At 73.9% G+C, this 56,782-nt stretch carries 50 protein-coding genes and 1 riboswitch (2 of these 51 only partly in view); of the genes, 32 read left to right on the top strand and 18 right to left on the bottom strand.

Annotated features, from left to right (window positions below; translation table 11 throughout):
- The 5 genes from FHS22_RS18060 to FHS22_RS18040 all read left to right on the top strand — a co-directional run.
- A protein-coding gene (locus FHS22_RS18060; protein ID WP_184943141.1) for an oxamate carbamoyltransferase subunit AllH family protein crosses the window boundary here: on the top strand, positions 1 to 774 show its 3' portion. The gene continues 126 nt to the left of window position 1, outside the view; only the last 774 of its 900 coding nucleotides appear in the window; its start codon lies off the left edge, out of view; its stop codon occupies positions 772 to 774.
- A complete protein-coding gene (locus tag FHS22_RS18055) occupies positions 771 to 2,396 on the top strand; it encodes an FdrA family protein (protein WP_338047801.1) in 1,626 nt (541 codons plus the stop codon). The genes FHS22_RS18060 and FHS22_RS18055 overlap by 4 nt, the downstream gene beginning before the upstream one ends.
- 79 nt (positions 2,397 to 2,475) lie before the next feature.
- Positions 2,476 to 3,870, top strand: coding sequence for a YlbE family protein (locus FHS22_RS18050; protein WP_184943139.1), 1,395 nt, complete (start codon positions 2,476 to 2,478; stop codon positions 3,868 to 3,870).
- A 217-nt stretch (positions 3,871 to 4,087) separates the two neighbouring features.
- Complete coding sequence (locus tag FHS22_RS37365) at positions 4,088 to 6,277, top strand: serine/threonine-protein kinase (RefSeq protein ID WP_221473765.1); 2,190 nt, start codon at positions 4,088 to 4,090, stop codon at positions 6,275 to 6,277.
- Positions 6,278 to 6,432: 155 nt separating this feature from the next.
- Positions 6,433 to 7,752, top strand: a complete 1,320-nt coding sequence (locus FHS22_RS18040) for an MFS transporter (RefSeq protein WP_338047800.1) — start codon at positions 6,433 to 6,435, stop codon at positions 7,750 to 7,752.
- Positions 7,753 to 7,851: 99 nt separating this feature from the next.
- On the opposite strand, the gene FHS22_RS18035 is transcribed toward FHS22_RS18040, so the two are convergent.
- From FHS22_RS18035 to FHS22_RS18020, 4 genes are all read right to left on the bottom strand, one after another.
- The gene (locus FHS22_RS18035) at positions 7,852 to 9,456 is read right to left on the bottom strand and encodes a bifunctional 3'-5' exonuclease/DNA polymerase (RefSeq protein WP_184943137.1); all 1,605 of its coding nucleotides are present in this window, start codon (positions 9,454 to 9,456) and stop codon (positions 7,852 to 7,854) included.
- 35 nt (positions 9,457 to 9,491) lie between these two features.
- Positions 9,492 to 11,009 carry a metallophosphoesterase family protein gene (locus FHS22_RS18030; RefSeq protein ID WP_184943135.1) on the bottom strand — a complete coding sequence of 506 codons (1,518 nt, stop codon included), beginning with the start codon at positions 11,007 to 11,009 and terminating at the stop codon, positions 9,492 to 9,494.
- A 94-nt stretch (positions 11,010 to 11,103) separates the two neighbouring features.
- Positions 11,104 to 12,741 (bottom strand): serine/threonine-protein kinase, encoded by a 1,638-nt coding sequence (locus tag FHS22_RS37360; protein WP_338047799.1) that lies wholly within the window; start codon positions 12,739 to 12,741, stop codon positions 11,104 to 11,106.
- A gap of 197 nt (positions 12,742 to 12,938) precedes the next feature.
- A complete protein-coding gene (locus FHS22_RS18020) occupies positions 12,939 to 13,205 on the bottom strand; it encodes a hypothetical protein (protein WP_184943133.1) in 267 nt (88 codons plus the stop codon).
- Positions 13,206 to 13,271: 66 nt separating this feature from the next.
- On the opposite strand from FHS22_RS18020, the gene FHS22_RS18015 reads away from it, so the two are divergent.
- The 3 genes from FHS22_RS18015 to FHS22_RS18005 all read left to right on the top strand — a co-directional run bounded on the left by FHS22_RS18015 (position 13,272) and on the right by FHS22_RS18005 (position 15,385).
- A complete protein-coding gene (locus FHS22_RS18015; RefSeq protein ID WP_184943131.1) occupies positions 13,272 to 13,682 on the top strand; it encodes an acyl-CoA thioesterase in 411 nt (136 codons plus the stop codon).
- Positions 13,679 to 14,806, top strand: a complete 1,128-nt coding sequence (locus FHS22_RS18010; protein ID WP_184943129.1) for a zinc-dependent alcohol dehydrogenase family protein — start codon at positions 13,679 to 13,681, stop codon at positions 14,804 to 14,806. Before FHS22_RS18015 ends, FHS22_RS18010 begins: the two co-directional genes overlap by 4 nt.
- Positions 14,807 to 14,899: 93 nt before the next feature.
- A complete protein-coding gene (locus FHS22_RS18005) occupies positions 14,900 to 15,385 on the top strand; it encodes an MSMEG_6728 family protein (RefSeq protein WP_184943128.1) in 486 nt (161 codons plus the stop codon).
- A gap of 42 nt (positions 15,386 to 15,427) precedes the next feature.
- Here FHS22_RS18005 and FHS22_RS18000 read toward each other — a convergent pair whose 3' ends face one another.
- Complete coding sequence (locus FHS22_RS18000) at positions 15,428 to 16,996, bottom strand: FAD-binding oxidoreductase (RefSeq protein WP_184943259.1); 1,569 nt, start codon at positions 16,994 to 16,996, stop codon at positions 15,428 to 15,430.
- A gap of 46 nt (positions 16,997 to 17,042) precedes the next feature.
- Here FHS22_RS18000 and FHS22_RS17995 point away from each other — a divergent pair, with 46 nt between their 5' ends.
- The 4 genes from FHS22_RS17995 (at position 17,043) to FHS22_RS17980 (ending at position 20,744) form a co-directional block, all read left to right on the top strand.
- Positions 17,043 to 17,759, top strand: a complete 717-nt coding sequence (locus FHS22_RS17995) for a TetR/AcrR family transcriptional regulator (protein WP_184943126.1) — start codon at positions 17,043 to 17,045, stop codon at positions 17,757 to 17,759.
- The gene (locus FHS22_RS17990) at positions 17,756 to 19,273 is read left to right on the top strand and encodes a glycerol-3-phosphate dehydrogenase/oxidase (RefSeq protein WP_184943125.1); all 1,518 of its coding nucleotides are present in this window, start codon (positions 17,756 to 17,758) and stop codon (positions 19,271 to 19,273) included. Before FHS22_RS17995 ends, FHS22_RS17990 begins: the two co-directional genes overlap by 4 nt.
- A 114-nt stretch (positions 19,274 to 19,387) precedes the next feature.
- Positions 19,388 to 20,326 carry a sucrase ferredoxin gene (locus FHS22_RS17985; protein ID WP_184943123.1) on the top strand — a complete coding sequence of 313 codons (939 nt, stop codon included), beginning with the start codon at positions 19,388 to 19,390 and terminating at the stop codon, positions 20,324 to 20,326.
- A gap of 103 nt (positions 20,327 to 20,429) precedes the next feature.
- The gene (locus FHS22_RS17980) at positions 20,430 to 20,744 is read left to right on the top strand and encodes a WhiB family transcriptional regulator (RefSeq protein ID WP_184943121.1); all 315 of its coding nucleotides are present in this window, start codon (positions 20,430 to 20,432) and stop codon (positions 20,742 to 20,744) included.
- A gap of 57 nt (positions 20,745 to 20,801) precedes the next feature.
- Here FHS22_RS17980 and FHS22_RS17975 read toward each other — a convergent pair whose 3' ends face one another.
- The 4 genes from FHS22_RS17975 to FHS22_RS17960 all read right to left on the bottom strand — a co-directional run bounded on the left by FHS22_RS17975 (position 20,802) and on the right by FHS22_RS17960 (position 25,290).
- The gene (locus tag FHS22_RS17975) at positions 20,802 to 21,476 is read right to left on the bottom strand and encodes a phosphoribosyltransferase (RefSeq protein ID WP_184943119.1); all 675 of its coding nucleotides are present in this window, start codon (positions 21,474 to 21,476) and stop codon (positions 20,802 to 20,804) included.
- Positions 21,477 to 21,539: 63 nt separating this feature from the next.
- Complete coding sequence (rsgA, locus tag FHS22_RS17970) at positions 21,540 to 22,658, bottom strand: ribosome small subunit-dependent GTPase A (protein WP_184943117.1); 1,119 nt, start codon at positions 22,656 to 22,658, stop codon at positions 21,540 to 21,542.
- 257 nt (positions 22,659 to 22,915) lie between these two features.
- A complete protein-coding gene (gene glyA / locus FHS22_RS17965; RefSeq protein WP_425567300.1) occupies positions 22,916 to 24,193 on the bottom strand; it encodes a serine hydroxymethyltransferase in 1,278 nt (425 codons plus the stop codon).
- A 21-nt stretch (positions 24,194 to 24,214) separates the two neighbouring features.
- A riboswitch (ZMP/ZTP riboswitch) is annotated at positions 24,215 to 24,295 on the bottom strand.
- On the bottom strand, positions 24,289 to 25,290 hold the full coding sequence (locus FHS22_RS17960) for a YihY/virulence factor BrkB family protein (protein ID WP_260408031.1): 1,002 nt from the start codon (positions 25,288 to 25,290) through the stop codon (positions 24,289 to 24,291). Its footprint overlaps the riboswitch before it by 7 nt.
- Positions 25,291 to 25,455: 165 nt before the next feature.
- Here FHS22_RS17960 and FHS22_RS38115 point away from each other — a divergent pair, with 165 nt between their 5' ends.
- From FHS22_RS38115 to FHS22_RS17940, 6 genes are all read left to right on the top strand, one after another.
- Positions 25,456 to 25,584, top strand: a complete 129-nt coding sequence (locus FHS22_RS38115) for a hypothetical protein (protein WP_260408030.1) — start codon at positions 25,456 to 25,458, stop codon at positions 25,582 to 25,584.
- A gap of 127 nt (positions 25,585 to 25,711) precedes the next feature.
- Positions 25,712 to 25,801 (top strand): putative leader peptide, encoded by a 90-nt coding sequence (locus tag FHS22_RS39630; protein WP_373294325.1) that lies wholly within the window; start codon positions 25,712 to 25,714, stop codon positions 25,799 to 25,801.
- A 157-nt stretch (positions 25,802 to 25,958) separates the two neighbouring features.
- Complete coding sequence (locus tag FHS22_RS17955) at positions 25,959 to 27,641, top strand: nitrite/sulfite reductase (RefSeq protein WP_184943111.1); 1,683 nt, start codon at positions 25,959 to 25,961, stop codon at positions 27,639 to 27,641.
- Entirely contained in the window at positions 27,638 to 27,784 is a 147-nt protein-coding gene (locus FHS22_RS17950; RefSeq protein WP_184943109.1) for an Insertion element protein, read from the top strand. The genes FHS22_RS17955 and FHS22_RS17950 overlap by 4 nt, the downstream gene beginning before the upstream one ends.
- A gap of 171 nt (positions 27,785 to 27,955) precedes the next feature.
- Positions 27,956 to 28,684 (top strand): phosphoadenylyl-sulfate reductase, encoded by a 729-nt coding sequence (locus tag FHS22_RS17945; protein WP_184943107.1) that lies wholly within the window; start codon positions 27,956 to 27,958, stop codon positions 28,682 to 28,684.
- Between the two features lie 17 nt (positions 28,685 to 28,701).
- A complete protein-coding gene (locus FHS22_RS17940) occupies positions 28,702 to 29,442 on the top strand; it encodes a sirohydrochlorin chelatase (protein ID WP_338047798.1) in 741 nt (246 codons plus the stop codon).
- A 177-nt stretch (positions 29,443 to 29,619) separates the two neighbouring features.
- Here the strand turns inward: FHS22_RS17940 and FHS22_RS17935 are convergent, their stop codons facing one another.
- Entirely contained in the window at positions 29,620 to 30,420 is an 801-nt protein-coding gene (locus FHS22_RS17935; protein ID WP_184943105.1) for a DUF1707 domain-containing protein, read from the bottom strand.
- Between the two features lie 160 nt (positions 30,421 to 30,580).
- On the opposite strand from FHS22_RS17935, the gene FHS22_RS17930 reads away from it, so the two are divergent.
- The 3 genes from FHS22_RS17930 to glgX all read left to right on the top strand — a co-directional run bounded on the left by FHS22_RS17930 (position 30,581) and on the right by glgX (position 34,834).
- Complete coding sequence (locus tag FHS22_RS17930) at positions 30,581 to 32,023, top strand: ankyrin repeat domain-containing protein (protein WP_184943103.1); 1,443 nt, start codon at positions 30,581 to 30,583, stop codon at positions 32,021 to 32,023.
- 129 nt (positions 32,024 to 32,152) lie between these two features.
- Complete coding sequence (locus FHS22_RS17925) at positions 32,153 to 32,581, top strand: OsmC family protein (protein ID WP_184943101.1); 429 nt, start codon at positions 32,153 to 32,155, stop codon at positions 32,579 to 32,581.
- 129 nt (positions 32,582 to 32,710) lie between these two features.
- The gene (gene glgX, locus FHS22_RS17920; RefSeq protein WP_184943099.1) at positions 32,711 to 34,834 is read left to right on the top strand and encodes a glycogen debranching protein GlgX; all 2,124 of its coding nucleotides are present in this window, start codon (positions 32,711 to 32,713) and stop codon (positions 34,832 to 34,834) included.
- Between the two features lie 57 nt (positions 34,835 to 34,891).
- Here the strand turns inward: glgX and FHS22_RS17915 are convergent, their stop codons facing one another.
- Positions 34,892 to 35,296, bottom strand: coding sequence for a hypothetical protein (locus FHS22_RS17915; RefSeq protein WP_184943097.1), 405 nt, complete (start codon positions 35,294 to 35,296; stop codon positions 34,892 to 34,894).
- 105 nt (positions 35,297 to 35,401) lie between these two features.
- On the opposite strand from FHS22_RS17915, the gene FHS22_RS17910 reads away from it, so the two are divergent.
- From FHS22_RS17910 to FHS22_RS17890, 5 genes are all read left to right on the top strand, one after another.
- Entirely contained in the window at positions 35,402 to 36,136 is a 735-nt protein-coding gene (locus tag FHS22_RS17910) for a dihydrofolate reductase family protein (RefSeq protein ID WP_184943096.1), read from the top strand.
- Positions 36,137 to 36,305: 169 nt separating this feature from the next.
- On the top strand, positions 36,306 to 38,741 hold the full coding sequence (locus FHS22_RS17905) for a PAS domain S-box protein (RefSeq protein ID WP_260408053.1): 2,436 nt from the start codon (positions 36,306 to 36,308) through the stop codon (positions 38,739 to 38,741).
- A gap of 124 nt (positions 38,742 to 38,865) precedes the next feature.
- A complete protein-coding gene (locus FHS22_RS17900) occupies positions 38,866 to 39,228 on the top strand; it encodes a hypothetical protein (RefSeq protein ID WP_184943092.1) in 363 nt (120 codons plus the stop codon).
- Positions 39,229 to 39,307: 79 nt separating this feature from the next.
- Positions 39,308 to 40,747, top strand: a complete 1,440-nt coding sequence (locus FHS22_RS17895; RefSeq protein WP_184943090.1) for an aldehyde dehydrogenase family protein — start codon at positions 39,308 to 39,310, stop codon at positions 40,745 to 40,747.
- 88 nt (positions 40,748 to 40,835) lie between these two features.
- Positions 40,836 to 43,049 (top strand): acyl-CoA dehydrogenase family protein, encoded by a 2,214-nt coding sequence (locus tag FHS22_RS17890; RefSeq protein WP_184943088.1) that lies wholly within the window; start codon positions 40,836 to 40,838, stop codon positions 43,047 to 43,049.
- 114 nt (positions 43,050 to 43,163) lie between these two features.
- Here FHS22_RS17890 and FHS22_RS17885 read toward each other — a convergent pair whose 3' ends face one another.
- Positions 43,164 to 44,774: a methyl-accepting chemotaxis protein gene (locus tag FHS22_RS17885; protein ID WP_184943086.1), complete on the bottom strand. Its 1,611-nt coding sequence runs from the start codon at positions 44,772 to 44,774 to the stop codon at positions 43,164 to 43,166.
- Positions 44,775 to 45,041: 267 nt separating this feature from the next.
- On the opposite strand from FHS22_RS17885, the gene FHS22_RS17880 reads away from it, so the two are divergent.
- Both FHS22_RS17880 and FHS22_RS17875 read left to right on the top strand, forming a co-directional pair.
- Positions 45,042 to 45,530: a MarR family winged helix-turn-helix transcriptional regulator gene (locus tag FHS22_RS17880; protein ID WP_184943084.1), complete on the top strand. Its 489-nt coding sequence runs from the start codon at positions 45,042 to 45,044 to the stop codon at positions 45,528 to 45,530.
- A gap of 73 nt (positions 45,531 to 45,603) precedes the next feature.
- Positions 45,604 to 47,088 carry an MFS transporter gene (locus tag FHS22_RS17875; RefSeq protein ID WP_184943083.1) on the top strand — a complete coding sequence of 495 codons (1,485 nt, stop codon included), beginning with the start codon at positions 45,604 to 45,606 and terminating at the stop codon, positions 47,086 to 47,088.
- Positions 47,089 to 47,144: 56 nt separating this feature from the next.
- On the opposite strand, the gene FHS22_RS17870 is transcribed toward FHS22_RS17875, so the two are convergent.
- Complete coding sequence (locus FHS22_RS17870) at positions 47,145 to 47,840, bottom strand: class F sortase (RefSeq protein ID WP_184943081.1); 696 nt, start codon at positions 47,838 to 47,840, stop codon at positions 47,145 to 47,147.
- Positions 47,841 to 47,843: 3 nt separating this feature from the next.
- Entirely contained in the window at positions 47,844 to 48,479 is a 636-nt protein-coding gene (locus FHS22_RS17865) for a hypothetical protein (RefSeq protein WP_184943079.1), read from the bottom strand.
- Positions 48,480 to 49,035: 556 nt separating this feature from the next.
- Here FHS22_RS17865 and msrB point away from each other — a divergent pair.
- Positions 49,036 to 49,437: a peptide-methionine (R)-S-oxide reductase MsrB gene (msrB, locus tag FHS22_RS17860; protein WP_184943077.1), complete on the top strand. Its 402-nt coding sequence runs from the start codon at positions 49,036 to 49,038 to the stop codon at positions 49,435 to 49,437.
- A 300-nt stretch (positions 49,438 to 49,737) separates the two neighbouring features.
- Here msrB and FHS22_RS17855 read toward each other — a convergent pair whose 3' ends face one another.
- The 3 genes from FHS22_RS17855 to hemG all read right to left on the bottom strand — a co-directional run bounded on the left by FHS22_RS17855 (position 49,738) and on the right by hemG (position 52,717).
- Complete coding sequence (locus tag FHS22_RS17855) at positions 49,738 to 50,448, bottom strand: hypothetical protein (protein WP_184943075.1); 711 nt, start codon at positions 50,446 to 50,448, stop codon at positions 49,738 to 49,740.
- Positions 50,449 to 50,571: 123 nt separating this feature from the next.
- Positions 50,572 to 51,279 carry a hydrogen peroxide-dependent heme synthase gene (gene hemQ, locus FHS22_RS17850; RefSeq protein ID WP_338047797.1) on the bottom strand — a complete coding sequence of 236 codons (708 nt, stop codon included), beginning with the start codon at positions 51,277 to 51,279 and terminating at the stop codon, positions 50,572 to 50,574.
- Positions 51,239 to 52,717, bottom strand: a complete 1,479-nt coding sequence (hemG, locus tag FHS22_RS17845; protein WP_184943073.1) for a protoporphyrinogen oxidase — start codon at positions 52,715 to 52,717, stop codon at positions 51,239 to 51,241. The genes hemQ and hemG overlap by 41 nt, the downstream gene beginning before the upstream one ends.
- Before the next feature lie 132 nt (positions 52,718 to 52,849).
- Between hemG and FHS22_RS17840 the strand changes: the two genes are divergently transcribed.
- Positions 52,850 to 53,929 (top strand): DUF4349 domain-containing protein, encoded by a 1,080-nt coding sequence (locus FHS22_RS17840; RefSeq protein WP_184943071.1) that lies wholly within the window; start codon positions 52,850 to 52,852, stop codon positions 53,927 to 53,929.
- 104 nt (positions 53,930 to 54,033) lie between these two features.
- On the opposite strand, the gene hemE is transcribed toward FHS22_RS17840, so the two are convergent.
- Positions 54,034 to 55,071, bottom strand: coding sequence for a uroporphyrinogen decarboxylase (gene hemE, locus FHS22_RS17835; protein WP_184943070.1), 1,038 nt, complete (start codon positions 55,069 to 55,071; stop codon positions 54,034 to 54,036).
- 711 nt (positions 55,072 to 55,782) lie between these two features.
- Here hemE and FHS22_RS17830 point away from each other — a divergent pair.
- Both FHS22_RS17830 and FHS22_RS17825 read left to right on the top strand, forming a co-directional pair.
- On the top strand, positions 55,783 to 56,379 hold the full coding sequence (locus FHS22_RS17830; RefSeq protein ID WP_184943068.1) for a DUF3000 domain-containing protein: 597 nt from the start codon (positions 55,783 to 55,785) through the stop codon (positions 56,377 to 56,379).
- Positions 56,376 to 56,782: the start of a ribonuclease D gene (locus FHS22_RS17825; protein WP_184943066.1), read on the top strand. Its footprint extends 820 nt past the window's final position; only the first 407 of its 1,227 coding nucleotides appear in the window; the start codon lies at positions 56,376 to 56,378; its stop codon lies beyond the right edge, outside the window. Before FHS22_RS17830 ends, FHS22_RS17825 begins: the two co-directional genes overlap by 4 nt.

Here is a 56,782-nt window from a genome sequence, read left to right as displayed (position 1 = left end):
TTCCCTTCCGGGATCTACCTGGAGGTCCGTGCGGAGCTGGAGCCGCACGTGATCGCGGTGGTCACCGGGGAGGCCGTCCGGCTGCCCAACGCGGTGGTCCTCGGCGACCGCCTGCCGATGGTGGAGGTGGGGGACGAGGCCTCCGTCGGGGACGGCGCGGTCGAGCTCGGCACGCTCAGCCTGCGGGCCCACCGCTGGTGGGACCCGGCCCCGCCGCTCGGCCCGGTGGACCCGGTACGGCTGGCGCGCTCGCTGCCCGCCCTGGCCGGGCTCTGCGACCGGTCGCCGAGGCGTCCCGGGCTGGAGGGCAACGGCGCCGCCGCGCTGCTGGCCGAGGGGTGCGCCGAGGCCTCGCTGCTGCGCAGCATCACGGCCGCCGAGCAGCTCGTCGGCCTGGGGCCCGGCCTCACGCCGAGCGGCGACGACGTGCTCGCCGGGCTGCTGGTGGCCCTGCGCCACCTGGGCGCGGCGGCCGGGGCGGGCCGTGCGGTCTGGCTGGCCGACTGGCTGGCCGCCGCGGTGACCTTCGACGCCCGGAGCAGGACCACTCCCATCTCGGCGACCCTGCTGCACTGCGCGGCGCGCGGCGAGGCCAGCGGCGAGGTGCTGGCCGTCCTGCGCGCCCTGGCCGGGCGGCAGTCGCTGGAGCCGGCGCTGTACCGGCTGCTCCAGCTCGGCCACACCTCCGGAGCCGACCTGGCCTGGGGGCTGCGCATCGGTCTCTCCGCCGTCCTCGACCTCGGAGGCCCCGACCTCGGAGGCGGTGGAAGGTGAACGACGATCTGGTCCAGGTCCGCGCCGGGGTGTACCACGATTCGGTGAGCCTGATGCGGGTCAGCCAGGCGCTCTCCGGGCTGCCCGGGGTGGAGGTCGCGGTGGTGGCCATGGCCACCGAGCTCAACCTGGGCATCGCCGCCGAGCTCGGCTTCGCGCTCCCCGCCGCCGGGCCGGCCGACCTGCTGGTCGCGCTGCGCGCGGTGGACGAGGCCGCGGCCGGGCGGGCGGCCGCCGAACTCGACCGGCTCCTGGCGGACCTCTCGCTCCGCGCGGCGGGCCCGGCCGCCGCCGAGCACCCGCCGCGCACCGTCCGCTCCGCCCTCCGCTCCGCCCTCGGAGACACGGCCCTCGGAGACACGGCGCCCGGAGACACGGCGCCCGGAGACACGGCGCCCGGGGACACGGCCGGGGACGCCTCCGGGGACCCGGCCGCCGGGCGGCGGGCGACGCTGGTCCTGGTCTCGGTCCCCGGGCCGCACGCGTTCGCCGAGGCGCTGGACGCGGTCGAGGCGGGCTGCTCCGTCATGATCTTCAGCGACAACGTGCCCGTCGAGCAGGAGGTGCTGCTCAAACGGCGGGCCGGAGAGCTCGGGGTGCTGGTCATGGGCCCCGACTGCGGCACCGCCGTGGTCGGCGGGACCGGTCTCGGCTTCGCCAACGTGCTCCGGCCCGGGCCGGTCGGGGTGGTGGCGGCCTCGGGGACCGGCGCGCAGCAGGTGGCGTGCCTGCTGGACCTGGCGGGGGTGGGGGTCAGCCACGTGCTGGGCGTCGGCGGGCGCGACCTCTCCGCGGAGGTGGGCGGAGCCTCCACGCTCCGCGCCCTCGACGCGCTGGACGCCGACCCCGCGACCGGGCTGATCGTGCTGATCTCCAAGCCTCCCGCCCCGGAGGTGGCGCAGGCCGTGCGGGAGGCCGCAGGGAAGCTCGCCACGCCGGTGGTGACCGCCTTCCTCGGCCCCGGGCAGGACGACCTGACCGCCGCGGCCGGGAACGTGCTGCGGGCGCTGGGCGGGGAGGTCCCCGAATGGCCCTCGTGGACCGGCGGGGACGGGCGCCCGGCGCCCGGCGGGGGCGGTGCGGCGGCGGACGGCGCGGCGGCGGACGGCGCGGCGGCGGACGGCGCGGCGGCGGACGGCGCGGCGGCGGACGGCGCGGCGGCGGACGGCGCGGCGGCGGACGGCGCGGACCCACCGCGGCCGGGAAGGACGCTGCGCGGCATCTACTCGGGCGGCACGCTCTGCGCGGAGGCCCGGCTGATCGCGGGGGCCGGGGAGTTCACCGACTACGGCGACGACGCCTACACCCGGGGCCGCGCCCACCCGATGATCGATCCGGCGCTCCGGCTGGAGGCCCTGTCCGCGGCGGCCCCCGGCGAGGTCGTCCTGCTGGACGTGGTGCTCGGCCACGGCGCCGACCCCGACCCCGCCGTACGGCTCGCGCCCGCGATCGCCGCGGCCGTCTCCCGGGGCGTGCCCGTGGTCGTGGCGCTGGTCGGCTCCACCGGCGACCCCCAGGGGCTCGAAGCCCAGGCCGGGGCGCTGCGTGAGGCCGGGGCGGACGTGTTCGCCTCCAACGCGCGGGCCGCCCGGCACGCGGCCCGGCTGGCGGATGCCCGATGACACCCGGCGGCCCGCGATCCCGGACGTCGCCCGGCGGGACGCCCCGGGCCCGACGCCCCCTCCCTGTCAGGAGTGCCCGATGACGCTGCCCATGCTCTCCGGCGAGCCCCGCGTGGTCACGGCCGGGGCGGACGTGCTCGGCCGGGCGCTGGACGCGCAGGCCGTACCGCGGGTGGCGGTGGACTGGCGCCCGCCGCTGCCCGGCACCGAGGCGGACCTGGCGCGGGTGCTGGCCGACCCCCGCCGCGCCGCCGCCAACGCCCGGGCGGTGGGCAGGCTGGTCTCCGCCCGCCCGCAGCTCGTCGCGGTACGGCCCGCGCGCGAGGTGCTGGACCTGCCACCGGGCACGTTCCTGCACGCCGGGCCGCCGATCACCTGGGAGCGCGCCTCGGGGCCGATGCGCGGCGCGCTGATCGGCGCGATGCTGCTGGAGGGCCTGGCCGCCGACGCCGGAGAGGCGGAGGAGCGGCTGGCCTCCGGGCGCGCCCGGCTGGAGCCCTGCCACCGCCACCGGACGGTGGGGCCGATGGCGGGCGTGGTCAGCCCGTCGATGTGGATGTTCGAGGTGCGCGACGCCGAGCACGGCGGCACCGCCTACTGCTCGCTCAACGAGGGGCTCGGCAAGGTGCTGCGCTACGGCGCCTACGGGCCCGAGGTGATCGACCGGCTGCGCTGGATGGGCGAGGTGCTCGGCCCCTCGCTCCGGGCCGCCCTGGAGCTGACCGGCCCGCTGGACCTGCGGGCGCTGGTCGCGCAGGCCCTGCAGATGGGCGACGAGCTGCACAACCGCAACCGCGCCGCGACCTCGCTCCTGATCCGCGAGCTGGCGCCGGGCCTGGTCGAGGCCGCCCCCGCCCACGCGGCCGGGGTGCTGCGCTTCGCGGGCGGCAACGACCACTTCTTCCTCAACGCGGGCATGGCCGCGTGCAAGGTGAGCACCGACGCGGCCAGGGACGTGCCCGGTTCCACACTGGTCGTGGCGATGGCGCGCAACGGCACCGACTTCGGCGTGCAGGTCTCCGGCCTGGGCGATCGCTGGTTCACCGGCCCGGCGGGGGTGCCGGACGGGCTCTACCTCGGCGCGTACGGCCCGGCGGACGCCAACCCCGACATCGGCGATTCGACGATCACCGAGACCGCCGGGCTGGGCGGCTTCGCGATGGCCGCGGCTCCGGCGATCGTCAGGTTCGTCGGAGGCGACGTCTCCGCGGCCGTCGCGGCCACCCGCTCGATGTACGAGATCACCCTCGCCGAGCACCCGGCCTACCAGATCCCCGGCCTCGGCTTCCGCGGCACCCCGGTCGGCGTGGACGTGACGCTGGTGGCCAGGACCGGGTTGCTGCCGACGGTGAACACCGGCATCGCGGGCCGGGTGGCGGGCACCGGGCAGGTGGGGGCGGGCCTGGTCACCCCGCCCGCCTCGGCGTTCACCGAGGCGCTGGCCGCCCTGGCGGGCGCCGTGCCGGCCGGATAAGTGATCGTTTCCGATAAAGCACGGCCGGACCGGGACGCCTCACCGGCGGCTCGTATCCGCCCACGTCAGGGGCCGGGCGGCGACACCGCCACACAAAGAACACCAGTCACCGGCAAATAGGAGGCAACGCTTTCTCCATGACCCAGCTTCCATTGCCGAATGTAAGCCCTATATCGTGTTCAACCTCACAAATAGGGTTGGACATGGGGGGCGGGGTATGTCAGCGGATCGCGTGATCGGCAAGGTACCCCCTGGACCGGAGGGTGCGAACATCACCGGGACCGCACCGGAGGGACAGGGAAGACTGGTCGGCAGGCGCTACCGCCTGCTGTCGCCCGTCGGCCGCGGCGGAATGGGCATGGTCTGGCACGCGCACGACGTGCTGCTCGACCGCGACGTCGCGGTCAAGGAACTGATCCTTCCCTACGGCCTGGACCACGCGGGCAAGCAGGTGGCGCACCGGCGCATGATGCGCGAGGCGCGCTCCGCGGCCAGGATCAGCCATCCGGGGATCGTGACCGTCCACGACGTCGTCGAGGAGGACGGGCGCCCCTGGATCGTGATGGAGCTCGTCCGCGCCTGGTCCCTGGAGCAGGCCGTACGGCAGAGCGGGCCGCTCCCGGTCGCCCAGGCCGCCGAGATCGGCATCCGGGTCCTGGACGCCCTGCGCCACGCGCACGCCGCCGGAATCCTGCACCGCGACATCAAGCCGGGCAACGTGCTGCTCACCGCCGACCGGGTGGTGCTCACCGACTTCGGCATCGCCGCCATCGAAGGCGACGTCACGATCACCCAGACCGGGCTGCTGATGGGCTCGCCCGCCTACATCCCGCCGGAGCGCCTCTCCGGCCAGCCGATCACACAGGCCGCCGACCTGTGGTCCTTCGGCGCCACCCTGTACGCGGCGGTCGAGGGCCGCCCGCCGTACGAGGGTCCCGACGCGATGGCGGTCCTCGGCGCGATCCTCACCCAGGAGCCCGCCCGGCCGGTGCGCGCCGGGGCGCTGGCCGGCATCATCGATGGCCTGCTCCGCAAGAACCCGGCCGACCGGATCTCCGCGGCCCAGGTGTCGGACCTGCTGGAGCAGGTACTGCGCAGCCACGGATCCAACACCCCGAACCGGGGACCCAACTCCCAGGTGCCCACGGTGATGCCGGTCCCCGGCAACTCCATGCCGGTGCATCTCATGCCGCCCCTGGACCCGCCGTCCGGCCCGATGCCCTCCCGGATCATCGAGACCCCCTCGGGCCCGGTGCGCGTGCCGTACGACCCGCAGAGCAGCGTCTCCGGCGGCCACCCCGCGGGCTACGACGCGCTGTCCAGCCCATCGGGGGCGCACCGCACCGACCTGCTGTCCACCTCAGGGCAGGTCGGCATCCCCGCCGCTCCCGGCGGGCACCGGCGCGGCTACGACGCGCTGCGCAGCACCTCGGCGGAATTGGGCCGGCCGGCCGGTCCCGGCGCCTCCGGGGACGTCCTCGGCGCCGACCCGTTCGGCGCGAGCAGTGCCGACCCGTTCGGCGCGAACAGTGCCGACCCGTTCGGCGCGAACAGTGCCGACCCGTTCGATCCGATGCGCAGCTTCGACCCGCTGCGCAGCGCCTCCGGCGAGATCACCGCAGGCTCCGCCGCCCGGCCGGCCGCGGCCCCCGGCGTCCCGGCCCCGATCCTGCCCGCCGCGGCCTCCGCCCGCGAGGCCCTGGAGACAGGGCCGCGCCGGGCCGGGCGCTTCCGGGAGACCGCTCCCGCGGCGGGCCGCCGGAGCGCGCGCCGCAGGGACGCCTCCGGCGAGGACTGGATGCGCGACGGGCGCCCGACCCCGCGCCTGCTGCTGGTGACCGGGCTCGGGGCGGTGGGCGTGGTCGTCGCCGCCCTGCTGACCCTGCTGCCCGGCGACTCGACCGCCCCCGAGACCGGCGCGTCGTCCCCGGCGGTCTCCGCGTCCGCCGACCCGGTCCCGTCGTCGGGCAGGAGCGGCGAGGTCCCCGAGGGGTTCAAGAAGCTGAGCGGGGGCGGCGTCTCCGGTGCGGTTCCCGGCAACTGGACGGTGCGGGCGAGCGACGACGGCACCGTCACCTTCTCCGGGCCGAAGAGCAGCGGCCGGAGCATCGTCGTCACCGAGGTGCCGGCGGCCGACCCGGTGGCCGCGCTCGGCAAGGTCGACAAGACCGGGCTGGACGAGTACACCGAGGTCGGCGTGTCCCCGGTCGCCTACGGCGAGTGGAAGGCCGCCGACTGGGAGTACACCTACGTCGACGGCATCGTGCCGATGCACGGGCTGACCCGCTACGTGGTGGTGAGCGATGAGATCGCCTACCAGATCACGATCCGGGTGAAGGACATCGACTGGGAGAAGAGCTCCGGGCTGGTCGAGGCGTTCTTCGGCGCCTTCGACCCCGCGCTCTGACACCCGGCTCCGCGCCGCCGGCGTCCGGGCCTCCGGTCCGCCCGCCGGGCCGTGCCGGTACTCCGGCATGGGATCGCGGTCACGAGTGATGGCAGACTTCACTCGTGACCGCAACCCATACAAACACCGATTTATCCCCTGATAAGCCTGCGGCTGTGGCCGCCGTGCAGCGGCGGACCCTGGGCGTCCTGACCGCCGCGCAGATCGCCAGCGGCATGGGCACCGCCGTGGGGTTCACGCTCAGCACGGTGGTGGTCACCAAGCTCTCCGGCTCGGAGGCGGTCGGCGGCCTGGCGGGCACCGCGACCGTGCTCGGCGCCGCGCTGTTCGCCCTGCCCACGGCCAGGGCCTCCGGAAAGGGCGGGCGGCGGACCGGGCTGACCCTGGCCTACGCCTGCGCGATGCTCGGCTGCCTGGTCACGGTGCTCGCCATCGCCCTCGGCTCCTGGCCGCTGCTCCTGGCCGGACTGGTGCTGTTCGGCAGCGGCGGTGCGGGCAACCTGGCCTCGCGCTACTCGGCCACGGACCTGTCCCCGCCCGGTCACTCCGCCCGGCACCTGTCGTGGGTGGTGTGGGCGGCCACGATCGGCTCGGTCGCCGGGCCCAACCTCGCCGGGCCCGCCGACGACCTGGCCAGGGAGCTGGGCCTGGCCGACTACACCGGCCCGTTCGTCCTGGCGCTGCTGGCCTTCGCCGTCGCCCTGGGCGTCATCACGCTCGCTCTCCGTCCCGACCCGCTGGTCCTGGCCCGCTCGCTCGCCGCCTCCCGGGCCGGTGCCCCGGTGACCGGCGCGGCCCCCGAGGCCGCGACCAGGCAGGCGGCCGCGGCACCCGAGGCCGCGGCACCCGCCGCCGCCCTGAAGCCCGGGATCGCCCGGACCGCCCCGAAGGCCGAGGGCACGCTGCGGGCCGCGTGGCGCTCGCTGCGCGAGTCCCCGGCCGCGTGGCGGGCGCTCGCCGCGATCGCGATCAGCCACACCGCCATGGTCTCGATCATGTCGATGACCCCGATCCACCTCGACCACCACGGCGCCGGCGTCACGGTCATCGGCCTGGTGATCAGCCTCCACGTCGTCGGCATGTACGTGCTCTCCCCGGTGGTCGGCTGGCTGGCCGACCGGATCGGCCGGGTCCAGGTGCTGGTGCTCGGCATGGCGCTGCTGCTGGCCGCCGCCGTCCTGGCCGGTACGGCGGGCGAGCACGGCGTGCCGCAGGTGACCGCCGGACTGGTCCTGCTGGGCCTGGGCTGGTCCTGCGGGCTGGTCTCCGGTTCGGCGCTGCTCACCGAGTCGGTGCCGCTGGAGCGGCGCCCCGCCGTACAGGGCCTGTCGGACCTGGTGATGAACGGCTGCGGCGCGACCGGCACGGTGGTCGCCGGAGTGATCGTGGAGACCCTGTCCTACGGGACGCTCGGCACCGCCGTTGCGGTCATGGTGACGGCCACCGGCCTCTGGCTGGCCCTCGACCGCCGCTGACCGGCGCCCGCCGCGCTCGTCCACCGGGCCGTCCGCCGCATCCGTCCGCCGCATCCGCCCGCCGGGCCCGGCCGGTGCGCCTCGCCCGGCCGGTTCGCGTCATTTGGCGTCGGCGTAGCACCGCACCGTGGCGGTCTCCATCGGGAAGCGGACCGGCGTCGGGCCGAACAGCAGCCGGGTCGCCTCCTCCGCGGCCCGGCCCACCGCGGTGACGACCTGCCCGGCCAGCTCGGCGGGGCAGTGCACCATCACCTCGTCGTGCTGGAAGAACACCAGCCGGGCCGGGTCCGGCAGCAGCCCGCGCAGCACGGCCATCAGCACCAGCGCCCACTCGGCCGCGGTCGCCTGCACCACGAAGTTGCGGGTGAAGCGCCCCCGGTCGCGGGCCGCCCTGCCGCCCTCCGGCCCGGAGACCAGCTCCCGCCAGCGGGCCGAGGGAGGCGGGCAGGTACGGCCCAGCCAGGAGCGGACCAGCCTGCCCTCCTCCCCCGCCCGCGCCGCGTCCTCCACGAACCGGTAGGCGTCGGGAAAGCGCTGGCGCATCACTGCCAGCAGCTTGGGGGCGTCCCCGCTGGTCCCGCCGTACATCGCCGAGAGCATGGCGATCTTGGCGTGGTCGCGCTCACCGCCGAACGCCTGGGCGAGCGCCTGGTACAGGTCGATCTGCCCGGCCGCCCGGGCCAGCCCGCCGTCCCCGGCCATCGCGGCCAGCACCCGGGGTTCGAGCTGGGCGGCGTCGGCGACCACCAGCGTCCAGCCCTCGTCGGCCACGACGGCCCTGCGCATGGCCTTGTGGATCTGCAGCGCTCCGCCGCCGCTGGTGGCCCACCGGCCGGTCACCACCCCTGCCACGACGAACTCCGGGCGGAAGCGGTCGTCGCGGACCCACTGGTCGGCCCAGGCCCAGCCGTGGAAGCTGTGGAACCTGGCGAGCTCCTTGTAGGCGAGCAGCGGCGCGACACCGGGGTGGTCGAGCCGCCGGAGCTCGTGGGCCCTGGACGAGGAGATCGTCAGGCCCGCGGACTTGAACGCCCTGACGATCTGCTGCGAGGAGTCGGGGTTGAACGCCGTGCCGAACACGGCCGCGACCTGGTCGGCCAGGACCTGGAGCTTGGCCGGGCGCATGCCGTGCACCGGGCGCGGGCCGAGCATCTCGGCCAGCAGCGCGTCGTGCTCGGCCCGCTGCCAGGGCATGCCGTCGTGGCCCATCTCCGCGGCGATCAGCGCCCCGGCGGACTCGGCCGCGACCAGCAGCCGGAAGCGGTGCGGGTCGGGCACCGCCTCGATCCGCCGGAGCTGGTCGGCGTGGACCTCGGCAGCCTGCTCCGCGCCGAGCGGCGGGACCTCCTCGTCGAACAGCGTGGCCTGCCGCGCCTCGGGCGCGTGGTGCTCCTCCGGGACCGGCAGGCCGTGCAGCCGGGCGTGCGCCGCCCGCGCCGAGCGGGATTCGCCGTGGCGGCCCCCGTGGGCCAGGAGCAGGCCCTCGGTCAGCGCGAGGTCGTGGCAGCGCGAGAGCCGCACGCCCCGGGCGAGCAGGGCGGGGTAGGCCTCCCGCGTGTCGGCCCAGACCCAGCGCGGCGGCCCGCCGGGACCCGCCTCCAGCTCCCGCGCGGCCGCCGCCAGATCCGCGACGGCCGCGGCCGGGCTCCCCTCGGGCCGGAGCGTCCCCCCGCCCTCGTCTCCCGGCACGACCACGACGTTCATGCCCCCAGCGTGCCACGGGCGACCGACGGTTTCGATCAGGCGAGCGGGATGCACACCTCGTCTTCGAGCGGGGGTTCGATCTCCTGGGGCAGGCAGCCGGTGGCGGCGAAGCACCGGATCCGCAGCGTCTCCGGAGTCACCGAGACGTGCAGGAAGCTCTTGAAGAACGGCGGGTCGTCCCAGTCGGACAGCTCCGACAGGTAGCGGTGGAAGACCCTGTCCACCGGGAGCCGGAACGGCAGCGGCCAGCCGCCGAGCACCCGCGCCGCCCAGCGCATCCGGCGGGTGATCCGCACCCCGCCGATCGGGCGCGGCGGGGTGTTGCCGACGTGCTGGGACATCAGGCACAGGGCCTCGTCCGGCGTGAGGTAGAGCCAGCGCATGCGCAGCCGCCGGCTGTAGAGCTTGCTGTAGAACGACAACGAGTCGCCGCGGAGCGGGTAGCACTTGTAGTCGTCCTCGTGCACCCCGCCGACGGTGACCCGGGGGATGGTGTGGGTGGCGTGGGTGAAGGCCCCGGAGCCGCCCGCCACGATGTACTGGACGGTCCGGCAGGTCCGGTCGTCCACCTTCACCGGGAAGCGCTGGTAGTTGTGCACGTCCCCGCCGATGGCCGCGACGTAGTTGTGCCGGGGGTCGCGCACGATGTCGTCGATCGTGCCGCCGCCCTCCAGCTTCGACGGCTTGTACTCGTTGCGGGTGTAGATGGGCTTGCCGGTGATGAGCACCTTGGGCCGGGGGTCGAGCGAGACCTCCCTGAGCCAGTTCGCCTGCTCGCGGTCGATGCCCCCGCCGATCCCGGTGTCCACGCCCACGATGACCAGACCGGGGGTCTCCATCGCCCAGTACGGCCCCGGCTGCGCGGCCTGCTGCTCGGGCAGCGCCCGGCGCTCGCGCGCCCTGGCCAGCCGCGCCTCGTCGATCCTCTCCGGCTTGCGCCAGAGCAGCCCGCGCAGCCCGGACGGCGAGAGCTTGAACCCCTCGCGCTGCGCCTTCAGCGCCGGGGCGTCGCAGAAGACCCGCATGAAGCCGCCGAGCCCGTCGTACCAGTCGTGGTTGCCGGGGATCGCGTAGATCGGCGCGCGGTAGTCCTGGTAGGGGCGGAAGAACTTGTCCTCGTACTCGTTGCCGGAGCCGGTGGGGTAGATCACGTCGCTGGCGATGACCGCGAAGTCCGTGCCCTCGCCGATCTTGAGCATGCCGGGGACCACGGCGTACTGCGAGGCGTCGCCCTCGCCGGTGTCGCCGAGGACCAGGAAGGAGAACTCCTCCCCGGCGTCCGACGGGATTCGGAAGGAGGGGTCGACGCCCCGGTCCCGCTGCGACCCGACCCAGCGCGCCCGGACCTGCCCCGATGGGTCGCCGAACAGCCCCGCGAGGATCTCGTTGCGGGAGCGCCAGAGCGTGCGCGGGTTGAGCCAGGAGAACGACTCCCGGTTCGGTCTCAGCTCCTTGAACGCGCCGATCTCGACACAGTCCCAGCCCGCCCCCTCCTCGGAGACCCGGGAGGAGACCTCCCGACCGCGTTCCGCCGCCTGCCCGACATCCACCATGGTCATATTCTGGCCGTGATCGCGCGATCATGCGGCCGTTCGGGGAACGCGTCCGGAGAAGGCGTCCGGGACCGGCGGCCGGTCCGGACGCCGCTCAGGGCAGGCGGCCGATCCGGAAGTCGTCGAAGTTCACCCGGGTGTCCGTCCCGTCCCCGGGCCACTTCCTGACGGCGAGCCCGAACTTGGGCTTGCCCTTGGCTCCGGCCGTGTCCACGACGTCGGCCACCATCTCGTCACCCACCCAGAAGCCCACCCGCACCCGGCCGTCGCTCCGCTCGCACTCGGCCCGCAGCACCGCCCCGGCCTTCTTGAACCCCGGCACCGGGAGGTCGGCGGTCAGGTCCGTGAAGGCCGTCTCGGTGCGCTTGTGGATGCGCGCGCGCCCGTCGAGGCGGACCTCCGCGACGTAGTAGGAGTAGTGATCGTCGTCGAGCCTGTACTCGCAGAAGACCCCGCCCCACGCGCTGTGCGGGGTCCCGGCGGCCAGGTCGGCCCTGACCTCGACCACGGCGTGCTCGGGGGCCTCCGCGTTGACCGGCGCGGCGGCGTACCGGTCGTCCTCCGCGGAGTCGGTGGCGATGGTGTAGCGGCCGTCCCCGGTGTAGCCGTGCACCGCGTCCGCCTTGGTGCCGCTGTTGTACCAGCCGGACTGGTCGCCTGCGAAGTCGTCCCGGTAGAGCACATCGGTGGTCTCGGGCGGTCCCCCCGCCAGGGCCCGGACGCCGAGCGCTCCCGCCGCCGCCAGCAGCAGCGCCCCGCCCACCGCACCGCCCACCAGGTACGGCCGGCGCGGGCGGCGGGACCGCCCGGCGGGCTCCTCCCCCGCGTCCGCCCGAACCGCCGGACCGGCCGCACCGGAGAGGTCGAGCCGGACGGTGCCGGCCACCCTGGCGGTGTCGGCCGCCTCCTTCTGCCCGACCAGCCCGGAGAGCAGCTCCTGGGCCGTCGGCCGGGCCCCGGGGTCCTTGGCCAGGGCCGCCTCGGCCAGGGCGCGCAGGTCCCCGTCGAGAACGTCCAGCTTCGGGGTGTCGTGGACGACACGGTAGAGCGCCTCCGGCACGGTCCTGGAGGCGAACGGCGAGGCGCCGGTCGCGGCGGCGGCCACCACGCAGCCCCACGCGAAGACGTCGGCGGGCGGGCCCGACCTGCCGTCGGAGACCAGCTCCGGCGCCATGTACTCCGGGGTTCCGAGGATCTTGCCGGTGACGGTCTGCCCCCGGCCCGCGTCCAGGGCGCGGGCGATGCCGAAGTCGATCACCCGCGGGCCGAGCGGGGAGAGCAGCACGTTGGCGGGCTTGAGGTCGCGGTGGACCACCCCCGCGCCGTGGATGGCGGTGAGGGCCGCCGCCACCCCGACGGCCAGCGCCTCCAGGTTGGACCCGGTCAGCGGTCCCTGCTCGCGCAGCAGCCGCGCCAGGTCGGGCCCGGCGACGTACTCGGTGACCACCCAGAGCGGCTCGCCCTCCAGCCGGGCGTCCAGCACGGGTGCGGTGCAGAAGCGGCTGACCTTGCGCGCCGCGGCCACCTCGCTCCGGAAGCGGGCCACGAACTCGGGGTCGGCGGCCAGGTGGCGGTTGATCACCTTGATCGCCACCGGTCCCGAGGGCCCTTCGCCGAGGTAGACCGTGCCCATGCCGCCCCGGCCGAGGCGCCCGGCCACGCGGTAGGGACCGAGCTCGACCGGGTCCGCGGGCTCCAGGGCGAGGACCGGGGGAAGTCCGTATGCCGTCACAGCGGAAGATCTTAGGTCCGGCAGATCATCTAATGGAACGAAAAATCCAATTACATGGTCAATTGTGAAAAACAATTGTGAAACGACGAAGGTCTCCGGATCGGCGGCCGGCCGGGCCGGTGAGAGGGCATCCCGCCGCAACGGGCCGAGGCGGGGCACGCCCGGTTCCGAACCGGCCGAGACGGAACACGCCCGGCTCAGAACCGGCCGAGGCGGAAGTCGTGGAAATCCACCCGGGTGGGAGCCCTCTCATCCGGTGCCCGTCCCGCCGTCACGCCCACGGCCGTCACCGGGAAGGGCGAGACGCCGTCGGCGGCGTCGGCGACGCGCTCACCGTCCGCCCAGAGCGTCAGCAGCGTCCTGCGCGGTTCCGCCAGGCAGACCGCCTCCGGCGCGGCGGCCCGCCGCCTGCGCCTTCGCCAGGTGAACGGCGCCGCGCCCGTCCATCGGCACTCCCCTCCCACCGGCCGGAAGGGCGATCACCCCAGCCCCCCGCGGCCGCCGTACAGCTCTGGAATATAGTTCTGTCCGTGTACGCGCACTGGGAGACCGTCCCCACACGGTGGAAGGACAACGACGTCTACGGCCACATGAACAACGCGGTCCATTACTCGCTGATGGACACGGTGATCAACACGTGGCTGATCAGGACCGCGGGCCTGGACATCCACGAAGGTGACGCCATCGGCCTGTGCGTGGAGTCGCACTGCGTCTACAAGGCCTCGATCTCCTTCCCCGAGGCCGTCCGGGTCGGGCTCCGGATCGGGAGGCTGGGCCGCTCCAGCGTCCGCTACGAGCTCGGCCTGTTCCGCGAGGACGGCGGGACCGTCGTGGCGGAGGGCCACTTCGTCCACGTCTTCGTGGACCGGGAGACCCGCAGGCCCGCAGAGATCCCGGCGCCGCTGCGCGCCGCCATGGAGAAACTGGTGATCGACGAATGAGCACGCCCACCCGTGCGGCCGTCCTGGTGGAGTCGGGCCGCCCGGCCCCCTACGCGGACTCGCGCCCCCTGCAGGTCGTGCCGCTGGAGCTCGACCCGCCCGGCCCCGGGGAACTGCTGATCCGGGTACGGGCGGCGGGCCTGTGCCACTCCGACCTCTCGGTGATCAACGGCTCCCGGCCCCGGCCGCTGCCGATGGCCCTGGGCCACGAGGCCGCCGGGGAGGTCGTGGCGACCGGCGAGGGCACGGAGTTCGCCCCCGGCGACCACGTGGTGCTGGCGTTCGTCCCGGCCTGCGGGCACTGCCCGCGCTGCGCCGGGGGCCGTCCCGCGCTGTGCGAGCCGGGCGCCGCCGCCAACGGGAGCGGCACCCTGCTCGGCGGCGGACTGCGCTTCACCGACTCCTCCGGCGTCCGCCCCTGGCACCACCTCGGCGTCTCGGCCTTCTCGGAGTACACCGTGGTCTCGGCCCGCTCGGCGGTCAAGGTCGATCCGGAGCTGCCCTCCGAGATCGCCGCGCTGTTCGGCTGCGCCGTGCTGACCGGCGCGGGCGCCGCGTTCTACAGCGCCCGGGTCGCGCCCGGCGACAGCGTCGCGGTCTTCGGGCTGGGCGGGGTCGGGCTGGCCGCGCTGCTCGCGGCGAAGGCCGCCGGGGCCGCCACCCTCGTCGCGGTGGACGTGGTGGAGTCCAAGCTGGAGCTGGCCCGCGAGCTCGGCGCGACGCACGCGGTCGCGGGCGGCCCGGACGCCGTCGAGGCGATCCGGGAGATCACCCGCGGCGGGGCCGAGAAGGTCGTCGACACCACCGGGGTCGTCCCGGTCCTGGAGCAGGCCTACCGGGCCACCGCCCGGGGCGGCACCACGGTCACCGTCGGCCTGCCCGACCCCGCCCGCGAGCTCGTCCTGCCCGCGCTCAGCCTGGTCGCCGAGGAGCGCACGCTCAGGGGCAGCTACCTGGGCTCGTGCGTGCCCCGCAGGGACGTGCCGCGCTTCGTCGACATGTACCGGGCCGGGATCCTGCCGGTGGACGCGCTCCTGTCGCACCGGCTGACCCTGGACGAGGTCAACGAGGGCTTCGACCGGCTGCACACCGGCGAGGCCGTCCGCCAGGTGATCGTCTTCTGACCGGCCCGCTCCGGCGTGTCGCCGGCCCGCGGCGGGTACACCTTCGCGGGGCCGCGCGACGGGCGGGCACGGGACCACGGCGGGAGGACGGCGGTGCAGACCTTCCTCCCCTATCCGGACTTCGCGGCCACGGCGCGGGTCCTCGACCCGCTCCGGCTCGGCAAGCAGCGGGTCGAGACGATGCAGATCCTGCGCGCCCTGACCGTGCCGGGGTACGGCTGGCGCAACCACCCCGCCGTGCGGATGTGGACCGGCTACGAGGAGGCCCTGGTCAGGTACGGACTGGAGGTGTGCGGGCACTGGTGCTCCACCGGCCGGGCCGACACCTGCGCGGAGACGATGGCGCGGGAGCTGGCCGAGCGCTGCGGCGTCGCGGCCCCCCGCGCCCAGCCGCTGCTGGAGGCCGCGGGCGAGCTGCCGCCCTGGCTGGGCGACCCCGCCTTCCACCTCAGCCACCGGTCGTCCCTGCTCCGCAAGCTCCCGGACCACTACCGGCCGGTCTTCGGGGACGAGCCGGACGACCTCCCCTACGTCTGGCCCGCCTCCGACCGCCCGCCCTCGTGCCCGCCGCCCGGGTGACGCCCCCGCGGCGGTCTCCGGGGCGGTCTCCGGGGCCGGGTCTCAGGGGATCAGCACGCCGGGGTTGAGGACGCCTTCGGGGTCGAGGCGGTCCTTGATCCCGCGCAGGATCTCCACACCCAGCCCGCCGATCTCGGCGGCGTAGGCCTCGCGGTGGTCGCGGCCGACGCCGTGGTGGTGGGAGATCGTGCCGCCCGCCGCGACGATCGCCTCGTTGACCGACCGCTTGGCCGCCTCCCACTGCCCGACCGGGTCGCCGCTCTGGGCCGTGACGACGGTGAAGTACAGCGAGGCGCCGGTGCCGTACACGTGGGAGATGTGGCACATCACCAGCGGCGAGCCGAGCGAGCCGTGCAGCGCGAGCCGTACGGCGTCGTAGAGGCGGGGCAGAGCGGACCAGAACCCGGCGGTCTCCAGGGTCTCCACCGTGGCGCCCGCGGCGAGCAGGGAGTCGCGCAGGTAGGGGGCGGAGTAGCGGCCGTGCGCCCAGGCCTCGCCCGGGTCCGCGCCCAGGCAGGTCCCGCCGAGCCCGGACAGGACCGCGGCGGCCCGCTCGCGGCGCCCGGCCGCCTCGGCGGCCTCGCCCTCGTACCCCGCGATCACCTGGCAGCCGGCGCCGGCCGCCAGGCCGCCGAGCTCACCCGGCCTGGCCAGGCCGATCATCGTCTCGGTCTCGTCGGACAGGCGCAGCACGGTCGGGAGGGGGCCGTCCTGGGCCAGGCGGCGCAGCGCGGCCGTGCCCGCCGCGAAGGACTCGAACCGCCACCCCTCGTAGATCCGTACGGCGGGCGCGCGGCGCGCCCGGAGCCGGAGCGAGGTGATCACCCCGAAGGCGCCCTCGGAGCCGAGGACCACCTGGCGCAGGTCGGGCCCGGCGGCCGACTTGGGCGCGCGGCCGAGGTCGAGGGTGCCGCGCGGGGTGGCCGCGGTCATGCCGACGACCATGTCGTCGAAGCGGCCGTACCCGGCCGAGGCCTGGCCGCTGGAGCGGGCCGCGGCGAAGCCGCCCAGCGTGGCGTACTCGAACGACTGGGGGAAGTGCCCCAGGGTGAGCCCGTGCCGGGCGAGCAGTTCCTCGGCCTGCGGCGCGCGCAGGCCCGGCTCCATCTCCACCACCATCGACTCGGCGTCGACCGACACCAGCCGGTCGAGCCGGGCCAGGTCCAGCGCGACGACGCCGGCGAAGCCCTCGCGCGCCGGGGCCAGCCCGCCGACGACCGAGGTGCCGCCGCCGAAGGGGACCACCGCGACCCGGTGCCCGGCGCAGATCCGCAGCAGCTCCAGCACCTCGTCGTGCGAACCGGGCAGGAGCACGGCGTCGGGCGCGTCGGAGCCGTCCCCGGCGCGCATGCGCAGCAGGTCGGGGGTGGACTTGCCCCGGGTGTGGCGGATCCGGTCCTCGTCGCCGGAGCGCACGTGCCCGGCGCCGACGACGGCCTCCAGTTCGGCGAGGACGTGCGGGGTCAGGGCCGGGGCGGGCAGCCGCACCTCGCCGAGGCCGGCGGCGGGGGCCGCGGGCGGGCGCACCCCCAGCAGGCCCGCCAGGAGTTCGCGGACCGGTTGCGGCAGCTCGGCGGCCCTGGCGGGGTCGCCCCAGCCGGACCAGAGCATGGGTTCGGGCTTGGTCGTCGGAGTTTCCACCTCTACACTGTGACATATGACGTCCATTCGTCACAATAAGGCCGGAGCCACGGCCGGTGCGGCCGGCGACGCTCCCGGCGGCGCGGGCGCTCCCGGCGGCGCGGATGTTCCCAGCGGCACCGACGCTCCCAGCGGCACCGGCGGGCGGCACGGCGAGGCGATCCTCGACGCGGCGCGCGAGGTGGTGCTCGCCGTCGGGGTGCGGCGCACCACGCTCACCGACGTGGCGCGCCGGGCGGGGGTCTCCCGGATGACCGTCTACCGCCACTGGCCCGACGTGCGGAGCCTGGTCGGCGACCTGATGACCCGCGAGTGGGTGCTGGTCGCGGGCGGTTTCGCCGCCGAGGACCCGGTCGCCGCCGCCGTCGGGGTGGTGCGGGAGCTGCGCGGCCACCCGCTCTGGCGCAAGATCGTCGAGGTGGATCCCGAGCTGCTCCTGCCGTACCTGCTGGACCGCCGGGGCGCCAGCCACGAGGTCATGCTCACCCTCGTCGAGCAGGCGATCGCCCGGGGCCAGGACCGGGGCGCCGTACGGCCCGGCGACACCCGGGCGATGGCCAGGGCCGTGCTGCTGACCGCCCAGTCCTTCCTGCTCTCCGGCCCCACCATGCTCGGCCCGGTCACCGAGGGCGAGCTGGACGCCGAGCTCGCCGCGCTCCTGGAGAGGTACCTGTCGCCGAGTCCTCCGCACGCCGTGCGGGCGGAGGACTCCCCGTCCGAGGAGATTCGATGAGATCCTCTCTCAACGCCGCCCGCCGCTCCCGCGAGCTCGCCGAGCTGGCCGGCGGCCCGACCGTCGACGTGCTGGTGGTGGGGCTGGGCGCCACCGGGGCGGGGGCCGCGCTCGACGCGGCCTCCCGCGGCCTGTCGGTGGCCGCGGTCGACGCCCACGACCTGGCGTTCGGCACCTCGCGGTGGAGCTCCAAGATGATCCACGGGGGGCTGCGCTATCTCGCGAAGGGACAGGTCGGGGTGGCCCGCGAGAGCGCGGTCGAACGCGGCGTGCTGCTCCGCCGCACCGCCCCGCACCTGGTCCGGGCCCAGCCGTACCTGCTCCCGCTGACCCCGGAGGTCTCCGCGGCCCGGGCGGCGCTGGTGATGGCCGGCTACCGCCTCGGCGACGGGCTGCGCGCCGCCGCCCGCACGCCGCGCCGCCTGCTCCCCGGCCCCTCGCGGATCTCCGCCTCCCGGGCGCTGGAGCTGGCCGCGCCGCTGAGCCCGCGCGGGCTGCGCGGGGCCCTGCTCTCCTGGGACGGGCGGCTGGTCGACGACGCCCGGCTGGTGGTCGCGCTGGCCAGGACGGCCGCCGCGCAGGGGGCCAGGATCCTGACCCGGTGCCGCGCGCTCGAACTGACCGGGGACGGGGCGCTGGTCCGCGACGAGCTGACCGGGGAGGCCTTCACCGTCCGGGCGAAGGCCGTGATCAACGCGGCGGGCGTCTGGGCCGCCCGGCTCGACCCGGCCATCCTGCTGCGGCCCTCGCGCGGCACCCACCTGGTGCTCGGCCCGCACTCCCTGCCGGGGCTGCGGGCGGGGCTGCACCTCCCGATCCCCGGGGAGGGCAACCGCTTCGCGCTGGTGCTGCCCCAGGCCGACGGGCGGGTCTACGTCGGGCTGACCGACGAGCCGGTGGACGGGCCGGTCCCCGACGTGCCCGAGGCTCCCGAGGAGGACGTGGCGTTCCTGCTCGGCGTGCTCAACTCGGTGCTGGGCACGGCGGTCCGGCGCGAGGACGTGGCCGGGACCTTCGCCGGGCTCCGCCCGCTGCTGGCCGCCGCAGGGCGCGCCGGGGAGCGCACCGCGGACCTGTCCAGGAAGCACGCGCTGCTCACCTCCGCGGACGGGGTGGTCACGGTCGTGGGCGGCAAGCTCACCACCTACCGGAGGATGGCCGAGGACGCGGTGGACCTCGCCGTCCGGCTGCGCGGGCTGGACGCGGGCGGGAGCCGTACGGCGCGGCTGCCCCTGGTCGGCGTCCTCCACCCGGGGGTCGAGGCGCCCGCGCGGCTGGTGGAGCGGTACGGGAGCGAGGCACCGGCCGTGCACGCGCTGGCGCTCTCCGACCCGGCCCTGGCCGAGACGCTGCCGACCGGGGTCACCGTGGCCGAGCTGGTCTGGGCGGTCCGGCACGAGGGGGCGCTGGACGCCGCCGACCTGCTGGACCGCAGGACCCGGATCGGCCTGGTCCCGCGGGACCGGGAGGCGGCCCTGCCCGCCGCGGAGGCGGCGCTGGCCCACGACGGGTAGGGACCGGCCCGCCTGAAGCAGAATTCTTTACCCATTCCTGCACTTCTTCACCCCCCATGACAGCCCCTTGAGTACGTTAGGTTAGTCTTACCTAAGTATGGATAGGGAGGGTGTGTGAACACGGCGAACGTTTCCGGCACGGCGGCCAAGGGGTGCACGCACCCTGCGGGCTGCCACACCGGCGAGGTGCCCGTGTACGCCAGCGCCACGGTCGGCGCGCGCTTCTGGCTGCTCATCGAGCACTCCGGGCCGTGGGCCTCGCACCTGGAGGACTGTTCCCTCCCCGAGGACGTGCACACCCTTATCAAACGGGCGACGAACCTCGGCATCCGCCCCCAGCTGATCCGCAGGCCCGGCCGGAGGGGCCCCGCCCCGGACGGCATCCACGTCATGGTCGCCGACTCCACGGCGGCCGAGCCCTGGATCGCCGAGGGCGTCTTCACCAACCCGGACGATCTCGACCTGGACGCGCTGGTGGCCGGAGTGCTCCCCGAGTCCTGCATACTTGTGAGTGAGCCGGTTTTTCTGGTCTGTACGCACGCCAAGCGCAACGCGTGCTGCGCCCGCATTGGACTTCCCATCGCTCGTTCGTTGGCAGAGGTTTTGCCGGACAGAACATGGGAAACATCACATGTTGGCGGCGATCGCTACGCCGCCAATCTGGTGTGCTTGCCACACGGCCTTTACTACGGCAGCATGTCTCAGGCTGCTGCGCTCGCAGCAGCCGATGCGTACCGGTCCGGCGAGGTGACCCTCGACCGTTTCCGGGGACGCGCAGGCATCCCTGAGCCGCTGCAAGCCGCCGAGCATTTCGTCCGTGCCCACACGGGCGAGCTCTCGGTCGGCGGAGTGGCCGTGGAGTCCTCCAGGTCGGACGGGTCCGCCACCGAAGCCGTCGTGCTCGGTAACGGCGCCCGTTATCGGGTAGTGGTTGAACCCATGACGTTCTCGACGCCATGTGGTACGGCTTGCGCCGACACGATCACCACCTATCGGCTGGTCTCGCTGGACAGGCTCTCGCCTGTGCGGTACGCCACGCCCGCCTTGACCTGACCGAGGGAACATCGCGGCCGATCCACGCGTTGGCACCAAGGATGTCAAAAACGTCCAATGCGGTAGTAACCCGAAATACTTCTCACTAGAAGGTGGTTTTCTCATGTCTCAGGTACGTCGGCAGACCGCCCGCCCTCGGCCCAGCTGGGGCTGGCAGGATGACGCCGCGTGCCGGGGCGAGGACCTTGTGCTCTTCTTCGGTCCCGATGGCGAGCGTCAGCCCGAGCGTGATATCCGCGAGCGCAAGGCCAAGGCCATCTGCGGCCAGTGCCCCGTCCGCGCCGAGTGCCTTGACTACGCGCTGTCCCGCCCGGAGAAGTACGGCACCTGGGGCGGTCTGAACGAGGACGAGCGCGCCTCCGAGCGCCGCCGTCGCATGCGCCGCGCCGCCAGCGCCGGCATCAGCGCCGTCGCCTGAGCAACCTCCACCCCCGGCTCTCCCCGCACGTGTGATCTCGCCGGCGTTCCTGCGAGATCACACGCTGTCGTGCGCCCGGGCCCAGCTTCCGAGCAGGCCGAGGACGTCCGTGTCGTCGAGCTGGTCGAACCTCCGGTACCACTGTCCCACAGCATAGAAGTCCGGAGGAGCGGCGAGCACCACCACCTCGTCCGCCTCCGCCCGCATGGCCCGCACCGTCTCCGGTGCCGCCACCGGGACGGCGAGCACCAGCCTCCCCGGAGTCCCCGTCCTGATCGCGCGCAGCGCCGCCCGGGCGGTGACGCCCGTGGCGAGGCCGTCGTCGACCACGACCACGTCCCCGCCGTCCGGCGCGGGCAGCCTCCGGTCCCCCCGGTAGACCCCGACCCGCCGGGCCAGCTCGGCCCGTTCGGCCTCGACCACCCGGCCGAGGTCCTCCTCGGCCAGCCCCAGCCGCGCGAGCACGCCTCCGTCGAAGACCGGCTCGCCGCCCTCGGCGACGGCCCCCACTCCGAACTCCGGGTTGGCCGGGTGGCCGATCTTCCTGCTGACGAGCACGTCGAGCACGCCGTCCAGCCGCAGCGCGACCGGGACGGCCACCTCCACTCCCCCGCGCGGCAGCGCGAGCACGAGCGGGGCCCGCAGGCCCAGTCCCGTCAGCCTCTCGCCCAGAAGCACGCCCGCCTCCGCCCGGTCAGCGAAGGGCAGGCGCACTCCCTCCTCACCGCTCATGAGTCCGGCCCTTCGGAGCCGGAGACACTGTCACATAACTCACATAGCGGTCATACCCATATCTCAGGGCCGATTACGACCCGGCTTACGCATCTCCTTGTGGATGACCTTCCACTTGTTCTGCAGCTCCTTGCGGAGCCGCGCGTCGGTCCGGGACGCCATCCAGGCGGCCTCCCGCTGGAGCTTGTTCCAGCTGGCCAGCCGGCGCTCGGGAAGCACGCCGTCCTCGATCGCGGCGATCACGGCGCAGCCGGGCTCGCTGTCGTGCCCGCAGTCGGCGAACCTGCACCGCGCCGCCAGCTCCTCGATGTCGGAGAAGACCCGGTCCACGCCCTCGCCCATGTCGTACAGGCCGATCCGGCGGATGCCGGGGGTGTCCACGACCAGGCCGCCGCCGCCGAGCGGGATGAGCTCGCGGTGCACGGTGGTGTGCCGCCCCCGGCCGTCACCGGCGCGGACCTGCTGGGTCTCCATCACCGCCTCCCCCGCCAGCGCGTTGACGAGGGTGGACTTGCCCGCGCCCGAGGCGCCCAGCACCACGGCGGTGCGGGTCCCGGCCAGGTAGCCGCGGACGATGTCCACCCCCTGCCCGGTGAGGGAGCAGACCGCGTGCACGTCCACACCGGGCGCCGCCGCGGCGACCTCGCCCATCAGGAAGTCGAGGCCGTCGCCGACGAGATCGGCCTTGGTGACGAGCACCACCGGCTGCCCGCCGCTCTCCCAGGCCAGCGCGAGCAGCCGCTCGATCCGGCCCAGGTCGGCGGTGTCGGTGGCGTGCAGCGCGGGCTCCGCGACGAAGACGACGTCGACGTTCGCGGCCAGCACCTGCCCCTGGGAGTCGCCGGACAGGCCCTGCTGCGAGGTGCGGCCCACCCCGCCCCGGACGAAGGCGGTACGGCGGGGCAGGAGCGCGTCGAGTTCGAAGCGCCCCTCGGGCAACCGCCGGAGCGCGGCCCAGTCGCCCACGCAGGGCAGGGCCACCGGGTCGGCGGCGGCGGCACGCCGTACCCGGGCGCTGTAGTGGGCCGTCAGGTGGCCGTCGGCGCAGAGCACCTCGGCGGCGCCGCGGTCGACGCGGGCCACCCGGGCGGGGACCGTACCGGCGGGGAGCTCGGCGGCGAGAGAGCCGTTCCAGCCGAGCGAGGGAAGATCGTAGGAACCAGAGAGAACTGGTGAGGACAACGTGGGTACACCCTTTTCGAAAGCCGGGTGCCCGCGTTGGAATCGGCTAGAGGGACACCCGGAGACTGATGGACGGCAGGCTCACCAGAACAACCCGCATAGTCCTCACCTCCCGGTGTCGTGGCCGCTGCTTCCGGCGCAGCGGCGCGAAGCCGGGTCCACTATAGCGCGGACCCGGCTCGCGATCGCAAACGGTTAACCGCGTCCGGCCGCGGGCACCTCCGGCCGGACGCGCCGCGCGCCCGGACGCGGGTGCCTCACAGGCCGGGCGCCGGGAACTGCGAGGTCAGCTCCAGCACCTCGGCGTGCACCCGGCCGATGACGTGCTCGGCCTCGTCCTCGCCCTTGGCCAGGGCGGTGACGACCTGGTCGATCCAGGCGCCGATCTGCCGCATCTCGGTCACGCCCATGCCCCGGCTGGTCACGCCGGCGGTGCCGATCCGGATGCCCGAGGGGTCGAACGGCTTGCGCGGGTCGAACGGCACGGTGTTGTAGTTGGTCTCCAGGCCGGCCCGGTCCAGCGCCTGGGCCGCCGGCTTGCCGCCGATGCCCTTGGGGGTCAGGTCGAACAGGATGAGGTGGTTGTCGGTGCCGCCCGAGACGAGGTCGAAGCCGCGGGAGCTCAGCTCCTCGGCCAGCGCCTGGGCGTTCACGACGACCTGGCGGGCGTAGGCCCTGAACTCGTCGGTGGCGGCCTCCTTGAGCGCCACCGCGATGGCCGCGGTGGTGTGGTTGTGCGGGCCGCCCTGCAGGCCGGGGAAGACGGCCTTGTTCAGGGCGGTGGCGTGCTCGTCGGAGGTGGCCATGAGCATGGCGCCGCGGGGGCCGCGCAGCGTCTTGTGCGTGGTGGTGGAGATGACGTCGGCGTGGCCGACCGGCGACGGGTGGGCGCCGCCCGCGACCAGGCCCGCGATGTGCGCGATGTCCGCGGCGAGGACCGCGCCGACCTCGCGGGCGATCTCGGCGAAGGCCGGGAAGTCGATCGTGCGCGGGATGGCGGTGCCGCCGCAGAAGATCAGCTTGGGCCGCTCGCGCAGCGCGATCTCGCGGACCTCGTCCATGTCGACGCGGCCGGTGTCCTTGCGCACGCCGTACCGGACCGGGGTGAACCACTTGCCGGTGGCCGAGACCGACCAGCCGTGGGTGAGGTGGCCGCCGAAGGGCAGACCCATCCCCATCACGGTGTCGCCGGGGTTGAGGAAGGCCATGTAGATCGCGAGGTTGGCGGGCGAGCCGGAGTAGGGCTGGACGTTGGCGTGGTTCACGCCGAACAGCGCCTTGGCGCGCTCGATGGCGAGGGTCTCGATCTGGTCGATGACCTGCTGGCCCTCGTAGTAGCGCTTGCTGGCGTAGCCCTCGGAGTACTTGTTCGTGAGGACGGTGCCGGTGGCCTCGAGCACGGCCTTGGAGACGTAGTTCTCGGAGGCGATCAGCTTGACGGTGTCGGCCTGGCGGCGCTCCTCCGCCCTGACGAGCTCGGCGATCTGAGGGTCGACACTGGAAAGAGAACTCATGGCGCCTTCACTCCCTGTCATCGTTGACATTCGTTGACAACGGACGAAGACCCAGGCGCGCGGCCTCCGCCATTCCGCTCCCCGGTGGTTGTCCCACCCAATGCGCCAGTCGCGGCTTAGACGATAGCGGACTCGCCCGATCGGCCGACCCGCCCTGTGCCGTTCGCCGGCCAGAGCCGGTCCACCTCGGCGTTGAGGATGGCGCCGATGAGCACGGCGAGGGCGGTGATGTAGAGCCAGAGCAGCACCGCGACGGGAGCGGCCAGCGAGCCGTAGATGGAGACCGGCGAGAACCACGCCGCCAGGACCTCGCGCAGCACCGCGGCGCAGGCGATCCAGATGATGAGCGCGAGCACGGCCCCGGGCATCTCCCGCCACCAGCGCGTCCGCACCGGGACGCTCACGTGGTAGAGCAGCGTGAGGAAGAAGACGGAGCCGACGACGACCACCGGCCAGTAGAGGACGTCCACCAGCACGGTGTAGTCGGGCGGGAGCGCGCCCTGCAGCGCCGCCGGGCCCAGCACCAGGACCGGCATGACGAACAGGCCGCTCAGCAGGCCCGCGAGGTAGAGCCCGAAGGACATCAGGCGGGTGCGGATGATGCCGCGCTCCTCGCCGAGCCCGTAGGCCAGGGCGATCAGGTCCACGTAGACGAACAGCGCCCGCGAACCCGACCAGAGCGCGAGCAGGAAGCCCAGCGAGATCAGCGAGACCTGGTTCGCCGGGTTCAGCACGTCGCCGATGAGCGGGGTGACGACGGTGTCCACGGCGTTGTCGGTGAACAGCAGGTGCGCCTGCGCCTCGATCCAGGCGCTGACGTCCTGCACGGTCTCCGGGCCGAAGACGCCGGTGAGCTGGCCGACCACGCCGATCAGGCCGAGCACGAACGGCGGCAGCGAGAGCAGCGCGAAGAAGGCCGCCTCCCCGGCCAGGCCGGTGACCCGGTAGGTGACGCCGGCGTTGACGGTGGCGGAGACCAGCGTCCAGGTGCCGGTGCCCCGCACCCACGTCAGCCCGGTCCGGAGCCGGGCGCTGTGCCTGCGCAGCCGGGAGTGCGCCCAGCGTCGCGGGCGCTTGCCGGGCCCGGACCGCTTGGCAGGGACCTCACTGGACGTCATGGCACACAACGGTATTCCCTGCGGTCCGCTATCACGAGTTCGATCATCGGTGACCTGGTCCCGTGTCACTGCCCGGGCGACCTGCGGCGAAACGCGCGGCGGCCGTACGGCGCCGCCCGCCCCCCGGTCCTGTGCGCGGCCCGGCGCCGGACGCACAATGGAGCAATGATCTGCCAGCAGTGCAAGGACCGCCGCCACGAGGAGTGCCGGGGCGGGTCGTGGTGCGACTGCCAGCACCAGGGCGCCGAACCGGAGCCCCGGGAGTCGCCCCTCGTCTGGCCCCGCCAGGGCTGAACGGCGCCCGGCCCGGACCTCGTCCGGCCCGCTCCCGCCGGGCCGGGACCGGCCGCTGCCCGGAGGACGGCCCGCCGTCCAGAGTGTGGACCTAATATTGGACATCTCGGGCCGCCAAGGTATCGTCATGGACATGCCAGCGGACCCCATGCTCGTCGTGCGACGCCACGTCGACCTCCTGCGTGTCCGCAGCGCCATCTGTTGTGACGTCCGTTGACCGTCGCCCTTCGCTGACTTCTGCCAGCTCGGGCGCGTGACAGGCGTCCTTCTCCGAGTGACCTTCTCTGAGCGACGACCCCCGCACTCGACGACGAGGCGGGAGGTGCCTGCGCGTGTGCCCGGAAATCATCCAACGATCCGATAAGGACGCGCACATGACGACCCCGGCCCGTCCGGCGAACCGCCACCACAAGCGCCCGCGAGGCGAAGGTCAGTGGGCTCTCGGCTACCGCGAGCCGCTGAACAAGAACGAAGAGCTCAAGAAGAACGACGACGGGCTCAACGTCCGCCAGCGGATCATCGACGTCTACTCCAAGGGCGGGTTCGACTCCATCGACCCGGCCGACCTGCGCGGCCGGATGCGCTGGTACGGGCTCTACACCCAGCGCAAGCCCGGGATCGACGGCGGCAAGACCGCGGTCCTGGAGCCGGAGGAGCTCGACGACCGCTACTTCATGCTCCGCGTCCGGATCGACGGCGGCCGGCTCAACCTGGAGCAGCTGCGCACCATCGCCGACATCTCCAACGAGTACGGCCGCGGCACCGCCGACGTCACCGACCGGCAGAACATCCAGCTGCACTGGATCGAGATCGAGTCCGTCCCGGACATCTGGCGGCGGCTGGAGGCGGTGGGCCTGTCCACCACCGAGGCCTGCGGCGACACCCCGCGCGTCATCATCGGCTGCCCGCTGGCCGGGATCGACGCCGAGGAGGTCGTCGACGCCACCGCGGAGATCGACCGGATCCACGCCGACTACATCGGCAACCCCGAGTACTCCAACCTGCCGCGCAAGTTCAAGTCGGCGCTGTCGGGCTGCCCGGCGCACTGCACCGTGCACGAGATCAACGACGTGGCCTTCGTCGGCGTCGTCAACGAGCACGGCGAGAAGGGCTACGACCTGTGGGTCGGCGGCGGCCTGTCGACCAACCCGATGCTGGCCAAGCGGCTCGGCGTCTTCGTCACCCCGGAGCAGGCCTCCGAGGTCTACGGCGGCGTGATCGGCATCTTCCGCGACTACGGCTACCGCCGCCTGCGCCACCGGGCGCGGATCAAGTTCCTGGTCAACGACTGGGGAGCCGAGAAGTTCCGCGCCGTCCTGGAGAAGGAGTACCTCGGCCGCACCCTTCCGGACGGCCCCGCGCCCGAGCCGCCGCGCGGCGGCCGCCGCGACCACGTGGGCGTCTTCCCGCAGAAGGACGGCAACTTCTACGTCGGCTTCGCGCCCCGGGTCGGCCGCCTCAACGGCGACAAGCTGCACCTGATCGCCGACATCGCCGAGCGGCACGGCTCCGGGCGGGTGCACACCACGGTCGAGCAGAAGATGGTCGTCCTGGACGTCGCGCCGGACCGGGTGGAGAGCCTGGTGGCCGAGCTGGAGGCCAACGACCTCCAGGTCAACCCCTCCACCTTCCGCCGCCAGACCATGGCCTGCACCGGCATCGAGTTCTGCAAGCTGGCGATCGTCGACACCAAGGACACCGCGTCCCACCTGATCGACGAGCTGGAGGCCCGCCTGCCGGACTTCGCCGAGCCGCTGACCATCAACGTCAACGGCTGCCCCAACTCCTGCGCGCGCATCCAGACCGCCGACATCGGCCTCAAGGGCCAGCTCGTCGTCAACGAGGCGGGCGAGCAGGTGGAGGGCTTCCAGATCCACCTGGGCGGCTCGCTGGGCGTCAACGCCGGCTTCGGCCGCAAGGTCCGCGGCCTGAAGGCCACCGCCGCCGAGCTCCCCGACTACGTCGAGCGGGTGCTGCGGAACTTCGGCAAGCAGAAGAACGAGGGCGAGGCCTTCTCCGAGTGGGTCCAGCGCGCCGACGAGGCGGACCTCAAGTGAGCGGCAGGGCCGTCCCCTTCCACTGCCCCTACTGCGGTGAAGAGGACCTGGAGCCGTACGAGGGCGACGGCGGCTGGTACTGCCGCTCGTGCGCCCGCGCTTTCAAGCTGAAGTTTCTGGGGATCGGGGTGCGCACGTCATGACCCGGAGCGAACCCGACGCAGTGAGCGGAGCGGTCCGCGAGGCACGAGCGGCCCGCGCAGCGAACGAGGAGGGTGAGCGACCCATGTCAGGGAGCGAACCCGACGCAGTGAGCGGAGCGGTCCGCGAGGCACGAGCGGCCCGCGCGGCGAACGAGGAGTGGTGAGGAACCGATGACACTGGTGGACATCGAAATCGGATTACGGCAGCAGCGCGGCACGCTCGACCTGCAGGAGATCGCCGAGTCGGCCGCGCTGTTCCTGGAGGAGGCCTCCGCCGTCGACATCATCCGCTGGGCGGCGGCGACCTTCGGCGACCGGCTCTGCCTGACCGCCTCGATGAGCGACGCACTGATGATCGACCTGGTCAGCAGGGTCAAGCCGGGCGTGGACGTGCTCTTCATCGACACCGGCTACCACTTCGCCGAGACGATCGGCACGCGGGACGCGGTCCGTCAGGTCTACGACGTCAACGTGATCGACGTCAAGCCGTCGCGGACGGTGGCCGAGCAGGAGCGCGACCTCGGGCCGCGGCTGTTCGGGCGCAACCCCGACCTCTGCTGCTACCTGCGCAAGGTGGAGCCGCTCAACCGCGCGCTGGAGCCGTACCGCGCCTGGGTCTCCGGCATCCGCCGCGACGAGGCCACCACCCGGGCCGGGATCAAGGTCGTGGAGTGGGACGCCAAGCGGCAGATGGTCAAGATCAACCCCATCGCCCGGTGGACCCAGGAGGACGTCGACAACTACATGGCCGACAACGGCGTGCTGATCAACCCGCTGCACTACGACGACTACCCGTCGATCGGCTGCGCCCCCTGCACCCGCCAGGTCGCCCCGGGAGAGGACCCGCGCAGCGGCCGCTGGGCCGGGATGGGCAAGACCGAGTGCGGCATCCACACGTGAGCCTTCCCCTCCCGCCCGTGGCACCGGCGGTCCCGCTGGTGGCGGTGGCGCACGGCTCGCGCGACCCGCGCGCCGCCGCGACGGTGGAGGCCCTGATGGACACGGTACGGCTGGCGCTGCCGGGGCTCCCGGTCCGCGCCGCCTACCTCGACCACGCCGCTCCGACGCTGGCCGGGGCGCTGTCCGGGCTGGCCGAGGCGGTGGTCCTGCCGCTGCTGCTCACCGAGGCCTACCACAGCCGGGTGGACATCCCCGGCGCGCTGGCCGAGGTCGCGGCCCGGCAGCCCCGGCTCCGGGTGCACCGGGGCACGACGCTGGGACCGCACCCGCTGCTGATCGACGCCCTGGAGCGGCGCCTGGCCGAGGCGGGCGTGGCCGCCGGGGACCCGCGGACCGCCGTGGTGCTGCTCTCGGCGGGCTCCAGCGACCACCGGGCCAACGCGACGGTCGCCGGGATCGCCCGGCAGTGGGCCGCGCGGCGCGGCTGGTGGTCGGTGAGCGCGGCCTACGCCTCGGCCGCCGCGCCCGCCCCCGGGGACGAGGTCCGGCGGCTGCTCGCCGCCGGGGCCCCGCGCGTGGTGGTCGCCCCCTACCTGCTGGCCCCCGGCTACTTCGCCGACAAGACCCGCGCCGCCGCCCTGGCCGCGGGCGCCGAGGTCGTCGCGGACGTGCTCGGCGCGGCTCCGGAGGTCGCGGACGTGCTGCTCGAACGGTACGGGCAGGCCCTGCGGGCGGACGAGCGCTCCGCCACCGCCTGAACTCCGCCTCCCGGCCGGTCGCGGCCCTGGCGGCGGGGTCGGCGCGCAGCTTGGCCAGCCCCCTGGCGGCCTGGCTGCGCACGGTGGCCACCGAACAGCCGGGGATCCCGGCCGGCCCGTTCCGGCAGGACCTCGGTCGGACCCCACCGGACGTTGCGCGCCCCGGGGAACGGCTCGTCAGCGGCCGCCGGGCGGCCGGGGCCCCTCCCCGGAGCCGGGACGGTAGGAGGAGTCGCCGGGCGCGAGGTACGGCTCCGGCGCGGGGTGCAGCCGGTGGCCGGAGCCGTGCGGGGGCAGCGACCGGTGCGGCCCGCCGTGGAACTCTCCCCGGAGCTCGCCCCGGATCTCGCGCCACTGCTCCCGCCAGGCGGCCCACGCCTTCTTGACGGGTTCGGCCCGGGAGTCGCCGATCACCTTGACGTCTCCCATGAGGACGAAGGCCTTGACCCGGATGCGCGGCGCGTTCGTCCCCGGCGGGGCCTCGATCACCTGGACCTTCTTGTCCCCCATGATCGCGATGCCCTCGAGGTCGACGTCCACCCCGTCCGGAACAATGATCTTCACATCGCCCATGATCGCGGTGGCGGAGATGTCGACCACCGCGCCGGTGCGGACCTCGGCCTCGCGCAGGTCGAGGAGGACGTCGCCCATCACGGCCACCGCGCCGAGCTCCTGGTCGATCCGCCACTTGCCGCGCCGCTTGGAGTCGCCCATGACGGCGACGAACCAGCGCCGCCTCCGGCCGCCCTGCGGCGGGACCGGCATGTGGGCGGGCGAGGGCGCCGGGACCTGGCCGGCCTGCGGCAGGTCGGAGGTGACGACGGCGAGCTCCGCCTGCGTGACGGCGGTGTAGGCCGCCTCGGTCCGCTCGGTCAGCTCGCCGAGGGTCAGCCTGCCCTCGACGGAGGCGATTCTCAGCTGCTCGACGACGGCCTCGCGCTCGGCGTCCGAGGCTCGGATTCCACCCGGATCATTCACATTCACAACATATCGCGAGTTTCCTCGGAGGTGGATCCTCCTGAGGAAGGAACCTTCCGTGGTCCGAACGCCTCATGCGCGGCCCGGGCCCCCATCCGGGGGAGCACCGTCCGGAGGGCCGCCACGCCCCCCGGCCTCCGGCCGCCTATGATCCGGATGCATGTACGAAGAGCTTCTGGACGCGGTGACCGGCAACGACGTCGAGCGGGTCGGAGACCTGCTCGGGAAGGGCGTCCCCGCAGATCCGGCGGGCGAGGCGGACAGCACCGCGCTCTACCGGGCGGCGGTGGGCGGCCGGACGGAGATCGTGCGGGCGCTGCTGGCGGCCGGGGCCGACCCGGACCGGCTCAGCGGCGGTGAGGACGAGGGGCTGCCGCTGTGCGCGGCCGCGGCCTGGGGCCGGACCGAGACGGTCGAGGCGCTGCTGGCCGCCGGTGCCGACCCGGCCGGGCGGGAGAGCCACGGGTGGACCCCGGTGCTCTGGGCCGCCGCCAACGGGCACGCCGGCTCCCTGCGCGCGCTGCTGGAGGCCGGCGCGCCCGCCGAGGACGCCACCGACACCGCGACGACCGCGCTCACGCTGGCCGTCCGGCGCGGAGCGCTGGGCGCCGTGCAGGCGCTGCTGGAGGCCGGGGCCGACCCCGGGCGGCCGGACGGCGAGGGCGACACCCCGCTGGAGATCGCCCGCGACTGGCTCGGCACCCAGCTGGAGAGTGCGCTGCTGGACCAGATCGCCGGCCAGGTGCCGGAGGACTCCGGCTTCGTCGTGGGCCGCACCCGCGCCGAGGACGGCACCGACCTGGTGACCGTGACGGCACTGGACGCCGAGGGCGCTCCGGGTTTCGAGGTGCAGTGCCAGCGCGGCCACGCGGCGATCGCCACGCTCCTGGAGGACGCCACCGGCGAGCGGCCGCCCTTCGACGAGCTGGCCGACCGGGCGCTGCCGTACCGGGACCTCGACGAGGAGGCCGAGACCTGGTGGACCGTGGCGGGCTCGCTGCAGCGGCGCGGCGACCGGGAGACCTTCGAGGCCGCCGCCCGCGCGTGCGCCGCCGAGGACCCGCGCCGCCGCGAGTTCGCCGTGGACGTGCTCGCCCAGCTCGGTTTCACCGAGGACGGCAAGCCCTTCCTGGAGGAGTCCCTGCCCGTCCTGCGGCGGATGGCGGCGACCGAGAACGACGAACGGGTGCTGCGCTCGGTGCTCGGGGCGCTCGGCCACCACGCCGACCCCCGGGCCCTGCCCGAGGTGCTGGAGATCATCACCTCCGACGGCTGGACCCGCACCGAGTCCGACCCGGCGGCGCTGGCCGCGGTCCTGCCGCCCGGTCACGACGAGGGGCTCGCGCTGCTGGTCTCGATGACCGAGGATCCCGACGACGACGTCCGGGACTGGGCGACCATGAGCCTGGCGGGCCTCGACCAGGACACCCCGCGGATCCGCGAGGCGCTGGCCGCGCGGCTCGGCGACGAGGACCTGAGCACGGTGGCCGAGGCGGCGCGGGGCCTGGCGGCGCGGGGCGACGCGCGGGCGCGGGCGGGGATCGAGCGGGTCCTCGCCGAGAGCGACGACGAGTACGCCAGGAGCGTCGTCGAGGGCCTCTGACCGCCCGCGGGGCGGCCGCCCGGGCGGTCTCCGGGCCGTTCCTGCGGCAGGCGCGTGCCCGCCGGGCGGTACACCGGGCGGACGGCGTATGTTCGCTCATGAACACCTATCGATCGAAGGGACATCGCCATGGCGACGACACGTACCGCGACGACCAACTGGAAGGGCGCGCTGCTCGACGGATCCGGCTCGGTCTCGCTGGACTCCTCCGGGGTGGGCACGTTCGACGTGTCCTGGCCCTCGCGGGCCGAGGCGGCCAACGGCAAGACCTCGCCGGAGGAGCTCATCGCGGCCGCGCACTCCTCCTGCTTCTCGATGGCGCTGTCCCACGGGCTGGCCCAGGCGGGCACCCCGCCGCAGTCCGTGGAGACGAAGGCCGACGTGACCTTCCAGCCGGGCGAGGGCATCACCGGGATCGTCATCTCGGTGCGCGCCCAGGTCCCGGGCATCACCGCCGAGCAGTTCCAGACCGCGGCCGAGACGGCCAAGGCCAACTGCCCGGTGAGCAAGGCGCTGACGGGCACCACGATCACCCTCAACGCCGAGCTGCTGGGCTGATCACCACCGGGCGCCGCCGCCGGCGGCGCCCGGTCCGGTCTCCGGGGACCACGTTTCCCACGCCTGTCAGGGGTGACAAAAAGGTCAACACCCTGCGACGGGGCCCGGACTGGAGAAGAATGGGGTCACATGCGCGAAGTCTGGCCGGGAGAACCGTATCCGCTGGGTGGCACCTGGGACGGCGTGGGCACCAGTTTCTCGGTGTTCTCCGAGGTCGCCGAGCGGGTCGAGCTGTGCCTGTTCGACGACGACGGCCGCGAGGAGCGGGTCGAGCTGCCCGAGGTCGACGGGTTCGTCTGGCACGGCTACCTTCCCGGGATCATGCCCGGGCAGCGGTACGGCTACCGCGTCCACGGCCCCTACGAGCCCTCCCAGGGCCACCGGTGCAACCCCGCCAAGCTCCTCCTCGACCCCTACGCCAAGGCGATCGAGGGCGACCTGGTCTGGGACGAGTCGCTGTTCTCCTACCGCTTCACCGACCCGAGCAGCCGCAACGACGACGACAGCGCCCGCTTCATGCCGAAGAACGTGGTGGTCAACCCGTTCTTCGACTGGGGGACCGACCGGCCGCCCCGCACGCCGTACCACCAGACCGTGATCTACGAGGCGCACGTGCGCGGGCTCACCATGCGCCATCCCGCGGTGCCCGAGGAGCAGCGCGGCACCTACGCGGGGCTGGGCCACCCGGCGGTCATCGAGCACCTGCTGGGCCTGGGCGTGACGGCGGTGGAGCTGATGCCGGTCCACCAGTTCGTGCCCGAGCACGCGATGGTGGCCCGGGGGCTGACGAACTACTGGGGCTACAACACCATCGCCTACCTCGCCCCGCACGCCGCGTACTCCGGCTCGGGGCAGTGCGGCGAGCAGGTGCAGGAGTTCAAGGCGATGGTCCGGGCGCTGCACGAGGCGGGGATCGAGGTCATCCTCGACGTGGTCTACAACCACACCGCCGAGGGCGACCACATGGGGCCCACGCTGGGCTTCCGGGGGATCGACAACGCCGCCTACTACCGGCTGCACGACGGGGACCGGCGCTACTACCTCGACTACACCGGCTGCGGCAACTCCCTCAACGTCCGCTCCCCGCACGCGCTCCAGCTCATCATGGACTCGCTGCGCTACTGGGTGCTGGACATGCACGTGGACGGCTTCCGCTTCGACCTGGCCGCCGCGCTCGCCCGCGAGCTGCACGACGTCGACCGGCTGAGCGCGTTCTTCGACCTGATCCAGCAGGACCCGGTGATCTCCCAGGTGAAGCTGATCGCCGAGCCGTGGGACGTGGGCCCGGGCGGCTACCAGGTCGGCAACTTCCCGCCGCTGTGGACCGAGTGGAACGGCAAGTACCGCGACACGGTCCGCGACTTCTGGCGGGGCAGCGGCTCGGCGCTGCCGGAGTTCGCCTCCCGGCTGACCGGCTCGGCGGACCTGTACGCCACCTCCGGCCGCCGCCCGGTCGCCTCGATCAACTTCGTCACCTGCCACGACGGCTTCCCGCTGAACGACCTGGTCTCCTACGACCGCAAGCACAACGAGGCCAACGGGGAGAACAACCGCGACGGCACCGACGACAACCGGTCGTGGAACTGCGGGGCCGAGGGCCCGGTGGAGGACCCCGCGATCGTACGGCTCCGCCGCCGCCAGCGCCGCAACTTCCTGACCACGCTGTTCCTCTCCCAGGGCGTGCCGATGCTGCTGGCCGGCGACGAGTTCGGCCGGACCCAGGGCGGCAACAACAACGCCTACTGCCAGGACAACGAGACCTCCTGGATGGACTGGTCGCTGGCGGGGACCGAGAAGGACCTGCTGGAGTTCGTCAGGACCCTCTCGGAGCTGCGCCGCGCGCACCCGGTCTTCCAGCGGCGCCGGTTCTTCCACGGGCGCAAGGCCGACGACGGCACGCGCGACATCGTCTGGCTCACCCCCTCCGGCGGGGAGATGTCGGCCTCCGACTGGCACACCGGCTACGCCAAGTCGCTGGCCGTCTTCCTGAACGGCGACGCCATCACCGAGCCCGGACCGCGCGGCGAGCGGATCACCGACGACTCGTTCCTGCTGCTGATCAACGGCCACCACGAGGACATGACCTTCGTCCTGCCCGAGGCCCGCTACGGCGCGCAGTGGCGCACGGTGCTGGACACCGCCGACGACGTGTCCAGGGACGAGCCGTTCCCCGACGAGTTCTGGCCGCCGGAGTCGGTGATCGCTGTGACCTCGCGCTCCATGCAGGTCCTGTGCTGCCCGCGGGCGTCCTAGGCCGGTCCCGCGCAGGGACCCGTGGGCGCAGGGGTCGTGCGCTCAGGGATCGTGCGCTCACGGACCCGTGGCGACGGCGGCGGTGAGCAGGACCAGGACGAACGTCGTCACCCCCGCCAGTCCGTGCAGCAGCACGGCCACCAGCGGGAAGCGCCTCTCGGCGCCGCGCGCGTGCCGGCCCCCGCCCAGCCAGCGGGTGAACATGACGAAGCCCAGCACCGCGGAGACCGCGAGCACCCCGAACGAGATCCAGGCGAAGGCCCGCTGGAGGGTGAGGACGTAGGCGATCCAGCAGCCCAGCGCGGAGACCGCCAGCAGCGGGTGGGCGAAGACCAGGCCGGTGGGGAAGCGGGTGACCTTCGTCGCCTGCTGGCGCAGGCCGCCGCCGGACAACCACAGGTAGAGCAGGTAGATCCCGACCATCGCAGTGATCAACCACGTCACGATCGCGACCAGCCCCACGCAGCCCTCCCTGATCCCTGGAAACGAATCATGTAACGGGAGTCAGCCGAAGTCACCCCTGACGTCGAATCCGTTATGGGGTGGATGCTGTGACAGGGTTGGAGGATGCGCCTCATCCATCCGGTCTCCCCCGGAGAGACCGCCGGCGAGCCCGATCTCGCCCGCGCCTACGCCTACCCGGCCGCTCCGTGCGTGCGGGTCAACATGGTGGCCAGCGCCGACGGCGGGATCTGGCTGGACGGGCTCTCCGGCGGGCTCTCCGGCAGAGGGGACAAGCGGATCTTCGGGGTGCTGCGCGGGCTGGCCGACGTGGTCCTGGCGGGGGCCTCGACCGTCCGCGCCGAGGGGTACCGCCCGGCCCGGCCGCGGGAGTCGTGGCGGGAGCTGCGCGAGGGCCGGCCGGCCGCCCCGCCGGTGGCCGTGGTCACCCGGGGGCTGGAGCTGGACCTGGCCTCCCCGCTGTTCACCGAGGCGGAGCCGTACGCCCGCACGATCGTCGTCACCTGCGCGGCCGCGCCCGCGGAGCGGCGGGCGGAGGCCGCCAGGCACGCCGACGTGATCGTGGCCGGGGACGAGCGGGTGGACCTCGCGGCGGCGGTCGAGGCGCTGGGCGAGCGGGGCCTCACCCGGGTGCTGTGCGAGGGCGGGGCGAGGACCAACGGGCAGCTCGCGGCGGCGGGCCTGGTCGACGAGCTCTGCCTGACGGTCAGCCCGGTGCTGCTCGGCGGGTCCGCGGCCCGGATCCTCGACGGCGGCGACGCGTTCACCGGCCTCCGGCTGGCCCACGTGCTGGAGGAGGACGGCTTCCTGTTCACCCGCTACGTCCGGGCGCCGGGCTGACCGTCCCCTGCCGGGGAGTCCGGGCCGCGGGGAGCGGTCCGGAGGGCGGGGCGGCGCCGGAGGGCCGGACCCGGCACCCCGGGGACGACCGGCCCTTTCACGGCACATAACGTGATCAGATGGATACTCGGTGCAATAATGCGAATGGAAACCGCAGGGGGGCGTGACCATGGGATCAGTGGCGCAGCTGGGCGACGCCGCAGCGGTGCAGTCGATCCTGGAGCAGGCACACGACGCGTTCGTCTCCCTGGACGCCACCGGCGCGGTACGGGCCTGGAACACCGCGGCCGAGCGGTTGTTCGGCTGGAGCTCCGAGGAGGCCCTCGGCCGCGACGTGTTCGGCCTGATCGCCCCCGCCGCGTTGCGCCGCCGCTACGAGCGGGGGCTGGCCGTCCTGCGCGAGCGGGGCTCCGAGGTGCTGCCCGACCGGCGGATGGAGCTGGTCGTGGCCGACCGCGCGGGCCGGGAGTTCCCCATCGAGGCGGCGCTGCAGCTGGACAGCGGCCCGCACGGCGTGGCGGCCGTGCACGCGTTCGTCCACGACATCAGCGCCCGGCAGGAGGCCCGGCGCCAGTTGGAGGCCGAGCGGACCTTCCTGCAGGCGCTGCTCGACAGCCTGGACGTGGGCGTGATCGCCTGTGACGCCCACGGCCGGATGAGCGTGACCAACCAGGTGGCCCGCCGGCTGTACCCGGCCTTCCCCGACGCGCCCGCCGAGCCGGAGGACTGGCCGCGCGCCTACCACCTGTTCACCCCCGACGGGCGCACCCATCTCCGCTCCGAGCAGGTGCCGCTGGCCAGGGCGCTGGCCGGCGAGCACGTCGACGGCCAGCATCTGATGATCTGCCCGCCCGAGGGCCGGGCACGCCGCTGCCTGGTCAACGCCCGCCCTCTGATCACCGGCGACGGCCAGCGCCTGGGCGCGGTGCTGGCCGTACGCGACATCACCGACCGGCACCGCGCCCAGGCGCTGCGCGAGGCCCAGGACGCCGTGGCCGTGGCCCTGGCCGAGTCCTCCTCCGCCGAGCAGGCCGCGGGCGGGGTGCTGGCCGCGGTGGTGCAGGCGCTGGGATGGACCTACGGCGAGTGCTGGCAGGTCGGTCCCGACCAGCGGCACCTGGTCCGCATCAGCCGGTGGAGCCCGCCCGGTCAGGGCCCGGCGCCCTCCGCCGGCGGCGAGCCCGTCCGCGTCCGCCCCGGCCAGGGACTGCCCGGGACGGTCTGGCGCAGCGGCCGGGCCGCCTGGATCGCCGACCTGCAGGCCGACGGCAACGCCCTCCTCCCCGGGCAGGCCGCCCCGCAGGCGGGACTGCGCGCGGCCGTCGCCCTGCCGGTGCGCAGCGGCCGGCAGGTGCTGGGCGTGCTGGTCCTCTGCACCGACGCCGTCCAGCAGGTCGACCACGACCTGGTCGACCTGCTGGACGGCGTCTGCGCGCACGTGGGCCGCTACCTGGAGCGGACGCGCGCCGAGGAACTGGCCCTGGACCTGGCCGAGAGCCGCCGTCACTTCGACCAGGTCCTCTCCCAGATCGACGACAACGTCTGGAGTGCGCAGATCACCCCGGACGGGCAGTTGCGCTCCGTGTTCCAGGGCTCCAACGCCGCCGCGGTGCTCGGCGTCCAGCCGCCCGGCGACCTCAACGTGGGCACGGTGCTCACCGAACGGATCCATCCCGAGGACCGGGCCGCGTGGGACGCGTTCCGGAGCGAGCTGGCCACCGGCCGGGCCGCGCAGGCCGAGTGCCGCGTCATCGGCCTGGACGGCCGCACCCGCTGGATCTGGATGCGCGGCACGCCCCGCCGCGAGCGGGGGCGGGTCTTCGTCGACGGCATCTCCACCGACGTCACCGAGCGCCACCGGCTGGCCGAGGAGCGCGACCGCATCAAGGACGAGCTGGTGGCGCTGGTCAGCCACGAGCTGCGCAACCCCGTCGGCGCCATCCGCGGCTACGTGGAGATGCTGCTGGACACCCCCGGCCTGTCGGACGTCCAGCTCAGGTTCGCCGAGGTCATCGACCGCACCAGCACCCACCTGCTGCACCTGGTCGACGACCTGCTGGACCTGGCCCGCCTGGAGGCCGGCCACATCGCCATCGACGCCCGCCCGACCTCGCTGACCCGGCTGGTCCGCCAGGCGGCCGACGACCACCGGGCGGCCGTCGGCACCAGGCGCCTGACCCTCGACCTCGAGACGGAGGTCCCCCTGCTGGTGCACGCCGACCCGCTGCGGTTGCGGCAGGTGCTGGACAACCTGCTGTCCAACGCCATCAAGTACACCCCCGACGACGGCGCCGTCACCGTCACCGTCACCGCCGGCGACCCGCGTCCCGGCCCCGCGGACGGGGACGGCGCGCACGGCCCCGGCGCGGTCCTGACCGTCGCCGACACCGGCATCGGCATCCCGCCGGAGGAGTACGGCCAGCTGTTCTCCCGGTTCTTCCGCGCCGCCACCGCCCGCACGGCGGGGATCAAGGGCACCGGCCTGGGCCTGGCGATCACCAAGGCCATCGTCGAAGCCCACGGCGGCACCATCTCCGCCCGCCCGCGCGACGGCGGCGGCACCGTGGTCACCGTCCGCCTGCCCGCCGCGCTCGACCCGTCCTGAGGCCGCGGCGCCGTACGGGCCGCATGGGGCCGCATGAGGCCGTATGAGATCGGGAGCCCTCCGGCGGCGCCTGTGATGAGCGGATCGAGTGGACAAGGGCGGAAAGGCACGATATATCTCGATCATGACACCATCGCCCTCCCCCGGTGAAGAGCTCCGCGCCACCGTCGAGGCCCGCCGCGAGCTCGGCCCCGAATTCGAGGACTCCCTGGTCGAGAGCTTCCTGGAGAAGGTGGACCTGGAGATCGACCGGCGGGTCGACCGGCGGGTCGAGGCCCGCGCCCGCAGCCTGGCCCCGCAGGTCCGCCCCTCGGTGGCCGCCGGGCAGCGCCTCGCCCTGTCGATCGTCTCCCTCGGCCTGGGCGTTCCGGCGACGATCGGCCTCGCCGCCAGCGAGATACAGGCCCTCCTGCCGGTGCTCCTCATCCTCTGGGTCGGCATCGTCGGGGTGAACTTCATCTTCTCCAAGGGCGGGCGGCAGCAGTAACCCGGGCGCCTTCCCCTCCCGCGTCAAGCAAGCGTACGCTTGGTCGAGTTCCCTGTACGGCTGACGCGGGAGTTGAAGAGTGGACGAGTACCGCAACCTCATCGGCGGACGGCTGGTGCCCGCCGCCGACGGCCGCACCCTGGACTCGGTCAACCCCGCCACCGGCGAGGTCTGGGCCCGGATCCCGGCGAGCGGGAAGGCCGACGCCGAGGCGGCCGTGGCGGCGGCGCGGGAGGCGTTCCCGGCCTGGTCGGCCATGCCCGCGCTCGGCCGGGCGCACTTCCTGCGCAAGGTTGCCGAGGTCTTCGCCGGGCACGCCGAGGAACTGGCCAGGATCGAGACCACCGACAACGGCCGCATCCTGCGCGACACCCTGAAGAAGGACCTGCCCGGCATGACCCACCTCTGGCAGATCGCCGCCGGGCAGGTGCTGGACGCGGTCAGGGGCGAGACGGTGATCCTCGGCCCCGGCAGCATGGGCCTGACCCGGCGGGAGCCGTACGGCGTGGCGCTGTGCATCATCCCGTGGAACTCGCCCGTCTCCACCTTCTCCGCCAAGGCCGCCTACGCGCTCGCGGCGGGCAACACCGTCATCGTCAAACCCGCCGAGCAGGCCTGCGCCTCGGTGCTGCGGCTGGGCGAGCTCCTGGCCGAGGTGCTCCCGCCCGGCGTGCTCAACATCGTCAGCGGGCTGGGCGAGGACGTGGGCGACCCGCTGGTCCGCCACCGGGGGGTCAACAAGGTCAGCCTCACCGGCTCCACCCAGACCGGCCAGGCCATCACCCGGGCCAGCGCCGACGCGCTCAAGCCGCTCACCTTCGAGCTGGGCGGCAAGTCGCCGAACATCGTCTTCGCCGACGCCGACCTCGACGCGGCCGCCCAGGGGGTGACGGTCAACTCGGTCTACACCGGCAACGCCGGCCAGGTCTGCGTGGCCGGGTCCCGCATCCTGATCCACCGTCCCGTCTGGGACGAGATGATCGGGCGGATCACCGCCATCGCCGGGCACATCACGCTGGCCGACCCCCTCGACCTGGCCACCACGATGGGCCCGATCGTCTCGGAGGGCCAGTACGAGCGGGTCACCTCCTACCTGGAGATCGCCGAGAAGGAGGGAGCCGAGCTGGTGTTCGGCGGCCGGACGGGGGCCGAGGTCGTCCCGTCCCTGCCCGGCGGCTACTGGGTGGCCCCGACGCTGTTCACCACCTCCGACAACTCCCTGCGGATCTGCCAGGAGGAGATCTTCGGCCCGGTCGCGGTGGCCATCCCGTTCGACACCGACGACGAGGCGCTGGCGATCGCCAACGACTCCTCCTACGGCCTGGCGGCGGGCGTGTGGACCCGCGACCTGGGCCGCGCCCACCGGTTCGTCCGCGACCTGCAGAGCGGGACGGTCTGGGTGAACACCTTCCGGCAGATGCCGCCGGGGCTGCCGTTCGGCGGCGTCAAGGACTCCGGCTACGGGCACGACGCGGTGCTGGAGTACACCCGCGAGAAGGCCGCCATCATCCAGACCTGAGCCGCCGGGGCCCGGCGCGGCGGGAGCCGGGAGGCTTTTTCGCAAGCGGCTCCTTACCTTGGCCAGAATATCGTTCTAGAGTCTGCCCATGGGTATCGCGATCACCGAGGAACACCGGGCACTGGCCGCCTCCGTGCACGGCTTCGCCGAGCGGAACATCACGGCACGCGGCATGGAGCACGAGCCCTTCCGCGCCGCGCTGGCCGCGCAGGGAGTGCTCGGGCTGCACCTGCCCGAGGAGTACGGCGGGCAGGGCGGCGGCCTGCCGGAACTGGCCGTGGCGCTGGAGGCGCTCGGCGAGCACTGCGCACCCGGCTCCCACCTCCCCTCGGTCCTCGCCTCCGCGATCATCGCCCGCTCCCCGGACGCCGGGACGGCCCGCGGGGAGCCGCGCGGCAGGACGCCGGAGGGCGCGGGGGGCGCGGCCGTACGGGCCCTGCTGCCCGCACTGGCGGACGGCACCCTGACCGCCGCCGTCGTCCTGCCCGAGAGCTCCCTCGCCGGCCTCTCCGCGGAGGGGCATCCCGGATCCGCGACCGCGCTGGGCTCCGCGGAGGCCGGCCTGTTCGTCCTGCCGCTCCCCGACGGGCGGTGGGCCGCCCTGGACCGGGCGGACTGCGTGACCGCGCCGCTGGAGGGCATCGACCTGACCCGGCCGCTGGCCGCGGTGGCGGCGCGCGCCGTGCCGGACGGGCGGGTGCTGACCGGAGTGACCGGCGAGCTGGTGAGCGCCCTGGCCGCGGTCCTGCTCGGCGCCGAGGCGTGCGGGGCGGCCGCCTGGGCGGTGACCGCCGCCGCCGGTCACGCCAGGGTCCGCGAGCAGTTCGGCCGCCCGATCGGCCAGTTCCAGGGCGTCAAGCACCGGTGCGCAGCCATGCTGGTCGCGCTCGAGCAGGCCCGCGCCGCCGTGTGGGACGCCGCCCGCGCCCTCGACGGCGAGGCCGCCGACGGGCGGGGGACGACCGGGGCGCAGGGGACGACCGGGGCGCTGTCCGGCGAGACCCTCCTCGCGGTCGCCGCCGCCGGGGTGCTGGCCGCGGACGCGGCCGTGCGGTGCACGGCGGACGCGATCCAGGTGCTCGGCGGGATCGGCTACACCTACGAGCACGACGCCCACCTGTACTACCGGCGCGCGCTGTCGCTGCGGGCGCTGAGCGGCGACCCCGGCGGATGGGCCGGGCGGGTGGCCGCCCTCGCCGCCGCCGGGACGCGCAGGGACCTGGACCCGGACCTGCCCGAGGAGGCCGGGGCGCTCCGCGAGGAGATCGGGGCCGCCGTCGCCTCGCTGGCCGCCGAGGAACCGCTGACCCGGCTGGCCAGGTTCGCCGCCGAGGGCTGGCTGATGCCGTACCTGCCGGAGCCGTGGGGGCGCGCCGCCTCACCGCTGGAGCAGGTCGTCATCCACCAGGAGTTCCAGGCCCGGGGCGTGAAGCGGCCCAACCTCGCCATCGCCGCCTGGGCCGTGCCGTCGATCGTCCGGTACGGCACGCGGGAGCAGCAGGAGCGCTTCCTGCCCCGGACCCTCACCACCGAGATCATGTGGTGCCAGCTGTTCAGCGAGCCCGGCGCCGGATCCGACCTGGCCGCCCTGTCCACCAGGGCCGTGCGGGTCGAGGGCGGCTGGTCGCTGAACGGCCAGAAGATCTGGACCTCCCTCGCCCAGTACGCGCACTGGGGCATCTGCCTGGCCAGGACCGACCCGGACGCCCCCAAGCACGAGGGCATCACCTACTTCCTGGTGGACATGAAGGCCCCCGGCGTCACCGTCCGCCCGCTGAAGGAGATCAACGGCGACGAGGTCTTCAACGAGGTCTTCCTCGACGACGTCTTCGTCCCCGACGAGAACGTCGTCGGGGAGGTGAACCGGGGCTGGCGGGTCGCCCGCGACACCCTCTCCCACGAGCGCGTCGCCCTCGGCGACTCCTGGGGCCCCGGCTCACGGCACACCGACATGGCCGAGCTGGTCGTCAGGCTCGGCGGCCCGGACGCCCTGCGGCCCGCCGCGCTGGAGCAGGCCGGGCGGCTGTGGGCCGAAGGGCAGGCGATCTCCGCCCTCGGCCTGCGGGTCACGCTCTCCCAGCTCTCCGGGGGCGATCCCGGGACGGCCTCCAGCGTCCGCAAACTCCTGGGCATGCGCCACTCCCAGGCGGTCTCCGAGTTCTGCTGGTCGATCGCGCCCGCCTCGCCGTACTGGAGCAGGATGGTCCTCACCACCCGGGCCTTCACCATCGGCGGCGGGACCACCGAGGTCCAGCTCAACATCATCGCCGAACGCGCCCTCGGCCTGCCGCGGGACCCCTGAGCCTCCCCGGCCGGCCGGGGGCGCGCGGCCGTCCGGAACGGCGTGAGCGCGATCCGCCGCCGTTCGAGGAATCGCCGCCTGCGCCGACGCGGGGAAGGAGCCCGGTCCGGAGCCTCAGACGGTGAACTGCGCCACGAGGTCGTGCAGTTCGGCGGCGACCTCGTCGAGCTGACCGGCGGTACGGCGGGCGTCGGCCACCCCCGCGGTGGTGGTCTGCGCGGCACCGGCGACCTCGGTGATACCGGCGGCGATGTCGTCGGCGCCGATCGCGGCCTGAGCGATGTTGCGGCTCATCTCCTCGGAGGTGGCGCTCTGCTCCTCCACCGCCGCGGCGATGGTGGTGGAGTGCTCGCTGACGGTCGTGATGACCTCGCTGATCCCGCCGATGGCCGCGATCGCGGCGCCGGTGTCCGCCTGGATGGCCTCGATCCGGCGGGCGATGTCCTCGGTCGCCTTGGCCGTCTCCTGCGCCAGGTCCTTGACCTCTCCGGCCACGACCGCGAAGCCCTTGCCCTGCTCGCCGGCGCGTGCCGCCTCGATCGTGGCGTTCAGGGCGAGGAGGTTGGTCTGCTCGGCGATCGAGGTGATCGTCTTGATGACGGTGCCGATCTCCGCGCTGGAGGTGCCCAGCTTGGCCACGGTGTCGCCGGCGTCGCGCACCGTCTGCACGCCGGCGTCGGCCACCCGGGCCGCCTGGCTGACGCTGCCGGCGATCTCGGCGATGGTGGCGCTCATCTCCTCACTGGCCGCCGCGATGGTCTGCACGTTGGCCGAGACCTGCTCGGCGGTGGCGGCGACCTGGTCGGAGCGGCCGGCGGTGCCGGTGGCGGCGGTGTCCATCCGCCCGGAGACGGCGGACAGTTCGCGGGAGGCGCCGTTCAGCGTCGCGCTGTGGCGGGCGATCATGCCGAAGGCGCCGCGCAGCACGCTTACGGTCTGCTCCAGAGCGCGGGCCATGTCGCCCAGTTCGTCGCGGCGGGAGGTGTCGATGGAGGTGGTGAGGTCTTTTGCGGCGATGGTGCGCAGGGTCTGCACGGTCGCCGCCAGCGGCCGGGTGATGGTCCGGGTGACGATCACGGCCAGTGCGGCGGCCAGCAGCAGGCACAGTGCGCCCGCGCCCAGCATCAGCCGCAAGGCCGCGTCGCCGGCGGCGTGCGCATCGGCGGTCGCGGCCTCGGCGTTGGCGATGGCCTCGCCGGCGAGCTCGTCCACGGCGCTGGCGGCCTGCTCGAAGTACTCCAGCGCTTCGCCGGAGACCAGGTCGTCGGCCCGCCGGGTCTGTGCGGGGCCGCCCTGGCGGTAGGCGGCGATGACCTGCTCGTCGACGCGCATGAAGTCCTCGAACGCGGTCTCGGCCCTCCGCAGGTCCTCACGCTGGGTGGCGGTCAGCCCCAGCCCCGCCAGCGTGTCGAGGTCCTCGCGGAAGGCGGCCGTGGAGGCCAGGAAGTTCCTGCGCTGGCCGACGGTGTCGTCGGTCGCGTTCGGCACACCGCGGATGATGTCGAAGGCGTAGCCGCTCTGCCAGCCGTTGAAGTCGGCGGTGCGGAATTTGGCCGTCAGCGCCGCGCCGCGCACCGCCGCGCTGGCCTCCACCCGATCGCTCGCCTCCCGCGCCGAGGAGATCCCGGCGGCGCCCACCCCGACGGCTCCGCACAGCAGGACGCCCACCACCGCGAACGCGCCGCCCAGCCGCGCGCCGACTTTCAAATCGTTGATCTTCCTCATGTCCGGTCCCCGTGATGCCGTATTCGTGTCGTTCACCGAGCGCCGTTTGCGCCTGTGCTGCGACCATCGGCCGGATCGGTCGCGGGGTGAGCCAAAATACCCCCGGGGCGGATCCGGGGGGCCTTTCGGTGCAGGCCCGCCGCGCCCGTCGCGGTGCGCGGCGGCTGCCTGCGGGTGCGCCTCCCCCATGGATCTCCTTGCATGGATCTCCTTGCATGGATCTTCTTGCAGATGATCCGGAACGGAACCGGTTGCTACGCTGGAGGCATGACCGCCATGGCACCCGCCCGCGCCGAACCGGACCTGTCGTTCCTGCTGGACCACACCAGCCACGTCCTGAGGACCCGGATGGCGGCGGCGCTCGCCGAGATCGGGCTGACGGCGCGCATGCACTGCGTGCTGGTCCACGCCCTGGAGGAGGAGCGCACGCAGATCCAGCTCGCCGAGATCGGCGACATGGACAAGACCACGATGGTGGTCACGGTCGACGCCCTGGAGAAGGCCGGGCTCGCCGAGCGCCGCCCGTCCGGCACGGACCGGCGGGCGCGGATCGTCGCGGTCACCGAGAAGGGCGCGCAGGTCGCGAAGCGGAGCCAGGAGATCGTCGACGGGGTGCACCGGGCGGCCCTGGACGCCCTGCCCGCGGACGAGCGCGAGGCGCTCCTGCGGGCCCTGAGCCGCCTGGTCTCCGACCATCTGGCCACTCCCGCCGAGGCGCCGCAGGCGGCCCGGCGGGCACGGCAGCGCGCGAAATAGATCCGCAAGGGATCGTCTATAACAAAACTATCTGCTACGGTCTCTACTGTTCCCTTCCGAACAGGAGACCGCCATGCCGCACACCGCTCCTCCTCCCCGGCCCGCCGGCGCCGGCCGCTCGCGCCGCGCGGCGCTGGCCGTACTGTCCACCGCGATGCTGATGACGATCCTTGACGGCAGCATCGTGACCGTGGCGATGCCGGCCATCCAGCGGGATCTGGGCTTCTCCCCCGCCGGGCTCAGCTGGACCGTCAACGCGTACCTGATCGCCTTCGGCGGGCTGCTCCTGCTGGCCGGCCGGCTGGGCGACCTCATCGGCCGCAAGACGATGTTCCTGGCGGGCAACGCGGTCTTCACCGCCGCGTCGCTGCTGGCCGGGGCCGCCACCGGGCCCGGCATGCTGATCGCCGCCCGGTTCGCGCAGGGCGTCGGCAGCGCCATGGCCTCCGCGGTCGTGCTGGGGATCCTGGTGACGCTGTTCACCGAGCCCGCGGAGCGCGCGAAGGCGATCGGCGTCTTCGGCTTCACCGGCGCCGCCGGAGCCTCGATCGGCCAGGTGCTGGGCGGAGTCCTCACCGACGCGCTGAGCTGGAACTGGATCTTCTTCATCAACCTGCCGATCGGGCTGGCCACGATCGCGCTGGGGGTCCGCGCGCTGCCGGGCGAGCGCGGGGCCGGACTCGCCGCCGGGGCCGACGTCATCGGCGCGGTGCTGGTCACCGCCGGGCTGATGCTGGGCATCTCCACCGTGGTGGAGATCGAGCAGTACGGCTGGCTCTCCGCGCGCACCCTCGGGCTCGGCGCGCTCTCGCTCGCCCTGCTGGCCGCGTTCACCGCCCGCCAGGCGACCACCGGAACCCCGCTGATGCCGCTGCGGATCCTCCGCTCGCGCAACGTCGCGGGCGCCAACCTGGTCCAGATGCTGACGCTGTCGGCCATGTTCGCCTTCCAGATCATCGTCGCCCTCTACATGCAGAAGGTCCTCGGCTACGGCGCGCTCGACACCGGCCTGGCGATGCTGCCCGCGGCGGTGGCCATCGGCGGTGTCTCCCTGTTCGTGTCCGCCCGGCTCAACATCCGCTTCGGCGAGCGCGCCGTCCTGCTGGCGGGCCTGGCGCTCCTGCTCGGCGCGATGGGCTGGCTCACCCGCGTCCCGGTGGACGCCGGCTACGTCACCGACCTGCTCCCGGTGATGGTGCTCATCGCGGGCGGCGGGCTGGTGATCCCGGCCCTGACCGCGCTCGGCATGTCCGGCGCCGGGGCCGACGACGCGGGCCTGGCCTCCGGGCTGTTCAACACCACCCAGCAGATCGGCATGGCCGCCGGCGTCGCGGTGCTGTCCACGCTGGCCGCCTCCCGTACCGAGGGGCTGCTGTCCGCCGGCGCCGGCCAGGCGGCCGCGCTGGCCGGCGGCTACCGGCTGGCCTTCACCGTCGCCGCCGCCCTGCTCGCGGCCGCCTTCACCGTCGCCCTCGCCGTGCTCCGGCAGCCCCGGCGGGAGGCCTCCGGCCGGGCCGCGGCCCCCGCCGAGCCCGCGGCCCGGGCCGGAGCCGCCTGAGCGCCGCGGACGGCCGGTCCGGCCGGACACGGCTCGGACGCCACCCGCCCGGGAGATCACCCGGGCGGGTGGTAGGCGCGTACCAGGTGGGCGTAGACGATCGTGTTGCCCTTGTAGCTGTGGGCCGCGCGGTCGAAGGCGCCACCGCAGGTGACCAGGCGCAGCCCGGGGTAGTCCACCTTGCCGTAGACGCGCGCGGTGGGGAACGCCTTCTTGGCGACGTGCTCGCGCCGGTCCACCACGAAGACGGCCACCGAGCCGTCGGAGCGCATGACCTGGATCTGGTCACCGCGCCTGACCGCGGCGAGCCGGGCGAAGACCGCCGGGCCGGTACGGGTGTCGAGGTGGCCGGTGATGACGGCGGGCCCGCGCTGGCCCGGAGCGGGGCCGTGGCGGTACCAGCCGGCGATGTTGGCCGGGTTCAGCGGCGGGTTCTCGATGGCCCCCGAGGCGTCGAGGCCGAGCTGCATCAGCGGGGCCGCGACACCGATCCTGGGAATGTAGACGGCCGTGGGGACGGACTTCCCCATCGGCCGGGCGAAGGTGCGCATCAGCACGTCGGCGGGCTCGGTCAAGGAGGGCGGGCGGCGCGGGACGTTGGTCGGGACCGCGGAGTGCCCGGCGGCCGGCGCGGAACGCCCACTGGAGATCATTCCGCTGATGCCGGACCAGATCAGCAGGAGCCCGGACACGGTGGCCACGACCGCCCCGACGAGAGCGAGCCGCTGGGTCCGGTGAGGCGTCGCGGGCACCGGCTACGCTTCGCCCTCCCGGCGGCGGCGTACGGCGAAGCCCGCCAGGCCGGCGCCGAGCAGCAGGGCCGCGCCGCCCACGGCGAAGGGCCAGGTGGCGGCCTCCGTGGCGAGGCCTCCGGCGCCGGTCTGCGGGGCGCCGGCGGGAACCCTCCGCTTCTGCTCTCCGGCGGGCGCCCAGGAGCCGGGCGGCAGGGAGGCCGGGCCGCTGGAGAACGTCTCCCCCGGAGCGGCGGACCAGCCGCTGGAGGACTCGCCCGGGAGCGGCAGGCTCGCGAAGCTCTCGTCGGAGGACGGCTCCTGGGACCAGGAGCCGTCGCCGGAGTCCGGGCCGGAGGAGCCCGGGGCGCTGGAGAACGACTCGCCCGGCGAGGACGCGCCGTCGCCGGGGGCACCGCCGTCCGGGCCACCGCCTTCCAGTGCGTCGTCGGCCCACGGGTCGTCGCCCCGCACGAGACCGCCCGACTCGGACTCGCACGGCGACGGGCCCTGTCCGCATGTGGCCGCGGCCGCGTGCCCGCGTACCGGGGAGCTCTGGGCGGTGGCCGTGCCCACCCCGGCCGCCATGCCGACACCGCCGACCGCGAAGGCCGTCACCGCGCCCGCCGCCGCGAGACGCCGTGCTCCTGCGATAGCCACAGTTCTGCTCCCTGCGCCGCCTGAGTCTCACATGCCCCGATATACGGCAGAGCTTCGCCAATTATTGGACCTTGAGTCAAGTAATGTGATCGAAGCGAAACCAGTCACTTACTCGGTGCCCGGCGGCACGGCCGGGACCTCGGAAAACCCGGGGACTCCGGGCCACAGTGGCCCCACCGGCCCCACCGGCCCCACCGGCCCCACCGGCCCCAGCGGTCCCAGCGGTCCCAGCGGCCCCGGAATTCCCGGACATCGCGCCGGCGCCCCCGCGAAGGGGCGGGTCCGTCCCGGAGTCGCCGCGGCGGCGGGACCGGGTTCTCGACGGGACGGACCGCGTCGACCATCCATCCCGCTCTCCGGTTCCGGGCGCTGGCGCGCCACCCGGCCGGCGGCATTCCGACCGTCCCGTCGATCTCCCGGGACGGCGGACGGATGGTCCATCCCTCATCTGGAAGGTGAAAACCCCCCACATCAACAAAGACGCTAAATCGGGCACGAAAGGATGCTTCGCCCCCAAGATTTTCTTCCGTCCGGGCCGGTCGCGTAGAGTCGGAGCATGGACAAGGTGGTCAAGAGCGACGCCGAGTGGCGGGTCCAGCTCTCTCCCGAGGAGTTCCGCGTGCTCCGCCAGGCGGGCACGGAGCGCCCCTTCACCGGGGAGTACGTCGACACCAAGACCGTGGGCGTCTACACCTGCCGCGCCTGCGGGGCCGAACTGTTCCGCTCGGAGACCAAGTTCGACAGCCACTGCGGCTGGCCCAGCTTCTACGAGCCGTCGAAGTCCGAGGCGGTCACCCTCATCGAGGACCGTTCCATGGGGATGGTCCGCGTCGAGGTCCGCTGCGCCCGCTGCGACTCCCACCTCGGCCACGTGTTCCACGGCGAGGGCTACGCCACGCCCACCGACGACCGCTACTGCATCAACTCCGTCTCACTGCGGCTGGAGCCCCCCGCCTAGGACGTCCCTCCGCGGGTCGCAGGCGGGTCGCGGGCGCGTCCCGACGGCATCGCACCGCCTCCTGAGCCCCATACGGGCGAGCGGGCGTCATCCATGGACGAAATCGGTTACGTTCGGCATGCGAACGCCTCCACCGTGTGATCTTTGTTGCAAGGAGTCCTCGTGCATCTCCGGCACCGATGGGAGGTCATCGAGACCATCGGCAGGGTGATCACTCAGCGCTGCACGGTCTGCGGCAAGACCCGCGTGCGGGTGAGGTGATCCCGGCGGCGGACGCCCCTGCGCGCGGCGGCCCCTTCCTCACTTCCCCGGCTCGGGGTGGGTGACCCGGCAGGTGGAGTCGTCGGGGCCGAGCACGTTGGCCAGGACGGGGTTGCCGTTCTCGCCGAACTCCGCCTGAACGAAGATCACGGGGTTGGCCACGCCGAGTTCCTCGACGAGGTAGTCGCGGCCCAGCTCGCACAGTTCCAGCGCCTGCTCGGAGTTGTCCGCCGACTCTGGCAGATCCGTATATATCCGGAGATAGCCACCGACTGTGCGGATGTCCTTCACCCGCTTGGCCGCCTTGCTCTGCCGGAAGTAGGCCACGGCCCCGGTGTCGGTGTGCTTGGACGGCCCCTCCGCCCTGGCCTCCCGCTCCGGCTGCTCCCCGGTCCCCTCCCGGTCACCGCCGCCGCCGTCACCGCCGCCGTCTCCGGACCCGTCCGCCGGTGCGGCGCCCGTCCCGGCCCGGACCGTCTCGGCGGTCGCCACCGGGGCTCCGCCGCCGCTCTCGCGACCCCCGCCGCTCTCGCGACCGCCGCTCCCGGGCGTCTGCGCCCGCGCCGCCTCCGTCCGCTCCACCGGGACCGCTCCGGACGTCGTCGCACCCGTCACCGGATCGGCCCCGGACAGCATCCCTCCGACGAAGCCCGCCACGGCGATCGTCACCACCCCGGCGGACACCTCCAGGACCCAGGACCTGGTCCTCTTCCTGCGCCTGGCGCCCCCGCGCCGTCTGGAACGCGCCAACCCTTCGCCCCTCGTCATCGCCGGCCTCACACGAGCAGGAGATTTTCCCCGAGTATGACAAAAATCGGGGGCGGTTCCGGGCGTTTCGCAGGACTCGTCATGGCTCGCCCCGGCGGCGCCCGCCTACGGCAGGGCGGCGATCAGCTCCCGGACGGGCTTGCGGATGCCGGTGTAGAAGGGGATCTCCTCCCGGGTGTGCCGCCGGGCCTCGGCCCCGCGCAGGGTGCGCATGAGGTCGACGATGCGGTGCAGTTCGTCGGCCTCGAAGGCGAGCATCCACTCGTAGTCGTTCAGGGCGAAGCAGGCGACGGTGTTGGCCCGGACGTCGGGGTAGTCGCGGGCCATCATGCCGTGCTCGGCGAGCATCCGGCGGCGGTCGGCGTCGTCCAGCAGGTACCACTCCAGGGAGCGGACGAACGGGTAGACGCACACGTAGCCGCGGGGCTCCTCCTCCGCCAGGAAGGCCGGGATGTGCGACTTGTTGAACTCCGCCGGCCGGTGCAGCGCCATCGCCGACCAGACCGGCTCGGCCAGCCGCCCGAGGTCGGTGCGGCGGAAGCGGGAGTAGGTCTCCTGCAGGTCCTCCGGGGCCGGCGCGTGCCACCAGAACATGACGTCGGCGTCGGCGCGGAACCCGGCCACGTCGTAGACGCCGCGGGTGACCACGTCCTTCTCCGCCATCTGGGCCAGCAGGCCCTCGACCTCGTCGGCCAGCCCCTCCCGGTTGCCCGGGCAGGTGTCGCGCAGCCTGAAGACCGACCACATCGTGTAGCGGATCACCTGGTTCAGGTCACGCGCCTTGGGCCGCTGGTTCGCGTCCGTCGTCCTCACCCCTCGAAAGCGTCTCGGTTCTGCCCTGCCATTGTCTCGCGGGATCCAGGTGGTCCAGGATCCGGGCCGCCGCCGTACGGGCGGTCGCGATGCAGGCGGGGATGCCCACGCCGTCGTAGGCGGCGCCGCACACCGCCAGGCCCGGCTGGGTCGCGATCGCGGCCCGGATGCGGGCGACCCGGTCCAGGTGGCCCACGTTGTACTGCGGCAGGGCTCCTCCCCAGCGGGTCACCCGGGAGTCGCGGGGCAGCCCCCGCACGCCCGCCACCTCGGCCGTCTCGGCCATGGCCAGGGCGACCAGTTCGGCGTCGTCGCGCTGGAGCAGCGACTCCTCGCCGAGGCGGCCGATCGAGCAGCGCAGCACGATCAGGTCGGGGTCGGCCTCGGCCAGGTGCGGCCACTTGACCGAGCTGAACGTGGCGGCCTTGACCGGGCGCCCCTCGACGGGCGGGACCAGGTAGCCGCTCCCGTCCGGCAGGCGGGGGAAGGCCGCGCGCGGGTAGGCGAGGGTGACGACGGCCATGCTGGCGTACTCGATCCGGGAGAGCTCCGCGGCGGCCTTGGGCACCTCTCCGGCGAGCAGGCGGCCCGCCGCGGTCGCGGGGACCGCGACGACCACCGCGTCGGCCTCGATGACCTCCGGGGCGGGCACCGGCCCGGCGACCAGCCGCCAGCCGCGCTCGGTGCGGTGCATCTCCCTGACCGTGACCCCGGTCCTGATCTCCGCCCCGGAGGCGGCGGCGACGGCCTCGGGCAGGCTGCCCATGCCGCGCCGCAGGGTGGCGAAGACGGGCCCGGCGTCCTTGGGCGCCTCCTCGGAGATCTTCCGGGCGGCGGCGAGCAGTGAGCGCTCGGAACGGGCGACGGCGGCGATCCTCGGCATCGTCGCGTCGAGGGAGAGCGCCTCGGCCCGGCCGGCGTAGACGCCGCCGAGGATCGGCTCGATCAGCCGGTCGACCACCTCGCCGCCCATGCGGGCGCGGATGTAGGCGGCCACCGAGACGTCGGTGGTGACGAGCGTGGCCGGGAGGATCTGGTCCAGCGGCACGCGGGCGAGGCCGCCGGGGGTGAGGACTCCGGACGAGGCCAGCGCGGCCAGGTCGGACGGGACGCCCATGACCTGCCCCTTCGGCATGGGCCGCAGCGCGCCTCTGGTCAGGATGGACGCCTGGGCGGTGCCGGGGTGCCGCAGCTCCTCGCCGAGCCCGATCGCCCTGGCCAGGTCCTTGCCCTCCGGGCGCCGCACGAGCATCGCCTCGGCGCCGGTGTCGACGGGGAGCCCGGCGACCTCGCTCGCGTGGAGTTTGCCGCCGATCCGCCCGGCGCCGTCGAGGACGGTCACCCGGACGTGTTCACCGCCCTGCCGCAGGTACCAGGCGGCGGTCAGGCCCGCGATCCCGCCACCGACGACCACGACATGGCTCCGGTTCCCTTCCATGACTCCTGACCGTACCGCCCCCGCGGTCCGGCCGCGGCCCGGGCCTCGCCGTGACCTCCCGGCGCGCAGACCGTGACGGCATCGTGACGCCCCGCGCCAAACCGCGCCCGCGGAAACCCCGTCTTCAAGGGCATGAACAGATTCCGGTACGGCCCGCGTCTGGCGGTCCCCCTGGTGTGCCTGGCGATGTTCGCGTCCGCGTGCGCGGGGTCGGAGAGCGCGACGAGTTCCGACGCGGCGGCACCCGTCCCGCAGGCGTCCAGGGCACCCGCCGAGCCCCGGAGCGGGGAGAAGTACGGCGCGGGCGGCGACACCGCCGCCGCGGAAGAGGCGCCCGGCTCGGCGGCGGCCGGGCAGGCGGAGCGGGTGGAGGCGGTCCCGACCGACCGGGCCATCGTCTACACCGCGCAGATGACCGTCCGCGCGAAGGACGTCGCCGCCGCGTCCGACAAGGCCAAGGAGATCGTCACCGCGGCCGGCGGCTACCTCGCCCAGGAGAGGTCGGACGCCTTCGACGGGGGTGAGGCGTCCTCCACCCTGGTCTTCAAGATCCCTCCCTCGGGCTACCCCGGCATCCTCGGCCGGCTCGGCAGGGAGCTGGGCAAGCGGGAGTCGATCCAGCAGAGCACCGAGGACGTCACCGAGGAGGTCGCCGACGTCGAGAGCCGGCTGAAGTCGGCGCAATCGGCGCTGGAGTCGCTGCGCACCCTGCTGAAGCGGGCGAACACGATCGGCGAGGTGCTCAAGATCGAGCGTGATGTCGCCGACCGCGAGGCGGAGCTGGAGTCGCTCCAGGCCCGGCAGAGGAAGCTGGCCTCGCTGTCGAGCATGGCGACGCTGACGCTGAACATCGTCGGGCCTGCGGCGGAGGTCCCCCAGCCGCCGAAGGAGGATCCCGGCGGTTTCCTCAGCGGGCTGAAGGCGGGCTGGGAGGCGTTCGTCACGGCGGTGCGGATCGGGCTGACGGTCCTCGGGGCGCTGCTCCCCTGGCTGCTCGTGATCGTCCCCGTCTGGCTGGCGATCTCCTTCGTGCTCCGCCGCGGCAGGCGGAACCGCCCCGCGGGGCCCGGGCTGCCGCCGGGCGCGCCGCCGTACCCCGGCCCCACTGCCCCGCCGCCGGCGGGTACGGCGGCCGCGGAGGCCGATGAGGGCGACGAGGCGGACGGCAGGCCCGTGCAGGAGGCCGGGGCGGGTCCGCGGAGCGCGCCGTAGGCCCGCGCGAGTGGACCCCGGCCCCGGGTCCGCGCCGGGCTCCGGGCCCGGGGTCCGGCGCGGACCCCGGGCGGAGGGCGCCGCCGGCGACCGGCCGCGGGGCGTCAGCGGGCGGAGGAGCGGTGGACGAAGTCGGTGAGGCGGGCGAGCTGGTCGGGGTCGGTCCCGGGCAGCACGCCGTGGCCGAGGTTGAAGACGTGGCCCTCCGCCCCGGCTCCCCGGCTGAGGATGTCGGCCGCGCGGCGCTCGACGACCTCCCACGGGGCGAGCAGGATCGCCGGGTCGAGGTTGCCCTGGAGCGCCTTGCCGGGGCCGACCCGGCGGGCGGCCTCGTCGAGCGGGACCCGCCAGTCGACGCCGACCACGTCGGCCCCGGCCTCGCCGAGCAGGCCGAGCAGCTCGCCGGTGCCGACGCCGAAGTGGATGCGCGGGACGCCCGCCTCGGCCATGCCCGCGAAGATGCGGCTGGTGTACGGCAGGACGAACTCGCGGTAGTCCTCCGGCGCGACGGCGCCGACCCAGGAGTCGAAGAGCTGGACGGCGGAGGCTCCGGCGGCGACCTGGACGCGGAGGAAGCCGAGGGTGATCTCGGTCAGCCGGTCCATCAGGGCGTGCCAGAGGTGCGGCTCGCCGTACATCATGGCCTTGGTGTGGTCGTGGTTCTTGGAGGGGCCGCCCTCGATGAGGTAGGAGGCGAGGGTGAACGGCGCGCCCGCGAAGCCGATGAGCGGGGTCGGGCCCAGCTCTCCGGTGAGGGCGCCGATCGCCTCGGTGACGTAGGCGACGTCGCCGGGCTCGATCGGGCGCAGCGCGCCGAGGGCGGCGGCGTCCCTGATGGGGGCGGCCACCACCGGGCCGACGCCGGGCTTGATGTCGAGGTCGATCCCGATCGCCTTGAGCGGCACCACGATGTCGCTGAAGAAGATGGCCGCGTCCACGCCGTAGCGGCGGACCGGCTGCATCGTGATCTCCACGATCAGGTCGGGGGTGGCGCAGGCGGTGAGCATGGGCACCCCGCCGCGCACGGCCCGGTACTCGGGCAGCGAGCGGCCCGCCTGGCGCATGAACCACACCGGCGTGCGGGAGACGGGCTGGCGGCGGCAGGCACGCAGGAACGGGGAGTCGGCAAGCTCGGGATTCACCCTCCCAGGGTGCCATGCCGGTGGGCCGGTCCGTGCACCACATCCCCGCCCCGGAACCGTCGGCCCGAAATCACCAGCTATGAGATGACACAGCACGTAAGAAGCCATAGGCCATGTCAAATAGCTACGACATCTGCTCGACTCCGGTTTGAGAGCTTCGTCCGGCGGAAGCCTGCGCCGGCGACCGGCCGCGGATGCATTGGGGCACAAAGCGATCATGTTTCCCGGTACAGTTCCTCCCATGGGCGAACCCGGTCCGGCTCCTGGCTGGGTCAAATGTTCGCCAGATCACCGCGCGGCATCGATTCCGGCGCCACTTTCGGGACACGCCGAGCACGTTGCGCGGAATTGTCGGCGCGACGTGCCAACGTCGGACCACGACCCGACGAAAGGCCCCGTGCGATGACCACGATGTGGAGTTCACCCGAACACCGCGGTGAGCACTGTGCTTCCTGCGCAGGTGAGCGGGTTTTCGAGCAGCCCCCGTGCCCCGACGGCCACGGACCGGGCGAGTGCCCCGAGTGGGCCTGCACCCGGTGCGGCCACGCGCTGATCCTGTGGGCTCCGCACGGCGGAGCCGGGAACGGGGTTCCGGAGGGCGAGGGCGCGCAGTCCCCCGGCCTGTCGATGGCGTCGGTTTGATCGGCCGCGATGGCTCCTTCACGCACCCCCGTGGTCCCCATGCACTCGATTTCGACCTACCCTTCCGATATGACCCTCGGTGACGCGCCGCCCGCCCCCGCCGCCTTCCGGCGCGCGGTGGCCAGCCTGCGCCCGGCGGAGGTCAGGCCGGAGATCGAGCTGGAGGACATCCCCGCGCCCCAGCGCCTGGCGCCCTACTCGGCCGCCATCGGCGCATCGGTCTACCGCGACGACGACGAGCTCGCGGTCGGCCGCCTCATCGTGCTCTTCGACCCGGACGGCCAGCGCGGCTGGGACGGCCCGTTCCGCCTGGTCGCCTACGTCCGGGCGGACATGGAGCCGGAGATCACCGAGGACCCGCTGCTCGGCCCCGTCGCGTGGAGCTGGCTCACCGAGTCGCTCGACGCGCACGACGCCGGCTACGCCGCCGCGGGAGGCACCGTCACCAGGGCGGTCTCCGAGGGCTTCGGCAACAAGGCCGACGACCCCGTCAGCACCGAGCTGGAGCTGCGCGCCTCCTGGTCGCCTCTGGAAGAGGACCTGTCCCGGCACGTCTCCGCCTGGTGCGACCTGATGTGCCTCGCGGCGGGCATCCCACCCCTCCCACCCGGCGTGGCCGCCCTGCCGCCGCGCCGCCGCGAAGATCCGGAGCCCTTCAGAACGTGACCGACGAGACCACCATCGTTCCGCTGCTGGAGCCGCGGGAGGGCATTCCGCCCGTCATCGAGGACCGGGCCGGCCTGGCGGGCGCCGTGCGCGCCTTCGCCGCGGGCACCGGTCCGGTCGCCGTGGACGCGGAGCGGGCCTCCGGCTACCGCTACAGCGGGCGGGCCTACCTGGTGCAGCTGCGCCGCGCGGGCGCGGGCAGCGCGCTGATCGACCCGGTCCGCTGCCCGGACCTGTCGGAGCTGGACGCGGCGCTGGACGGCGCGGAGGTCGTGCTGCACGCCGCCTCCCAGGACCTGCCCTGCCTGGCGGAACTGGGCTTCCACCCGCGCGAGCTGTTCGACACCGAGCTCGCCGGGCGGCTGCTCGGCTACGAGCGGGTGGGGCTCGGCATGATGGTGGA

Origin of the sequence: Thiemannella venezuelensis (genome assembly GCF_014203605.1) — a bacterium.
Taxonomy (GTDB): domain Bacteria; phylum Actinomycetota; class Actinomycetes; order Streptosporangiales; family Streptosporangiaceae; genus Planomonospora_A; species Planomonospora_A venezuelensis.
This window is presented reverse-complemented; position numbering and strand designations above follow the sequence as displayed.

Coding starts and splice junctions, on each gene's coding strand:
- FHS22_RS17960 (WP_260408031.1), bottom strand. CDS start 25,290: ATGACGTCCAGTGAGGTCCCTGCCAAGCGGTCCGGGCCCGGCAAGCGC.
- FHS22_RS18010 (WP_184943129.1), top strand. CDS start 13,679: ATGAGCACGCCCACCCGTGCGGCCGTCCTGGTGGAGTCGGGCCGCCCG.
- FHS22_RS17880 (WP_184943084.1), top strand. CDS start 45,042: ATGACCGCCATGGCACCCGCCCGCGCCGAACCGGACCTGTCGTTCCTG.
- FHS22_RS37365 (WP_221473765.1), top strand. CDS start 4,088: ATGTCAGCGGATCGCGTGATCGGCAAGGTACCCCCTGGACCGGAGGGT.
- FHS22_RS18030 (WP_184943135.1), bottom strand. CDS start 11,009: ATGGTGGATGTCGGGCAGGCGGCGGAACGCGGTCGGGAGGTCTCCTCC.
- FHS22_RS17910 (WP_184943096.1), top strand. CDS start 35,402: ATGCGCCTCATCCATCCGGTCTCCCCCGGAGAGACCGCCGGCGAGCCC.
- hemG (WP_184943073.1), bottom strand. CDS start 52,717: ATGGAAGGGAACCGGAGCCATGTCGTGGTCGTCGGTGGCGGGATCGCG.
- FHS22_RS17885 (WP_184943086.1), bottom strand. CDS start 44,774: ATGAGGAAGATCAACGATTTGAAAGTCGGCGCGCGGCTGGGCGGCGCG.
- FHS22_RS17830 (WP_184943068.1), top strand. CDS start 55,783: ATGACCCTCGGTGACGCGCCGCCCGCCCCCGCCGCCTTCCGGCGCGCG.
- FHS22_RS17990 (WP_184943125.1), top strand. CDS start 17,756: ATGAGATCCTCTCTCAACGCCGCCCGCCGCTCCCGCGAGCTCGCCGAG.
- FHS22_RS18000 (WP_184943259.1), bottom strand. CDS start 16,996: ATGCTCTGGTCCGGCTGGGGCGACCCCGCCAGGGCCGCCGAGCTGCCG.
- FHS22_RS17995 (WP_184943126.1), top strand. CDS start 17,043: ATGACGTCCATTCGTCACAATAAGGCCGGAGCCACGGCCGGTGCGGCC.
- FHS22_RS17955 (WP_184943111.1), top strand. CDS start 25,959: ATGACGACCCCGGCCCGTCCGGCGAACCGCCACCACAAGCGCCCGCGA.
- FHS22_RS17890 (WP_184943088.1), top strand. CDS start 40,836: ATGGGTATCGCGATCACCGAGGAACACCGGGCACTGGCCGCCTCCGTG.
- FHS22_RS17945 (WP_184943107.1), top strand. CDS start 27,956: ATGACACTGGTGGACATCGAAATCGGATTACGGCAGCAGCGCGGCACG.
- FHS22_RS38115 (WP_260408030.1), top strand. CDS start 25,456: ATGATCTGCCAGCAGTGCAAGGACCGCCGCCACGAGGAGTGCCGGGGC.
- msrB (WP_184943077.1), top strand. CDS start 49,036: ATGGACAAGGTGGTCAAGAGCGACGCCGAGTGGCGGGTCCAGCTCTCT.
- FHS22_RS18035 (WP_184943137.1), bottom strand. CDS start 9,456: ATGAACGTCGTGGTCGTGCCGGGAGACGAGGGCGGGGGGACGCTCCGG.
- glgX (WP_184943099.1), top strand. CDS start 32,711: ATGCGCGAAGTCTGGCCGGGAGAACCGTATCCGCTGGGTGGCACCTGG.
- FHS22_RS17900 (WP_184943092.1), top strand. CDS start 38,866: ATGACACCATCGCCCTCCCCCGGTGAAGAGCTCCGCGCCACCGTCGAG.
- FHS22_RS17875 (WP_184943083.1), top strand. CDS start 45,604: ATGCCGCACACCGCTCCTCCTCCCCGGCCCGCCGGCGCCGGCCGCTCG.
- FHS22_RS18050 (WP_184943139.1), top strand. CDS start 2,476: ATGACGCTGCCCATGCTCTCCGGCGAGCCCCGCGTGGTCACGGCCGGG.
- FHS22_RS17925 (WP_184943101.1), top strand. CDS start 32,153: ATGGCGACGACACGTACCGCGACGACCAACTGGAAGGGCGCGCTGCTC.
- FHS22_RS39630 (WP_373294325.1), top strand. CDS start 25,712: ATGGACATGCCAGCGGACCCCATGCTCGTCGTGCGACGCCACGTCGAC.
- FHS22_RS17905 (WP_260408053.1), top strand. CDS start 36,306: ATGGGATCAGTGGCGCAGCTGGGCGACGCCGCAGCGGTGCAGTCGATC.
- FHS22_RS17930 (WP_184943103.1), top strand. CDS start 30,581: ATGTACGAAGAGCTTCTGGACGCGGTGACCGGCAACGACGTCGAGCGG.
- FHS22_RS17980 (WP_184943121.1), top strand. CDS start 20,430: ATGTCTCAGGTACGTCGGCAGACCGCCCGCCCTCGGCCCAGCTGGGGC.
- FHS22_RS17975 (WP_184943119.1), bottom strand. CDS start 21,476: ATGAGCGGTGAGGAGGGAGTGCGCCTGCCCTTCGCTGACCGGGCGGAG.
- glyA (WP_425567300.1), bottom strand. CDS start 24,193: ATGACAGGGAGTGAAGGCGCCATGAGTTCTCTTTCCAGTGTCGACCCT.
- FHS22_RS17840 (WP_184943071.1), top strand. CDS start 52,850: ATGAACAGATTCCGGTACGGCCCGCGTCTGGCGGTCCCCCTGGTGTGC.